Below are 57,277 nucleotides of genomic sequence, written 5' to 3' on the forward strand. Positions count from 1 at the left end.
CGCACTGTTTTGCCGCAGCGGCGCGACGTGCGTTTCCCGTCTCTCGTCATTTGATGCGAAATTGGTCAATCCCAAATCAGCAAATGCCGATCTCCGGGAAAAATGCCGCGCTCCAGAATCAGGCATTCGCTTGTCTTTGCGCAATGGCAGTGCCGGCGCACGCCGAACACTTGACAAATCCGCCGCAAGGATTTACCCAATCGACCTAACGAACGTTTGTTTAAGTTCGAAGCGGGAGTAGATGGATGCCAAGCAAGGGGACTGTGTCGCCAGAAAATCAACAGCTTGCAGGCCTTGCTCGTGACGTGACGGCAAACAAGACGACACCCCCAACTGCAAGCTGCTTGGTGGTGCAAAGCCAAAATTGAGATTTTCGAATCGCCCGGCATCGGAAGGCTGTTTTTGACGGTTCCGAAACCAACAAACCAAAAAGAAATTTGATGCCGAGCTCAAACAAGCCGGAATCGGAGGGGATTATTACCATGACTGGCAAACAACCGTTGGCACTGCGCTGTTCGCTTCTCGCAGGCATTTCGTTATTTGCTTCCGCTGCGGTCACCACACCGGCCTTTGCCGAAAGTGACAGCACGGCGTCGCCCGCACTCACGACGGAAATCATCGTGACCGCGCAGCGCAAGGAAGAAAAACTGTCGAAAGTTCCCGTTTCGGTGGTCGCGTTTGGCGCAGAAGCACTCAAAACCCGCAACATCACAAGCGAACAGGACATCGGCACGCTCGTTCCGGGCCTGCAGGTCAAGAACGGCCAGAATTCCAACCAGCTCAGCTTCAGCATGCGCGGTCAGACTCTGGACCCGTTTTCGGGTACCAGCCCTGCGGTGCTGACCTATCTCAACGAAGCGCCGTACAACCCCGGCAACACCGCGACGCAGTTCTTTGATCTGGGATCGGTGCAGGTACTCAAGGGGCCCCAGGGCACGCTGTTTGGCCGCAACGCGACGGGCGGTGCGGTGCTCTATTCAACGCCGATGCCCGGCGACCAATTCGATGGATTTCTGATTGCGCGCGTTGCGCAGCGCGATTTCGATCAGGTTCAGGGCGCCATCGATCTGCCGATCGCGCCGGGCCTGTTCGTCGCACGGATCGCCTTTGATGCGACCCGGGGCAATGGCTACATCACCAACGTCAATACCGGCAACACTCTTGGCGACAAGGATAGCCAGTCCGTGCGCGGCACGTTCGTGTTCACGCCGGGCAGTTCGGTCAAGAACGTGACCGTTGTCCAGTACAGCCACGTCAAGGGTTCCGAAGGCGAAGGCAACCTGTGGGATTACAACAGTGCACCGACCGCAGAGGGCGGGGCGGCGAGCCAGTACACCAGCAACGGCATTACCCATTCCCCCAACACCTCGGGCGGGTACCTGACCGATACGCTGGCGGCGATCTATGGCAACAACAACGGCCCCGCCGCGCCCGGCTTCTTCCCCGGCGCAGTCGAAGGGTATGCCGCGTGGTCACGGGCCAATCCCTACAAGATCTGGTTGCAATACGATCTGCCACACTACGCCACCAACACGTTCGTATCCAACACGACCACAGTCGATCTGGGTAGCGATACCAAGCTGAAAAACCTGTTCAGCTATATGCAGGGCTATGCGGTAACACCGGGCAACCTGGCCGGCGGACCATTCGGCGCTCTGTGGCTGTTTAACGAGCCCAACAATGCCACCGGCCTTTCGGGCACCCCTCCGGGCGGCGAAGTATTCCATTCGACGACATTCAGCGACGAAGTGCAGATCCAGGGCAAGCTTTCGGGCGGCCAACTGGAATACACTGCCGGGGCATTCTATTCGAGCCAGATCCGGCACGAAATCATTCCGATCACGATCGGCAACGATCTCGGCCTGCCGGCGCCGATTGCGGACATCGATTACGCTTATCGCAACACGGAAATCTCGAAGGCGATCTACGCCCAGGGCACCTACAAATTCACTGACCAGCTGTCTGCCACCCTCGGCGGCCGGTACACGTGGGAATCGCTGGGCATTTCCCAAGAAAATGGCAGCCTGTTCAATCTTCTGGCGGGCGGCTCGGTCCCTGCGGAACACAAAAACCTTTCGGCACCGGCCTGGACATTCAACGTGCAGTACCAGGTCGATCCGCACAATATGGTCTATTTTTCACAGCGCGGTAGTTTCCGCTCGGGCAATTTCAATGGCACGGTGGCGCCAAGCGCAAACTCGTTCGGCAACGAATATGTCCACGATTTCGAACTGGGCTACAAATTCAACGGCCGGATTGCCGACGCGCCGGTCCAATTCAACATTGCAGCTTATGACGTGATCGTGAAACATGCCCAGCATGCGCTTTACGCAATTGTCGGGGGGCAGCCGGCCGGATTTACCGTCAATGTCCCCGAATCGGTGACCAAGGGTATCGAAGTCGACGGCGCTGTCGGTCTCACCAGCTGGTTGGACCTCAACTTCAACTTTGCCTACACCGATGCCAAATACACCGATGGCCTCGTGCCGATCCCCGGCGGTAGCCCGGTAACGGTCGACACGTATCCCGACAGTCCAAAGGTGTCAGCTTCGGTCGGGGCGGACTTCAAGTTCCCAGTCCCCGAAAGCCTGGGCAAGGTCGATTTGCGCGCAGACTATTATGGTCAGACCCACACCTTCTTTTCCAGCACCAACGGCACGGTTACGCCGGGCACGGAACTTTCCGGCTATTCGACCGTCGGACTTCGCCTGAACTGGAAGGAAATCAAGGGCAGCCGCGTTTCTGCTGCGGTCTATGTACGCAACGTTGCCAACAAATTGTACTATATCTCGGGCTACGCACTGGGCAATTCCAGTGGCCTGAACACTGCATATCCGGGCGAACCCCGCACCATCGGCGGCGAGCTCTCGGTCAAATTCTGATGGAATGACGTGACCTCCCCCCTTAGCCAGTCGCGATTACAACTCCGGCATCGTTGTTGCGCGAGAGCGTGGGTGAAGCAAGGGGCTGCGTAGCGTAGCCACCGGCTATGCGAAGTGAAGCAGCCCCTTGCTTTTTCGGGTGAGCAGCGAATGCCGCCGGGGCGGCGTATCCCGGCGAAGAGTGCGGCCGCCCGGTGTTGTAATCGTCGCTCCAGGCCGCGATCTTCTCGCGGACATGGGCAAAGCCGGTGAATAGCGTGTCGTTGAGCAACCCGTCGCGCATCCGTCCGTTGAAGCTCTCGACGAACGCGTTCCGGGTCGCCCTGTCTGGGGTGGTGCAATGCCACACGATCTTTGCCGCGCCGGACGATCAGGTCGTTCAATTCGCGCACGATCCGCCTGCCCGAAATCGACGTGCCAGAAACAGGTGCCGTTGCGCTGCTCCCAATCGCATGTTTGCGTTCTTTACGCCGTCGCATGGCCGAGCCGTTTTCGCGATAGAGCCGCTGGGTCTTCTGGCGGTTGATCGTGATGCCGTCGCGCCGCTGCAGGATATGCAGGCGGCGATAGCCGAACCGGCGGCGCTGATGCGCCGGATCGAGCAGCTTCTCGTGCAACCCCGCCTGGCCTCCGACACCTCCAACCCGCGATATTTGGCCTTCCTGTTGTATAGGGTCGCCTCGAAAATGCCGTGCCTGCGCGCAAGCGCGGCGGTCTTCGTGCCCGCCACAGCGTCCTTCACTACGCCGACAATCTGCTCTCCGGTACACCGCGTCCGCTTCACCTGTCCGTCCTGCCTTGGGCCGGACTCAAATAATTCCTGGATGGAAATCATACGGTCACGTCAATCCCACCCACAGCCCAGACCTCAACCCCATCGAAATGGCCTTCGCCAAGCTCAAGGCGCACCCAAGAAAGGCCAAAGCGCGCACCGTCGAAGACTTTTGGCAGGCTGTCGGTTCAAGCTGCGAATTCTACTCGCCAAACGAGTTCTCAAAATATCTCGGGGCAGCGAGCTATACTGCAGATTAAACGCGAAATCATCCAGGAGATATTCAGGCAATAATATCTCGTCGATGACAGGGATGGAAGCCCATGACTGCGATTCAATTCATCTTGCGCTCGTCCAGGCCCAAGCCCCGACCTATGATTTCGAGCATGATTTCGCTGGTTCCGGCGAATATCCGGCTGATCCGTGCGTCGGTATACATGCGACTGATACGGTACTCTTCCATATAGCCCGCACCGCCGTGGAACTGGACGCAAGTGTCCATTACCCGCGCTTCGAGTTCGCTGGTCAGCAACTTGGCCGCCGAAGCATCTTCTGCGGTCAGTTCGCCGCTGTTGAGCAGCAGCACGCATTGATCGACCCAGGTCTGCGCCATGTCGAGTTCGGCGCGCATCTGCGCCATCTTGAAGCGGGTGTTCTGAAACGCGCCGATCGGCTTGCCGAACGCGCGGCGTTCCTTGACGTATGTCAGTGTAAGGTCGAACGCGGTCTGCGCCGTCGCAATAAAGCCGATCGCGGCGACCAGCCGTTCCTGCGCCAGCATCTGTGCAAGGTACTTGAATCCCTGCCCCGCCTCGCCCAGCAGATTGGCCTGTGGCACCTGCACATCGTTGAAAAACAGTTCGGCGGTGTCCTGGCTCTTGAGCCCCATCTTGTCGAGTTTGCGCCCGCGTTCGAACCCCGCCATGCCGCGTTCGACCAGGAACAGGCTGATGCCGTGCGGCCGGTCGGGATCGGTGCGCGCCGCCACCACGACCACATCGCCCAGTATGCCGTTCGAGATATAGGTCTTGGCGCCGTTCAGCATCCAGTGATCGCCGCGCTTGACGGCGCGCGTCTTCATGCCTGCCAGATCGCTGCCGGTCGAGGGCTCGGTCATCGCGACGGCAAGGATCGTCTCGCCCGAAATAACCCCGGGCATGAAGCGCGCCTTTTGCTCTTCATTGCCCAACTTGTGGATATAGGGCGCGACCAGATCGCTGTGCAGATTGATATAGAAACCGATGTCGCCGTGGCGCATGTTTTCTTCGATCACGATCTGGTCAAAGCGGAAATCCTCGATCCCCGCGCCGCCGAACCGCTCTTCGCCAAACAGGCACAGCAGGCCTTGCGCCCCGGCCTTGAGGTACGTTTCGCGATCGACCATGCCCGCCGCACGCCAGCGATCGGCATTGGGGCCGACTTCGGTCTGCATGAAACGGCGGACGGAGTCGCGGAACTGTTCGTGTTCGGATTCAAAGATCACCCGGCGCATTGCTGCTTAACCCTTCTTCGCGGGATAGAATGTTTCGCCCTTCGCCGCCTTGTCGCGCAACCACGCCGACGGCGCAAAGCGCGCGCCATACAATTGCGCCAGGCGATCCGCCTCGGCCACGAACCCGGCTATACCGACGGTATCGATATAGCTGAGCGTGCCGCCGGTCCACGCCGGGAAGCCCCAGCCATAGACCGCGCCCAGATCGCCATCTTCGGCGGTTTCGATCACGCCTTCTTCCATGCAGCGGGCGGTCTCGATCGCCTGGGCATAGAGAAAACGCGCCTTGAGATCGGCTTGCGGGGGCTGTTCGCCGGCAACCGGAAATTCCTCGGCCAAGCCCTGCCACAAATGCTTGGGCGCGCCTGCGGGATAGTCGTAAAACCCGCCACCGGCCTTGCGGCTGCCGCGTCCCAGCGCGATCATCCGCTTGAGCACGGCATAGCCCTTTTCGATGGTATAAGTGTTGCCCGGTGCGTCGGCGGCATCGTCGAGGATCTTGACCGGCAGTTCCATGGTCACCTCGTCGAGCAGCGCCAATGGGCCGACCGGAAAGCCGACCGATCGTGCGGCGTTTTCGATGCGTGCGGGTTCCACCCCTTCTTCGAGCATGGCGACGCCTTCGAAGATCATCATGCGGAACACGCGGCTGGTGTAAAAGCCGCGGGAATCGCGCACCACGATCGGCGTCTTGCGCAGTTGTGCAACGAAATCCACCGCCTTGGCCAGCGTGGCCGGTGACGTCTTTTGCCCCTTGATGATTTCGACCAGCCCCATGCGATCGACCGGCGAAAAGAAGTGCGTGCCGATGAACTGGTCGGGGCGCGCCGAGGCTTCGGCCAGTTGGCTGATCGGCAGGGTCGACGTGTTGGTGGCGAAAATGGCGTCGGAGCCCAGCACCGCCTCGGCCAGTCTCGTCGTTTCGGCCTTGATTGCGACGTCCTCGAACACCGCTTCGATCACCATCTGGCAACCGACAAGCCGCGCGAAATCATCGGTCGGTGCAATCCGGGCGAGGATCGCATCGGCGGCATCCTGCGTCATGCCCCCACGCGCAACCTGCCTGGCAAACGCGTTCGCGCTATAGGCCTTGCCCTTTTCGGCGGTGGCGGTGTCACGGTCGATCAGCACGACATCGATCCCGGCCCGCGCCGAAACCAGCGCGATCCCCGCGCCCATCATGCCCGCGCCCAGCACGCCGACTTTGGTGAAATGGGTCTTTGGCACTCCGGCGGGTCGGCGCGCGCCCTTTTCGGCGGCCTGCTTGGAAATGAACGTGGTGCGGATGATGTTGCGCGCCACGGGATCGGTCAGCAATTTGGCGAAATACTTGCTTTCGACCGACAGCGCTTTGTCGAACGGCAACTGGATGCCTTCGAACACCGTCGACAGGATCGCCGGGGGCGCCGGCAGATTATAGCCGGCCTTGTCCACCACTTTGGCGGTGGCGACCGAAAAGCCCATCGCCACTTCGGGAATGATCATCATCCGCTGTTCGGGCGCGGCATAGCCTTTTACATCCCAGATCCGCACTGGCGAAGGGTTGGTTGCCAGCCATGCCCTGGCCACGGCCACGACATCGCCGGCGGGCGCAAGCGCATCGACCACTTTCGCCTGCAACGCCTCTGCGGGGGCGAGCGAACGCCCGGTCAGCAGCAGATCGAGCGCGGGTTGGGCGCCGATCAACCGCGCCAGCCGTTGCGTGCCGCCCGAGCCGGGCAACAGGCCGACGTTGACTTCCGGCAGGCCGACCACCGCCTTCGGGTCATCGGCCAGCACGCGGTAGTGGCACGCCAGCGCCAGTTCGAAACCGCCGCCCAGCGCCAGCCCGTTGATCGCGCAAGCCACCGGCTTGCCCATCGTTTCGAGCGCGCGGTGCATCGCGGTGGCCTTCTGGCTGAAGGCATAGGCCTGATGCGGGGTCATCGTACCATAGGCATCGACCAGCGCCTTCAGGTCCGCCCCGGCCATGAACACCTTTTTGCCCGACGTAATCACCACGCCGGTTACTGCCGCATCGTCGCGCAATTGCGCGATGGCGGCGTTCATCTCGTCAAGCCAGTCGTCGGAAACGACGTTCATGCTTTCGACGGCATTGTCGAGCGTAAGCACGGCGACGCCATCGGCGCCGGTTTCGATTGCAAGGTGTCGCATCAGTTCAGACCCGTTCGATGATGGCAGCAGTGCCCATGCCATTGCCGACGCACAGCAACGTCATGGCGGTGTTCAGATCGCGCCGTTCCAGTTCGTCGAGCACAGTGCCCAAAATCATCGCCCCGGTCGCACCGAGCGGATGGCCCATAGCTATCGCGCCGCCATTGACGTTGATTTTGGCGTGATCGATGTCCATGTGATCCATGAAACGCAGCACGACGCTGGCGAAGGCCTCGTTCAGTTCCCACAAATCGATTTCGCCTGCGGTCATACCCGCGTTCTTCAGCGCCTTTTGGGCAACAGCGACCGGTCCGGTCAGCATGATCGTCTGTTCGGAACCGATCGAGGCCCACGACCGCATCCGCGCCCTCGGCTTCAGCCCGCTGGCCTGCCCGAATTCGGCATTGCCGAGCAGCACCACGCCCGCACCATCGACGATCCCGCTGGAATTGCCGCCGGTGTGGACATGGTTTATCTCTTCGACTTGCGGATACCGTTCGCGCACCACCCGGCCAAAGCCCAGCGCCGCCATCCCGGCAAATGCAGGCTTGAGCGCGCCGAGCGATTCGACGGTCGTGTTCGGCCGGCGAAATTCGTCGTTGTCGAGAATGACCTCGCCCAGCACGTCGCGCACCGGCACGATCGAGCGGGCAAAGCGCCCCTCTTGCCAGGCAACTGCGGCGCGGCGCTGGCTTTCGGCGGCATAGGCATCGACATCGGTGCGGCTATAGCCTTCGAGCGTGGCGATCAGGTCCGCCCCGATACCCTGCGGCGTGTAATAATTGTGCAGCGCCACGCGCGGGTCGGCGCACCATGCCCCGCTGTCAAAGCCCATCACCGTGCGGCTCATCGATTCGACGCCGCCGCCGATCCCGGCCATCGCCATGCCCGATGCGATCTGCCCCGACACATTGTTGACCGCCTCCAGCCCCGATCCGCAAAAGCGGTGGACCTGCTGGCCGCCGACAGTGTCGGCATAGCCCGCGTTCAGCACCGCCCCGCGCGCCAGCACGCCGCCCTGTTCACCCACCGGTTGCGCGCAGCCGATCACCACATCGTCGAGCAGCGCGGTATCGAGGTCGCTGCGCGCCTGCACCGATTGCAACAGCTGCGTGACCAGTTCGATCGCGGGGATTTCGTGCAGCGAACCATCGGGCCGGCCGCGTCCGCGCGGGGTGCGGACATGGTCATAGATGAAGACATCGCGCATCGGTGGATAACTCCTGACATCGTAGTGTGACTGCCGCGCACGCCTGGCGAAGCGCGACAGCGCATGCTTCCCTGTCGGACGCCAAGCCAAGTCCACACCTACCCTGCGATAGGGCGCGACCAGTCGGCAATGGCCTCGTCGATCATCATCGTGCTGCTGTCGCTCACTTGCCCCGGGGTCGCCGAAAACCGTGGCGCCGGGGCGGCCTGCGGGACACCAGCATGGTCTGCAAACACGTGCCGCGCGGTGTTGGCGGGATGCACTTGCGCCTCGCGCAACGACAGTACCGGCGACACGCAGGCATCGGTCCCGGCAAAGCGGCGTTCCCATTCATCGCGCGTTTCACGCAGGAAAGCCGCCGAGAAATCGGCAGTCATCGCGGGCCATTGCGCCTGATCGTTTTGGTCATAACGATCCGCCGGAATGTCCAGCCCGGACAACAACAGCGCAAAAAACTGCGGCTCCAGCGCGCCCACCGCAACATGGCCACCATCCTTGCAGGCATAGCAGCGATAAAACGGCGCCGATCCGTCGAGCAGATTGGAGGCCGGTCGATCCTGCCACCGGCCTGTGCCCAGATACGCGTGAAACAGGCTGAGCAGAGTGGCGACACCATCGATCATCGCCGCATCGACGACCTGCCCCTGCCCGGTGGTTTTTGCGCACAGCAGGCCTGAAACCATGCCGAGCGCGAGGAACATGGTCCCCCCGCCATAATCGCCCACCAGATTGAGCGGCACGGTCGGCACTTGCCCCGCCTGCCCGATCGCGTGAAGCGCACCAGTCATCGCGATATAATTGATGTCGTGCCCCGCCGTCAGACTTAGCGGCCCTTCCTGTCCCCAACCGGTCATCCGGCCGTAGACGAGACGCGGATTGCGCTGCAGGCAGTCCTGCGGCCCGAGCCCCAGCCGCTCCATCACGCCCGGGCGCGCGCCTTCGATCAGCCCGTCCGCCCGCTCGATCAGAGCCAGCAGGCGGTCGCGATCATCGGGCGATTTCAGATTGAGCGTGATATTGCGACGGCCGCGCAGCAATACCGCTTCGCCGACATCGCTCCATGCCGACTGCCCGCCGTGGCGCCCGATGCGGATCACGTCCGCGCCAAGTCCCGACAGGATCATGCTGCACAGCGGCACCGGGCCGATTGCGTCCATTTCGATCAGCCGAATGCCGGCCAGTGGGCCCTGTGCCAAAATCTGCTCCCGTCAAAAAGACTATGGCCGCCCCCCGCATGAGGGGCGGCCAAGTCGATACGAATTGCCCGAACGGCGTCTCGTCAGAATTTGAAACCGATCGTCCCGCCGAAGGTACGCGGCGTTCCCTGGAAGCCAACAGCGGTACCCAACGTCAGATAACCGTTGAACACGCTCGAAAAGTAATGCGTCTGCGCGATGTTCTTGCCCCAGACCGATATTTCGAGGCCATTGTCGAACACCACACCCAGCTTGCCGTTGAGCAGGCCATAGCCGCCGACGGTGGCCAACTGGTTGGAAATGGCGTATGCGGCGTAGGTCGCGACATTGGTTGCCGGATTGGTCGGGTCCGGCGTATCCGCGCCGAGGTTGCGCGACGACGTATAGGCATAGTTGACGTTGGCCCTGATTTCGCCGCCCCTGATCGGGAAAGTCTGGGTCCCGCCGATGTTGGCCACGTACTTCGGCGCCTGTTCAACCGGCTGCCCGCTCGCATCGTAGGCCCCGTTGAGCCCCTGTTCGATGAACGAGCCCGCCTGGTAATGCGCCCAAAGGCGCGAAGCGGACACATTGAGTTCGAACCCGGTCCACGGAATCGCAGTGCCCTCGAACTCGATGCCATAGGCGCGGATGTTGCCGGCATTCTGGGTGTATTGGGTCAAAGCCCCGCCGAAATAGGCATTGATGATATTCTGGGCGTTGTTGCGCCAGTCATAGAACACGGCAATGTTGGTGCGCAGGCGACGGTTGAGGAAATCGCCCTTGAACCCCGCTTCGACATCCTTGACCCTTTCCGGCTGGAACGAGTCTGCACCCGGCGGCACAGTGCGCGTGTTGAAGCCACCGGCCATCGCCGCGCCGCCGGTCTTGACATAGATGAATTCACCGGGGGCAAGCTGATAGTCGAGGCCGAAAGTCCAGGCTGGATACTTGAACGTGGCGCTGTGCGGATCGTTGCACAGCCCGGGCTGGTTCACCACCCCGGCATTGGGTCCAACGGCGCAGGTATTGGGCTGAAGGACGGTATAGCCGAATGCCGGCGGTACAGGAGTGATGATATATTCCGGCACGTTCTCGACGTTGTTGACACCGTGCCGGTTGATCGCCCGATCGTCCCACGTATAGCGCAGGCCGGCCGTCACGCGCAGCTTGTCGGTCAGATGATAGTTGACCTGTGCAAACAGCGCTTTGGACGTGGCGTGGAAATCGGCATAGCTCATGGCCGAGGGCGCGATCTGGCCCGCAGCATAGTTCGGTCCGAAATACGCCGACAGCGCTGACAGATCGGTGCCGTAGAACGGGAACGATGTGGTCAGTTCGGTACCATGCTCGTGGAAATACATGCCCCCGACGATCCAGTCGAGGTGGTCGGTCTTTCCCGAAACCTGCAGTTCCTCGCTGAACTGTTTCTGGACATAGTTTGAGCGGTAGCCGATGATTCCGGTCGGCGTAGCGGAAATATCCGACCGGTCGTGCGTGTCCGAATCGCGGTATGCGGTGATCGACTTGATCTTCGCCCCGCCCAGATCATAGACGACCGTTCCGTAGACACCGTTGGCCTTGTTGCCGTTGAACGGATCGTTGATGCTCGGATAGGGCGTGTCGTTCGGCGACACGATCTGGCTGTAGGTGGTATAGAAGCTGTTGGGATTGTTGAGATACTGCGTGAGGTTCTTGCTGGCGTAAAGAGCGGCGGCGCCGCTGGCCGGATTGACCCCGATCAGCGCAATATCGTTATAGCTGTCCTTGGTGCGCAGAAGATCGCCGCTGATCGTCACGGTAAGCGGGATGGCATGCGGCGCATACTTCAACGTCGCACGGGCTGAAACGTCGTATTTCAATTCGGCCGGTCCGACCGATTCGAACGGCGCATTGCCATAGGCGTCATGCGAGGTATAGCGGGCAGCCACGCGCAGCGACAGTTCATCACCCTGCACAGGCAGGGTCGCCGCGCCTTCGACCGAGACCAGATTGTAATTGCCGTATGTGGCGCGGACATATCCGCCGAAGGTGCCGTCCGGCTGGACCGTAGTCATGTTGAGCGCGCCGCCGGTGGTGTTCCGCCCGAACAGCGTCCCTTGCGTGCCGCGCAGCACTTCGGCGGTGGCAAGGTCAAGCAGACCCATATTGCCCACCATCGGTCGCCCGTAATAGACGCCATCGACATAGATCCCGACCGCTGCGTCCGAGGCCGAGTTCGGCGCATTCTGGGCGTTGCCGCGAATGGCGAGATAGATCAGCGCGGCATTGCCGGTCCCGCCCGACTGCACCGAGAGGCTGGGCGTGGCTTGGGCAATCTGGAAAACGCTGGCGATCTGCTTCTTTTCGAGTGACTTTGCATCGAGCGCCGTAATGGCAACCGGCGTCGTCTGGAGATGCTCGCTGGTCCTGCGTGCCGTGACGACGATGTCTGCGATGGAGACTCCATTCTGATCGGTCGCGGAAGTAGCGGCACCGGAGGCCGGCGTATCGGCAAAGGCAGGTGCACCGGCCATCAGTCCTAGCGACAGAACCGCCGTAGTGCATAGCAGCTTGCGCCCGCGGAAATTTCCCATTCCATTCCCTCCCAATAATTGCGGCCCAGGGTGCAAAGCGCCTTGCCGTCAAATATTTGCCGCGAACATTGTGCGTTCCGTCGGCCCGAGCACTTTGCTCACCATCTTGCTGTCCTGCCAGACCCCCTATCGACACCTATCTATTGACAGGCCGACCCGCCCGGAAAAAATTATGTTGCGGATCGGATACCGTGCCGGCCACGACCTTGTCGCCGATTGGCGCCTACAACGCCAGACCGGCCCGCCGGCCATCCTTGATCGCCTCGTCGGTGGCAAACACGCTCCACCGCGCTTCGCGGGCATCGCCGATCAGATGCAATTCCGGACCAGCGCCCTGCAACTGGTGGAAAAGCGCCTCTTCCGGCGGTTTGGATGTGATCAGGATGGTGTTGTCGACATTGGCGATCACGTGCCGTTCCCCGGTATAAACATTTTCGACAGTCACGTCGGCGGGATCGATTTTGACGATCGCGGTTTGCGGCATGAATGTCACCTTGGGCAGCAATCGTTTCGACAGCACTTTGTTGATGCCGATTTCGGTGACCGACATCGCCATGCCGCTGTCGATGGTGACGAAGATGACGTCCCTGCCCTGATCGGCCAGCAGTTCGGCGATGCCGGGGCCGACTTCATAGGACGTGTTGTCATAGACCACGATGCGCCTGCCGATTCGCGCATGGTCCAGCAGCAGGTCCTCCGGTGTCAGCACATGCGCGTAATCCGCACCGGGAATCGCGGACAGCTGGTTCTTGCTGACGCCGTTGCGGGCATAGCGCGCGCCGGTCGCCACCACCACCGCGTCTGCCCCCAGTTCGGAGATCAACGCCGGGGTCGCTTCGGTATCGAGGCGAATATCGACTTTGTGCTGGCCGAGCTGCAGCGTAAGCCAGCGAACAATTTCGCTGCGATCCTCCAGTCCGGGCAATTTGGCCTGCAAGGTGACGTGGCCGCCAAGCTGTCCCGATTTTTCCAGCAAAGTGACGCTATGGCCGCGCTGCGCCGCGACCAGCGCCGCCTGCATCCCCGCCGGCCCGCCTCCGGCAACGACCACGCGCCTGGGCCGCGCCACCGGGACGAGCGGCGGCAGATGCTCGCTGCCGATTTCGGGATTGACGGTACAGCCGACCGGCTGGCCAATGCACGAACGCATGAAGCAGCCCTCGAGATCGCCGATACACGAGCGGATTTCGGCATTGCGGCCATCGCGCGACTTGTTGGACCATTCCGGGTCGGCAATCACCGATCGCGCGACAAAGATCATGTCCAGCTTGCCGTCTTCGATCAGTTGATCACCATAAGCGGCCGAGAGGATGCGCCCGCCGCTGACCACCGGAATATCAACGACTTTGCGCACCTCGGCCGCCGCATAGACGTGGGTGCCTTCGCTCATATACGATGACGGGTAATGGAAATGCGTCATTTGCGGCTTTTGTCCGCGCGCGGTGATGCGCAGCCAATTGACCTTGCCGCTGTCCGACAGCAGCTTGCAGATCGCCAGCCCTTCGCTCAGCCCGTCGCCGCCCAGCGTGGTATCATCGGCGTTGACCGCCAGACCGATGACAAAATCCGGACGGCAGCGCGCGCGAATGCCGTCGATGATTTCCATCACCATGCGCATGCGGTTTTCGAGGCTTCCGCCATAGGCATCGGTGCGATGATTGTAGAGCGGCGAGGTAAAGCTTTGCAGCCCCGCGCCGCCGCCGATGGGAAATTCAAAGCCGTCCGCCCCGGCTTCTTCGGCATGCCGGGCAGCAACGATGTGCGCCTCGATCAGATCCTTGATCTCGGGCACGGTCATCGAACGCGGCTGACTGTCGCTCAGCACCGTGTGGGGCGCAAAGCCCGAGGCCTGTCCATGCGCGGGATTGGCCTGCATCCACACGCCCTGAACGACAATGCGGGTGTCGTGTTTGTGCACGGCATCGACGATCCGCCTGATCGCGGGAATATGATCGCGGTTATAGGCCTCGATAAACCAGCCCGGCGGCACCAGCGGCGCCGCCACCACCTGACAACTGGCAATTACCATGAACCCGCAACCGCCTTTGGCGCGGGCTTCGAAATAGCCGACTTGCGCATCGCTGCCGATGCCGAGCCCGACCATGCCGTGTGGCGACATGAACACGCGGTTGCGCAGCTCAAGCGAGCCGATCCTGAACGGGCTGAACAGATGTTTGAATTTGGACATGGGCGCCCCTCCCCCTAGGCCTGAAACGTGATCACGAAATGCGTGTCGGCGGCCTCATGGCGGATCGGGATGACTTCCTGATACCCTTCGGAGCGGTACCACCTGGCCGCCGCATCATCGTCGGCGAACTTCATGATGATGATCGATGTTCCGGGAAAATCGCCTTCGTGCACCTCTGGCTGTTCGGCCAGCGCAACCTCGACTTCGACCCCGTCGATCAGGCGATACCCCGCCATCGCATAGTCCTGGTAGCGCGCCAGATCATGCTTGGTCACCACCCCGACAAGATAGGATGCCATCTTCGTCCTCTCCATCAATACCGTTTACGGCTTGACGGACAGGCTACGGATGCCGGCCCGAACGGGAAGCGCGGATTTTTTAACCCGGTAAAGCGGGTGGAGAAATGGCCTGCAGGGCGAATGTGCGGACATGCTCGCGCCACAGCGCAATGCCCTGTTCGCCCGCGAAATCGATGCCGCTGCTTTGCGACATGGCCCAGCGCTGGGTAAACGCAGCCGACGCCAGCGCAAAGATCGACCAATAGAACAGCCGCGGATCAATTCCGGGGCGAAACACCCCCTCGGCGCTGCCGCGTTCCAGCATCGGCGCCACCCGTTCGGCAATAAACTGGCGCAAGGTCGGCATATATTTGGACCGGCGCGAAATATGTTCGCCGCCATGCAGATCCTGATCGATCGTCATGCCGATGATATAGGGCCGCTCGACATAAGCCTGGATGATCCGCTCGATCAGCACACCGACCGCGTCGACCGGTGGCATGCGGTCAAAGTCGGGATCATCGAGCATCGCGCGAACTTCGTCGGACACGCGATCCAGCACGACGCCGTAAAGTTCCTCCTTGGTCTTGAAATAGTGATAGACCAATTGCTTGGTCACCCCGGCGGCCTTGGCAATGCTGTCCAGCCGGGCTCGGTCGAAGCCGTGTTCGGCAAAGGCGTCGCGCGCTGCCGCAAGTATCCGCTCCAGCGTGGCGGCAGAAGAATGACGCACTTTTTCAGACATTTCGGCCGTTTTCCGCCAGGGTCATGAACACCCCCCACATCCGGTCGAAATCCGCCATCAACGCGCGATCATCCCACGCCATGCCGCTGGTCAGCGCCTGCCAGCGCGGCCCTTCGGCGACCAGCCGCAGCAAGGTATCGCGCCACAAGTCCACCGGGCCGGTCGGTAATTTTCCGCAGGCCTGCGCTTGCGCGATCAGACGGTCGATCGGATCGGACAGGTCAATCGGCAGCGCAGGCACGCGCGGTATCGCCGACAGGTCGGATGCGGCGGCCTCCCAGATGACGATCCGTTGCAGATCGAGCGCGACCGGCGACACCACAAACCGGCAATAGGCCTGCGCGGTCCGCCGCAGCGCTTCGACCGGATCGGTCGCGGTGCGGTTCAGTCCTTCCGCCTGGCGCTGCAACAGGGCAATCTGCGAATCGAGCACCAGTTGAAACAGCGCCAGTCGGCCGCCGTAACGGCGATAGACCGCGCTGCGAGTGACCCCTGCCATCGCGGCAATCCGCTCGATCGAGGCCCCGGAATAGCCATGGACGCGAAATTCCGCGAGCGCCGCGTCGAGCACCGCGCGCTCAAGTATCTGCGCCTCGTGGATCGAGGGGCGGCCTGCGCGACGGCGCGGTGCCGCATGTGTTTTGCGATCCTTGGTATCGACCAGAGCCATACCACGGTCTTGCAATGGCGAACGGGCTGCGGCAAGTCGATTAGGGCGTAAACTCATAAACCACACCATCGAGGCGGCAAAATGGCGAACATATCGAGCGGAAATGCGCGCCGCGAAGGCTGGTTGCCTTTGCAAGCGCATTTCCGTTCGAGATGGAAGCCATTTTGCCGTCCCGCAGGGATTTGACCCAAAAGGCCCAGCGCGAGGCGGATAGGTGCAGGAATAGTGGTTCTATTTCAAACCTATCCAACGCTGCGATGGGCCTTTTGGCCTCAAACCTCGATGGCGTGGTCTATGAGTTTACGCCCTAATTATACAATATGGAGCGTTTTGTTGCGCACGAGGCGTTTGCGTTTACATTCGCGCCATCGTTCGGGCGAGGAACCGCTGGCTTAACCCTATGACGTCGTAATCGCCGGTTGACGGCCTGTCGCACGACAGGCCTATCGTACGACAGGGATACCCGGCGCGCCGAAAGGATAGCTCCGCGCCATGACCACACGCCACCTTGTTGATCCCGAACGGCTTGGCCCGCTCGATCGCGAAACCCTGCTGGCTTATGCCATCCCTGTCGCGCGTGACGATTATGACCCGCGTGATGTCATACTCTACGCACTGGGTGTCGGCGCAGGGCTGAGCGCAGAGATCGACGAGACCAACTTTCTGTTCGAGCGCCGGTTGCAGGCCTTGCCGACGATGGCACTGGTGCTCGGCACGCCGGGATTCTGGCCGATGGACCCGAAATCGGGGCTGGACTGGCCGAACATCCTGCATGGCGAGCAACGGTTGAAGCTGTTTGCACCGCTGGACCCTGACGGCACCCTGATTGGCGAGACACGCGTCACCGATCTGGCAGACAAGGGACCGGGCATGGCCGCGCTGGTGCGTGCGGCCAAACAGGTCCGCACGCCCGGCGGGACGCTGGTTGCCGAAGCGAGCGAAACGTGGGTCGTGCGCGGAGCCGGTGGATTTGGAGGCGCGCGGGACTTGCCCGGCGAAAGCCTGCCGCCGGTGCCGCAACGCGATCCCGATTACGAAATCGTGCTCCCCACCTCACGCGCGCAAGCCGCGACTTACCGTTTGTCGGGTGATCGCAATCCGCTGCATATCGATCCCGCAACCGCGCGCGCGGCAGGGCTCGACCGGCCGATCCTGCACGGGCTTTCCACCATGGGCGTGGTCGCGCGCGCGCTGATCCATGCGTGCTGCGCGGGCAATGCTGCGGCCTTGCGCGAAATCGCCCTGCGGTTTACCGCGCCGGTCTATCCCGGCGAAACCATCCGCACGCAGATCTGGCAGGACGGCCCCGCCTTGCATTTCCGCGCCGACGTGGTGGAACGCGCTGTGCGGGTGATCGACAACGGGCTCGCGGATCAATCCTTGTTCTGATCGACCGGGGTCATGTTGCGCATGAAAGCATAGAAATCGGGACCAAGCTCCGGTGGCGCCATGCCCAGCCGTTCGGCCAGCGTCAGCGTCATGAAATTGGCGTTGAGCGATTTGTTCTCGGGCGGAATATTGCCAATGCCCACTTGCCGGTCGAACGCGCCGACTGCCACCAGCGCCATGCGCAGCGCGACCACCACCCCGTAATAATCGAGATGTTGCGCCGCGCGCCCCGCAGTTGCTTCCCAGATCGCGATGGTCTGCTCGCGGGTGGGCAAGCCTTCGAGCTTGGCCACGCCAAAGCGGCGGGTGAACAAGTCGTCGAAATAGAGCCACCACGCCAGATCGAGCTCCGACGGCCCCAGGGCCGCCAGTTCCCAATCGATCAGCCCGCTGACCGTGCCATCGGCATGAAACATGACATTGGACGGTGTGGCATCGCCCCACAGCACATTGATCGCGGTGTCGCCGGGCTGGTGATCGCGAATATAGGCGATCGCCGCATCGACATGGGGCATGACCCGGTCCTTGCGACAGCTGCGATACCACGATTCGATGTGCCCGAGGTATTGGTCGAGCCCCGGCTGGCCCCATTCGGCTTGCGCGAGAAAGGCGAAACCATCGGCCTGCCAATCGATCTTGCCCAGTTTGGCAAACGCTTCGATCGCGTTTTTCCAGGTCGCCGCGCGCTGGGCGGGAGTCATCTCGACGACCCAGCCGGTTGTGTTGTAATTGGGGTTCTGCGTGGCCGACTGGCCCTCGACCCGCCCCATGATCAGGAACGGATTGCCCAGAACGGCAGGATCGAGTTCCATGCCGATCCAGTCGGGCACGGGCGCCAGCTTCAGCCGGTCGAGCGCGGCCATCATCCGGCCCTGCAATGCCAGGCTGGAGGCATGTACGACCACCAGATCGGCGGGCTGGCGACGCACCACAAGCGTGCGCGATTGCGCACCTGCGCCATCGTCATAATCGACATCGACAAAGAAGATGTCCGCCGAAAAGCCCGATCCCGGCGACACCTCCAACGGTCGCAAGCGGACATTGCGCCAACCTTCGACATGGGCCTCGATCCAGTCGCGCAACCGCGCGCGCACGTCTTCTGCCGTCAGTGCCATGGTTACAGTCCCCGTGCCGCCAGCGCGCGCTTCAGCTCTGCGGTCAGCGGCCCCATGTCCCTGGGCGCGGCGCCGTGGAGCAGGATTTCATCGGCACCGGCATCGAGATAGGCCATCAACTGATCGGCGCAATGTGCCGCCGTGCCGACCGCCGCGCCTTCATCGATCCAGTGCTGCGGCAACAATTGCCCGACATCGACGAGTTGCGCGCGGGTATAGGCCTGATCGGCGGGTTTGCCATTGAGCGAGGCGATCTTGGGGTGTGCGCGGATCTGGTCGAGTACCGACTTGTCCCATTCGTTGATCTCGACAATCAGATCGCCAAATCCGGGCAGTTCGAAATAGGTGATGGCGCGGCCGCGCACCACTGCGTCTTCTTCGTCCTTCGGCAGATCGGGGGCGACGATGATATTGTGATAGATCCGCACCGAAGCCGGATCGCGCCCCGCCTTTTGCGCCGCGTCGCGCACGATCTTTGCACTGTTGCGCACGCCGGTAGGCGACACGAACGGGTGCAGCAGCACGCCGTCGCAATGTTGCCCGGCAAATTCCAGGCTTTTGGGGCCGATCGCGGTGAAGATGATCGGCGGCTTAGGTCCATCGTAAAAATCGGTCAACTTGAGCATCGGGAATGTGCCCAGCAGACCTTCGTAGCTGACCGCTTCACCCACCCACAACCGGCGATAGATGCTGAAATAATCGGCCAGCCGTTCCATGGTGATGGCGGGCGCACCCATCATTTTCATATAGGCGGGCACCGCGCGGGCAAACATCACGCCGAACCGATCGCCGCTCATCGCCTGCATCATGTTTGCAATGCTGGCGGTCACCAGCGGATGGCGCATGGTGGCATAAAACGTGGCATTGATGCGAATGCGCGAGGTCGCCTCGCTTACCGCGCCGGCCAGCACCGCCGGTTCCTTGAGCGCAAAGCGTTCGGAAATCCACACCGCGCCAAGCCCGATCCGTTCGGCTTCGAGCGCTTCCTCGATGCCCCGACGCGGATCATCGACCCGGCCTGGCAGGATATAGGTGCCGAACTTGTCAAACAGGGCCTGTGCACCCGGCTCTTGTGTCATCAGTCAATTCCTTGCGCGCTGATCGCGATTGCCGACACCATCACGAAACGACCCATGCAATCAACCTGCCCGATGGCAGGGTGCCGCAACACCCGTTCGCGGGCACACGTTGCGCAAAGGGAGAACATCATGGATGCGCTGCAAACCTTGCTGGCAATCGAGGACATCCGCGCGGTAAAGGCGCGCTATTGCCGCTGTCTCGACACCAAAGACTGGGACGGGTTTGCGCGGCTGTTCACCGACGATGCGGTGATGGACGTGCGCGAAGATACCGGAAACCCGCCGATCAGCGGCATTCCCGCGATCATCGCGCAAGTGCGCTTCGCTGTCGATCACGCCGCGACCAGCCATCAGGTCCATACGCCCGAAATAGCACTGGATAGCCCGGACACGGCGCACGCAGTGTGGGCGATGCAGGACCGGGTGGTGTGGCAGCAGGGCCAATCGCCCGTCTCCGGCATCGCCTCGATCACGGGCTATGGCCAGTATCACGAAAGCTATCGCCGCGAAGGCGGCGTGTGGAAGATCGCCGCCCTGCGCCTGTCACGCTTTCATGTCGATATGCATCCTCAGCCCCACTGAAGCTCCAGCTTGGGCACGAACGTGATATTGCCGACGAAGTAGCCCAGTTCGAATCCGTCTTTCAGGCGGAACGGCGGGATCGCCTTGAGGAATTCCTCCAACGCGGTTTGCAGCTCGAACCGGGCAAGGTGCATGCCGAGGCATTTGTGGATGCCGCCGCCCAGCGCGACATGCGCCGCCTTGCGATCGAAGCGCACTTGCGACGGGTTGTCGTGCATTTTTGGGTCCTGGTTGACCACCGGCGTGCTGACCGAGACATATTCGCCCGGCATGATCTTCTGCCCGTGGATTTCCAGTTCGCGCGCGGCAATGCGAAACGCCGTCACCGGGCCATAGACACGCAGAAATTCCTCGACCGCCAGCACGATCCGATCGGGATTTTCGCGCAGTTCCTGCTGCTGTTCGGGATAGCGCGCGAGGTGGGTAAAAATGTTGCCGAGCATCGTGGTAACCGTGTCCAGCCCGCCGAGAAACAGGTTGAAGCAGTGGCCCAGCACTTCCTCGTCGTTCCACTTGCGGCCTTCCTCGGCCTCCAGATCAAACAGCTTGGTGATGTAGTCATCGCGCGGATTGATGCGGCGATCGGCGATCTCTGCCTTCAGATAATCAACCGCCTTGCGCACGCCGTCGCTGCGCACTTCCCAGTCGTTGGAATGCAGCATCTGCTTTTCCCAGACGAGGAACTCGGCCATCCTGTCCTGCGGCAGCCCCAGCAGATCGAGCACGATGAAAATCGGATAGCGCTCGGAAAATTCGTTGATGAAATCGCAACTGGTGCGATCCTTGAACTTGTCGATCAGATCGGTGGCGCGGCGGCGCAGATCGTCCTTCAGCGCGGCCATTTTCTGCGGCGAAAAACTGGGATTGAGCGCCTTGCGATAGAAAGTGTGCATCGGCGGATCGACTTCGGTCGGCACCACCAGCCAGCTTTCGCCGATGCTCTGCGACCATTGGCCCATGCCGTTCTTGGTATAGTTGTCCGCATCGCGCAGCATTGCCATGGTGTCGTCAAAGCCGGTCAGCAGCCAGCCCGGCTTGTCGCCCGGAAAGATGTTGGTGACATACGTGATCGGCCCGAGCGTGCGATGCATTTCGGGGATCAGCGTTTCCTGCGGGCAATCCTTGACCACCTCGCGCGCAAAATACGCGAGGCGCACGGCCTTGTCGGCGGGAACATGCGGCGGAAGTGTCTGGGTGGTCATGCGAAAGGCTCCGGTTACCAGATGATGCGCATCTGAGCGGCAAGACGGCGATTGCGCAAGGCGATGGCGCGCTGCTGCGGGGTTACACGCTGGGTATCGACGGGCAAATGCTGCGACACATCCGCCAGTTTGACTCGTTTGATCGAGGGCATGGGCTTTTCACTGGCCTCGAACCAGCGCCCCTGGATTGCGCCGGAGGGATAGCCCGCTGTGTCGAGCCAGTTGTGCACCCCGGGATCGCGCGCGCTGATCACCGTGCGGAACACGCCGTCACTATCGACCACCGCCTGCCTGTCGTTGAGGCTGGCCTGATTGTTGTACCAATCGGTCGTTTCATACAGTTCGTTGGTCAGGATGATCGACCAGTAGCGATAGCGCGCGGGGACTTTCACTTCGCTGATCAGCGCCTCGTCATCGGCGAGATCATACGCGCCCTCGTAATAGAATTGCCCGCTCAGGCCCGACATCTGCGACACGTCAAAGATCTTGAGCGCATTGATATGGCCCTGCGCGCGCAGTTCCTCGACATGGGTGGGGAACGCCAGCGCACAAACCGCGACAATGCCGGGAATTTCGCCAAAGCCATGATGCAGCGCATCGGCCGAAGGACGGCCTTTGGCGTTATCGACGTCAAGCCGGGCGATGCCGAAGCGCGGTTCACGCTCCACTCCCCAGTCGCACCCGACCACGCGGACCATGAACTTTTCGCACAAGGGATCGAGCGCACGCCAGTCACCGGCATAGCCCGCCGGCCGCTCGGGCGAAATCACCAGTTCGAAATGGCCCTGGGCATCGAGCGTCAAGCTGTCGAAATCGATCTGTCCGAGCAGCGGATGATGCTTGCCGGTGCGCAACGTATCGGGGCCCATCTGCGCGAGGATGACCATGCGCACGGTGCCGCGATCGCCCTTGATCACATAGCTGCCGCCACGTTCGATCAGGCACCCCTTGTAGATCGTGTCGGCATTGGGCTGAAAGATGTTCTGCGCAATATTGAGCTCGGGCACAAACAGCGGGTGACGCCGATCGCCGACCAGCGCATCGGGAATCGCGCGAGTCAGCCCCGACAGCAACAGGCGCATCGATTCGGCCATGACCTGCGGATCGCCGCGCAGTCGTTCGGGCACGCGGGCGCGCATCGCATCGCCCAGCGGACGCAAGCCATCGATCAGTCGTTCCCATTCGAGTCCATCACTCGGACCATCGCTCGGCATTTCAGGCATCCCTGTTCCAATCGCGCCGTTCTTGCCGATCTGCGCCGCCAGCAACCTGTCGGGCGACAGGTGGACGGCACAGACCCCGGCCCATGCTGCCGCCTGCAACAGGGATCGACGCGCGATGAAATCAAACGACATGATGCTGGACGTAACCTCGGCCACCGACCTTGGCGAACAGACTTTCATCGCCGCGACGCTGCACCTGCCCGACGACATGGAAACGCCGCCGCACCTGATCTTTGCCATCCATGGCGGCGGCTACCACCGCGCCTATTGGCATCCGACGTTTGCCGATAACAGCTACAGCTTTGCGCGCTGGTTCACGGATCATGGCAAGGCGGTGCTGACGATCGACATGCTCGGCATGGGCCAGAGCAGCAGACCCGAGCCGGAAAGTCGGCTGAGCCAGGCAATCATCGCCGCCGCCCATGCCGAAGCCTTGCGCCAGATCACCGCGCGATGGCGCGGCCCCGTCAGCGTCACCGGAGTTGGGCATTCGATGGGCGCAATGATGGTGATCGCGCAGGCCGCCGCCCACCCCGAGATGGACCGCGTCGCGGTCATCGGCTGGGCCAACGAACCGATGGTGCTGGGCGATACCGATGTCGCCACGTTGCAGGCGGGCCTGATCCCGAGCGGCTATCTTGCCACCCCGCGCGTGCCCATGCGCAAGCTGTTCTATTGGGACGACGTACCGCTGTCATTCATCACGGCGGACGAGGCGCAAGGCTCGACCACGCCCGCCACGATGGGCCGGGATGCGCTGACGCCGGGGATCGTGCACGAGGCCGCCGCACGGATCGCGGTGCCGGTGCTGGTGGTGCAAAGCATGATCGACACCAGCCCGGCGCCCGACAAGGAGCCGGGATATTTCCGCGCGTCGCCAGACGTGGAATTGCACATTCTGGAAAAGGCCGCGCATTGCCAGAATTTTGCCGGGACGCGTGCGCAGCACTGGTCACGCCTCAACGACTGGATCGACCGCACGTCATGATCGTTCGACGGCGGTAATTTCGCCCGCGATCGACCGCGCCGCGATCGCGTAACAGCCGATTGCGAGCAGCAGGAACAGCCCCAGCAGCATGAGCGCCTGTTGCAACCCGGTGCCCGATGCCGTGCTGCACGCGAGACCTGGATGCAGGTGGGCTGACTGGCACGCGGCGGCATAGCCCGTGCCATAGGCGCGCGCGGCCAGACGGTCGCTCATCAGCCCCAGAAACGCCGCGCCCAGCGCCATGCCGAACACGGTCTGCCCAAAGGCGTGGATCGCCGCCGCCGTCGCGCGCATGCGCGGTTCGACCAGCCGTTGCGTTACGGTCATGATCGTCGGCAAAAAAGCATAGAGGCTGAATGTTGCGGCAAATAACAGGCCCGCCAGAATACGCCAGTCATCCTGGAAAATGGCCAGCAGATAGAGCGGCAGCGCCAGCGCCACGCCCCCGATCGGCAGCCAGCCATACCGCGCAGGGTGATGGGTGGCGAACCGGTCGGACAGCATCCCGCCGACCACCCCGCCGCTTGCCGTCGCCATGCTGAACGTCAGCGCAAACACCAGCGCGGCATGCCTTACATCGAAACCGAAACGCCGGATCAGCAAGGGGATCAGGAACAAGTTAAGCCCAAACCCGACCAGCGCGACCATACCGCTGCCCACGGTAAAGCTGACAAATGACGGTGATCGCCCGACCTGCCGCAACACGTCGCCAAGGCTGGGCGCGACAGCACCTGCGTGGCTGCGTTCGGGCTCGGCAATGGTCAGCCACAACAGCGCCGCCAGCACGACCCCCGGCCCGCCCATCACCAGAAACGCCGCGCGCCAGCCGTGGGTCTGGGCAATCCAGCCCCCGCCCATCGCCCCGATCGCTCCGCCGACCGACACCCCGACCGCGATCAGTGAAAACACCGTGGCGCGCTTGTCGGCGTCGAACCGGTCAGCAATCATCGACACGACCGGTGGTGTAAAACCGGCCTCGCCGATACCCACCCCCAACCGCGCCAGCAACAATTGCGCATAGCTGCCCGCCATGCCCGACATCATCGTCATCACCGACCACAGCCCGGTCGCCACAACGACAATGCCGACACGGCTGACCCGTTCAGCCAGCCGGGCGATGGGGATGCCGATGCCGCCATAAAACAGCGCAAAGGCCACCCCGCCCATCAGCCCGAGTTGAAAGTCACTGAGCCCGAATTCGCGACGGATCGGCTCACCCACCACCGAAATGATCATGCGGTCGATGAAATTGGCCATATAGATCGCGCCGAGCAAGCCGACGAACCACCAGTCTCGTGCCGAAAACCGCTTCATGCCAATCCTCTCGCTCCCGCTGGCCGAACAGCCTACGGCGGGATTGTGCGCGTAGACCTGCCCATCGACAGGTCACGACGCGCTGGCGCTGTGGCGCCAAGGCGCCAACATGGGAGATATGGGTATGGCAGGCAAGCTGGATGGACGGGTCGCATTGGTCACCGGTGCCGGTGGTGGCATTGGCGCGGCTTCGGCCCGGCGCCTTGCTGCCGATGGCGCGCAAGTGGTTCTGGCCGATATCGACATCCGCGCGGCGCAGACGGCCGCAGCCGGCATTCCCGGCGCGGTCGCGCTTCCGGTGGACCTGACGCAGGAGGCTTCGGTCAAGGCGCTGACGGAGGCGGTGATCGCGCAATTCGGCCGCATCGACGTGCTGCACAACAACGCCGCGATCCAGAACGACGCGCAGCGCCAGAAAGACCTCGACGTCGTCAATCTCGACCTCGCGGCGTGGGACATGGCGATGGCGGTCAATGTGCGCGGCGCGCTTTTGATGAGCCGCCATGTGATCCCGCAGATGATCGCGCAAGGCGGCGGCTCGATCATCCACAGCGCCTCGGGCTTTGGCGTACAGGGCGAATCGACGCTGACCGCCTATGGCTCGTCCAAAGCCGCGCTGATCCAGCTCAACCGCATGATTGCCACGCAATACGGCAAGCAGAACGTGCGGTCGAACTGCATGGTGATCGGTTTTGTGCTGACCCCGCTCGCAGTCGAAACGACCCCCGACGTGATCAAGGACATCCTGCTTTCGCACCACCTGACCCCGCAACTGGGGCAGCCCGAGGATATTGCCAACCTCGTCGCGTTCCTTGCCGGCGACGACAGCAAATTCATCACCGGCGCGGCGATCCCGATCGATGGCGGGGTAACCGCGCACCAGCCGAGCTATGCCGATTTCCAGAAGCTGTTTGCCGCGATGGGCAGCACCAAGCTCTAGTGACCCTATCCGGCATACTCCGCCAAGCGCGCCACCGGACGGATCGGGTCGGGCCCGAAATCGTCAAGGCCGGTGGTGTCTCGCGCCGCTTGTTCCATGCCGGAGACAGTCAGCGGCGCAGGTCATGACAGATGCGCCTCCATCAATTGCAGCAGGTCGGCATAGTGCGGCTGGTGCGACAGCGCGCCGCCCGAAATCGAGATGTTTTCGCCGGTGATATAGCGGCTCTCGTCCGAAGCGAGGAACGCGACCAGCGCAGCAATGTCGTCAGGCGTTCCGAATTCGGGGGTGAGCACATGGCGCTTGATGATTTCCTTGAGCCCCGGCACGGTCTTGTCGAGCGCCTCGGTCAGCACCACGCCGGGCGCCACCGAATTGCAGCGGATGTTCTGCCGCCCGTGCTGGGTGGCGATATATTTGGTCATGGTGATGATCGCGCCTTTCGACGCGCCATAGGCGATCCGCGCCAGATCGCCCGCCGTCCCGCTGTTCGAGGCGGTGTTGACGATCGACCCGCCGCCGCCGCTCACCATATGCGGGATCGCGTATTTGCATCCCAGCAGATAGCCGCGCAGATTGATGTCGATGATTTCGTCCCAGATTTCGATGGGAATGGTCACCGCATCGGTATCCAGCGGATGCTTGGCCGGATCGGTCATCGCGGCGTTATTGTGCAGGATGTCGAGCCGCCCGAAATGAGCAACGGTGGTTTCCACCAGCGCCTCGACCGAAGCAGGGCTCGCTGCGTCGAATTGCACGGCCAGCGCGGCATCGCCCAGCGGCTCGGCCACAGCCTGCGCCGATGGCAGAAACACGTCGGCCACTGCCACGCGCGCACCTTCGGCAACGAACCTGCGCACCACCGCCGAGCCGATTCCGCCGCCGCCGCCGGTCACGATCGCCACTTTGCCTGTCAATCGCCCCATGCCGGTCATCCTGCGGTAAACTGCTTGTTGAATTCGACAAACCCGATCAGGCGCGCGATGCGGTCAGCCTGCACTTGCGGCTGCTTTTCCTGCCCCGGCCCGTCGGGGACGATCTGCAGCGGCGCGCCCGCCAGCAGTCCGGCCAGCGCGTTGTGCGTGACATCGGCGGGATCATAGACGTCGGTGGTGTCGAACCCTTCGGGCACCATGCGCAGCAAAGTCGGCGTGCGCATGATCGGCGCGGCAATGCCGATAATGTCGATGCCGCGTTCGTGGTATTCGGCCCACAGCGATTCGGCGAAATTGATCTCGAACGCCTTGGTCGCCGAATAGAGCGCAAGATTGGGTTGCCCGCCCAGCCCCGCGCCCGAGGCCATGACAATGATACCGCCCCTTCCCTTGCCATCGACGCCGCGCGCGAGCATGCGCTTGCCGAAACCGTTGGCAGCGTCGATCAGAGTCGAGATATTCATCCGCACCAGCCGATGCGCAGCCTCGGGGCTGTCTTCGAAAAAGCTGGCAAAGCCGTCGGCTCCGGCATTCGAAATATACAGCCCGACGTCGCAATCGCGCGCCGCCTCGACAATGCGCAAGCCCGCGCCAGGTTCGGTCAGATCCTGCGCCACCGCGCGCGTGTCGATGCCGAATTCGGCCTTGAGCGCCGCCCCCAAGGCATCGAGTGCGGCCTGCCGACGCGAAACGAGCACCAGATTGATGCCCATCGCCGCCAATTGCCGTGCATAGCATTCACCCGTGCCCTCCGAAGCCCCGGCAATCACTGCCCATGGGCCGAATTTTTCGCGAAATGCCGCCGGATCAAGCGGCAGCCGGGCGAGCGGGCGCATTGGTCAGGCGTCCTTCTTCATCGCGGCGACGCGCGCCTTCGCCGCCTCGATCCCGCGAAACAGCGCGGTGCAATTGCCCGCACCGGCATAGAACAGCAGAAACAGCGGGATCTGTTCGAGTTGTTCGTCAGTGAATTCGCCATTGATCAGCGCGCCGGTCATCTGGATTTCGACCAGATCCTGCCGCCCCAGCATCGCCGTTGCGCCCAGCACCATCAGCCGCTTTTCGCGGATGGTGAACGCCGGATTGCCCCACAGATTGGCGAACTGGTTGCCGACGATCTCCTGATTGAACGGCGTATCCTTGAACGGCACGACCATCGCCGACATGCCCGGGCCATAGACCGCATCGAACACTTCGAGACCCTTGGCCCAATTTTCCTCATTCATCCCGTTTCTCCCGAATGTGCGGTTTCAGCCTTCGATCGGCTGACCAAGCGGATATTCCAGCCCGACCGACGACCGGCCATATTCCTTCAACAGTTCGACCATCGGCAGACGCACGCCAAACTTGGCCGCCTCGGCAATGGCGACGTCCAGATCCTTCAGCATCAGGCTGTAATGGTATTCGCGCGCGGCGGTTTCCTGCGCATTGCCCTCGGGATCGGGGCGAAGTTGCAGCATCATCGCGCCTTCCAGCCCGCCGCCAGCCGCAGGATCACCGGCCAGCGACTTGGCCATCTGCGCCAGGTCCACGCCATAATTGCGGGCGATCACTGCGCCTTCATAGCCCGCGCGGATGCACCCGAAATACGTGGTGTTGCGCGCGATCTTGGCCGCCATGCCGGCCCCGGGGCCACCCATGTGAATGATCGATCCGGCAAAGCCGTCGAAAATCGGCTTGGCCGCCGCGATATCGGCGTCGCTGCCGCCGACCAGGCAGATCAGGCCGTTCTGGCCGGACTTTGGCCCGTTGGTGACGCCGCAATCGATCAATGTGACCCCGGCATCTGCGCACAGTTTCTGCGCCGCAGCCAGATCGGACATGGCAATCGTCGACAACAGGATCACCGTCTGCCCCGGCTTGCCTGCCGCCAGCACCCCGTCGGGCCCCGACAGCACGGCGATCGTCTGCGCTCCATTGAGCACCGCGATCAGCACGCAATCCGACGCTGCCGCCAGATCGCGCGGGCTGGCCGACATCGCCGGGGCACCCGGCACATTGGCCGCCGCCTCGGCGCGGACATCATAGATCGCCGCCAGTTGCCCGGACCGTTGCAAACATTGCGCGACGCCCCCGCCAATGCCGCCAAGCCCGATCACTCCACCTGTCTTCATGTCCATGTTCCTTCAATTCACCAGAATGCGGCCGATCCGGCGCTGGGTTGGATGATCGATCCCCGCCGCAACGAAATAGTCCGCGACATCCGACCAGTTGCGATTGATTTCATCCCACGCGGCTTCGAGATAGTCGGTGCGCACGCCGATCAGGGCCTGCACCTGATCAGGGCTGGGCATGAAGCCATAGCTGGCCATGAAGCCCGGCTCGATTTCACCATCACGCGCCATGTTTTCGCCGAACACCGCAGAGCGCAAGTAATCAGCCATGATCACATCGCGCGGCACGCCCGCCATTTCGAGCAGCAGCGCGATCGCGACCCCGGTGCGATCCTTTCCGGCGGTGCAGTTGAACAAGACCGGCACTGCACCATTCAGCAGAACCTCGGCAATGGCCGGCCAGTGCGGCAACAGCGCGCCGACAATCTCGCGATACGTTTCAACCATCGTCGAGACCGCGATCTCGAGATCGGGCCCTTGCAACAGGCGATGCCGGCCATCCTCGCCGAACACGCGCAAATCGGCGTTGACGTCCAGCCCCAGCCAGCGACACTCCGGACCATGCCATTCATGCGGCATATCCGCACGTTCGCCCGCAGAGCGCAAATCGACGATCGTGCGAAAGCCGATATCCTGCAGCGCCCCCAGTTGCGCGGGCGCGAAATTGCGCGGACCTTCACTGCGATACAGCACGCCCTGGCGAATATGCCCGCCCGTCGCAAGAAGACCGCCAAGATCACGAAAATTCAGACTTGAGACCGGCATTCTCAGCGCTCCGGATAGACGGGGATCGCAGCGACCAGTTGCCCGTAGAAACCGGCATCGAACCATACGTGTTCGATATGGTGCCCAAGCGTGGCGCGTTCATCGGTGTAGGCAAAGCGCATCAGATCGCCCATGCGCCCCGACCAGACAACCGGATGCAGGGCCGGATCAAGCCCGGCCATATGCGCCTCGAAATCGGCCAGACTGCCCTCGACGCGCATCGCGACATGGTGAAACCGCATGGCAAAGCTGCCATCGGTCGGCAGCGGCGCGGCATGCAGCGGCGCGCTGTCGTGCAACGGCTCGATCAATTCGATCTCGACCCCGCCGACATGCGCCAGCGCGATCTTCAGCTGAAACGGGTGCGACGATTCCAGCCCCGGCATGTCATTGGTGAACACATAAAATGACGGCACATCGAATTGGTCGCGCCACACCGCCAGCGCCCGGTCGAGGTCGGTGGTGACATAGGCGATCTGGCTATGCCGCGCGTTGAGGCTTGGAAACATGGCCGAAATCCTCAGTTGTTGGCGATCTTGCCGCCATCGACGATCAGGGTGTCACCGGTGTGATAGCGCGACAGGTCGCTGGCAAGATAGACCACCGCGCCCCACAGGTCGTCGGGTTGCCCCGCGCGGCCGATCGGCGCCTTGGCCGCAACGCTGTCGGCGATCATCTTGCCGACGACAGGGTCGGCCATGGTCATTTCGGTGATGATGAAGCCCGGCGCGATCACATTGCAGCGAATGCCATGCGGCCCGAGTTCGGCGGCGATGCCCTTGGCCAGCGCGTTGAGCGCGCCTTTGGCCGCGCCATAATGCGTCATCGTGGGCACGCCCTGAAAAATCGAGCCGCTGCCGCACACGATCAGCGATCCACCCCCGCCGCGCTCCACCATGTGCCGTGCAACCTCGCGCAGCGTAAACACCACGCCGTGCTGGTTGACGTCAATCAGCGCGTGATAAGTGTCCGCGTCCATCTCGATGAACGGCTTCTGGCTGGCGATCCCGGCGTTGGCAACGACCGTATCGATCCGGCCCATGACTTGCAGCGCTTCGGCCACGCCCGCGACGATCGATCCTTCGTCGGCGACATCGACCGACTGGGCATGCACTTTGGCACCCAGTGCACGCAGCCTTTCCGCCGCGCGTTCGTTGGCATCCTGCCGCCGCCCCCAGATCACCAGATCGCTGCCCGCACGCGCCAACCCCTCGGCAAAACCGTAGCCGAGCCCCGAATTGGCGCCTGTTACAAGCGCCACTTTGCCAGTCAGGTCGAACAGATTCTGTGCCATGTCGAACATGCATCCCCGGGTTGTCTTGTGTTCTGTGGCGATGGCTATCCCCGCTATGGAGTGGGGCCGCATATCTTCCGGTAGGGCAAGGTTCGTTTTTCTGCCTCTCTATCTCGCTCCACACGAAACGGGAGGTATGTCGATGGCCAAAGACGGACAGCGGGGCGAAGTGTTCCATATCGACGATATGCTTCATCCGGTGCTCACCGACCTGCAAAAGGCGGCGCTGGCGAGCGCGGCACAAGCCGTGTTCGATTTCTCGGCAGAAGCCGTCCTCGGCGCGGCCAGGGCACAGACCGGGCTTGATGATTTCGGCGCGATGGACTTTGTCGAACGGCTGGAACTGTGGTGCCAGTGCGTCAAGGATGACACATTCCTGTCGCCAATCTCGCACGCCGCGCTGTGGACGATGTTCGTGCGTTATGCCTCGGACCGCTTGCGAGTCGAAGACATCTGCAAGCGCCATCCCGAGATCCTGAACATCGTCATCGACCGGCCGATCATCGTGGCGGGCCCGCCGCGTTCGGGCACGACGCACCTGCTGGGTCTGTTGTCGGCCGATACGCGGCTGCGTTCGCTGCCGTGGTGGGAAGCGATCGCGCCGGTCCCGACCCTTGCCGACCAGCCCACCGCCGACGATCCCAATCCGCGCCGGACGCGCGCGGCGGCGGGCTGGGAACAGCAGGACGCGATGATGCCGCTGTTCAAATACATGCACGAATTCTCGCCCGATCATGTCAGCGAGGACATCGAATTGCAGGCGCTGGATTTCTCGTCCTACCTGCTCGAATGGCTCGCCCTGGTGCCGAAATGGCGCGACTATTACCTCAGCCACGATCAGAGCGGGACGTATGCCTATCTCAAAAAGGGCCTGCAGGTTCTGACCTTCCTCAAGGGGCCGAACCGCTGGGTGATAAAATGCCCGCAGCATATGGAACAGTTGCCGACTTTGCGCGCGACGTTCCCCGATGCGACATATGTGATCACGCACCGCGATCCGGTCGCCTCGATCCGCTCGACGCTGTCGATGTGGCTTTATGCCTCACGCATATTGCGCACAAAAACCGATCCGGAAGAGCCCAAGGCATACTGGATCGACCGTTATCGCACATTGCTGCAACGCTGTGTCGATGATCACGATTGCCTGCCGCCCGAACAGACCGTCGATGTCTATTTCCACCAGTGGATCGCCGATCCCGATGTGATCCTTGGCGAGATTTACGCCAAGGCAGGGTTGCCGCTCGATGCTGAAACGCTGGCGACGTTGCACCGGTATCATGCCGATCACGACCCCGGCGTAAAAGGGCGGGTGGTGTTCAACCTCGAACGCGATTTCGCCATCACCGCCGACGATATCCGTCATCAATTCCAGTTCTATTTCGATCGCTTCCCGGTCGAACGTGAAGTGAAATGATCCATCTCAGGAGACCTGAAGTGACCACCATTACGATCATCAAGCGCGACGGTTCCAGCACGGCGGTCGAGGCCCAACCCGGCGTTTCGCTGATGGAAACGATCCGCGACAACGGCTTTGACGAATTGCTCGCGCTGTGCGGCGGATGCTGTTCATGTGCCACTTGCCATGTCCACATCGACGCCGCGACATTTGCCCGGCTGCCCGCGCCGAGCGATGACGAGAACGATCTGCTCGACAGTTCCGACCACCGCGACGCGCTGAGCCGTCTGTCGTGCCAGGTCATGATCTCGCCCGATCTCGATGGTGCAATCGTGACCATCGCCACGGAGGACTGACCATGAGTGATCCCCTGACCGAAGTCCTGTCCTTCTTCAACGAGTGGAAGCCGACTCTGGCGGACATGCTCGCATCGATGGAGCGGCGGTTTACCGACACGACGGTCTGGGAAAACCACGGCGTGTCGCGCACGGTCGGGTTTGCCGAGGCCAAGGCCTTCATGGACGGCTTTGCGCAGATCAGGCCGATCGAAAGCGGCGAAGTGATCGTCCACCACGCCGCCGCCGTCGGCAATGTCGTGCTGACCGAACGCACCGACAATTTTCATGACAAGGACGGCAACCTGCTCGTCTCGATCGTGCTGATGGGCCGGTTCGAGATGGATGGGCCCCGCATCGTGTCGTGGCGCGATTACTTCGACACCGCGAAAGGATTCTGAGCGTGTTTGCTGGCAAGCCGGTGTGGGCCGAACTGCCGGTGCTGCCCGCCGCAGACCTGGTGCCGCTGGTGCAAGGCTGGGAATCCGCCGGGGTTGAAGGGGTGTGGGCGCCGCAGATCTTCGGCGCGCCGTTCACCGTGCTGGCGGCGGCGGCGGCAGTGACCAGCCGCATCAAACTGGGCAGCGGCATCGCGCTCGCCTTTACCCGCAGCCCGCTCGAAACCGCGTGCAGCGCGATCGATCTCGATCATATCAGCCAGGGTCGTGCCGTGCTCGGTCTTGGTTCCAGCGCCCAAAGCCAAATCGAGGGCAGCTTCGGCATGACCTATGGCAAACCGCTGGCACATATGCGCGAAGTGGTCGGCCAGGTGCGCGCGGTGATCGCGCAAGGGCATACAGGCGAACTGAAGCGGCTGGAGGGCGCCTATCACACGCTCGATTTGTCGCATTTCCGGCTGGTCCGCCCGGCGCATCGCAGCGCGATCCCGGTCTATCTGCCCGCAGTGTTCGAAAAAGCCTGCGAACAGGCCGGCGCGATTGCCGATGGCCTGCTCGGGCATCCGCTGTGGACCACCGGTTGGCTGCGCGACCGGGCAATCCCGTCGCTCAAGGCGGGGCTCGATCAAGCCGGACGCAACCGCAACCAGGTCGATGTCAACCTGATGATCTTTACCGTGATCAACCCCGACCGTGCCGCAGCGATCGCCGATGCGCGCGCCAATATCGCCTTCTACACCCAATCGCCGCAGTACTTGCGCTATTTCACCGAAATCGGCTTTGGCGCCGAAGCGCAGGCGATCCAGGCGGCATTTGCAGCGCAGGATTACGAGGCGATGGCGCGCGCCTGCCCCGATGCCATGGTCCGCGCGATCACCATTCTGGGCTCGGCGGACGAAGTGCGCGAACTGGTCGCCGAACGCGCGGCCTTTGCGGATTCGATTACCCCGGTCGTGCCACAATTCGGCATCGCGCCCGACAAGGCCGCGATTTACCGCCGGCGCATCGCCGATCTGTTCTACACCTGACCGTTGAACACCCCGGCGATCAGGAACCGGGCCATGATCCTGCCCTGATCCTGTTCGCCCGCCGCACCGGCGAGCATGGCCTGCAGCGGCTTGAGCGTGTAATATGAGCCGACCCCGTGAACCAGCAGTGCCAGCAGCGCGCCGGTGGCAATCGGCGAGACCGGGCGCGTCTGCCGCACATCGTCGATCAGGCTGTCCAGCCGCGCCTGAAACGGGCGAACGAAACGGTTGACGATGAAATCCAGCCGCCAGCCGGGGCGCTGGCCCTCGTGATAGCAGATGCCGACGATATCGGGATGGACGCTGGCCCACTGGCAAAACCGTTCGATCAGATCGATCAGCCGTTCTTCAGCCGTGGCGTCGCTGTCGAATGCCGGTTCGACTTCGCGCGATGCGCCGGCCAGCCGCCATTCGACCGCCGCCTTCCACAAGTCGGATTTCCTGCCAAAGCGGACATTGAGCAGATTGTGGCTGATCCCCAATTGCCGGGCCAGATCGCGCACCATTGTCGCGTCGTAGCCGCGCTCGGCAAACTGGGCAAAGGCCAGCGCCAACAGCCTGTCTTCGCCCACCGGTTCCGCCGAATTGGCGGGCGGTCGGCCACGCCGACGCGGGCTGATCGCATCATCGACAACCATTTCGACCGGCCTGTTCATCGTCGCAGGTTTGACAATTAAATTGTCATCTGTCAATTTTATCCGAAGAACACAATTCCTGGGGATGATTCGCAATGGCGCAAGACGCGTGGTGGGCCGTGGCCCGCTCCGAAGAAGTCACCTCGGCCAAGCCGATCAACGTCGATATCGGTGATCAACCGGTGGTGCTGTGGCGCGACCAGCACGGCGCAGCGCACGCGCTCGAAGACCGCTGCCCGCATCGCCGGGCGCCGCTGTCGCTGGGCTGCGTGCTGGGCAACGGCATGATCCAGTGCGGCTATCACGGCTGGACATTCGATGGCGAAACCGGCCATCTCAAGAACATTCCCAATCTGAAAAGCGATGCCAAATTCCCGCCGATCTATCGCGCGACGCCATTTGGCGTCGCGGAAAGCGCCGGGTTCGTAAGGGTCTGCCTGAATGCCAAGGCCACCGCGCCGGTTGCCACCAACGAGAATTTGCCGTTGTCGGGCACGGTCAATGTTGCGCTCGATCATGACCAGTACATTGCCGCACTGTTCGACGATCCCGCACTGGTTCTGGCGATGCGTGGCGTACGCTTCACCCCCTATCTGACGACTGAACTGATCGTCGAGCAGGGCCTGCTGGTGATGGAACGGTCGTGCCAGTGGGCCGGACCGCATTGGCCTGCGCCGTTCAGTTCGGATTTCCCGATCAGCCTGCGCATCGCCACCGATCCGCTGACCGGTGAGAGCGAACTGTCCTTGCGCGACGATATGCTGCGCCCGGTGCTGACCGCACGCATCGCGCCGGTCCCTGCCGCAAGAGGGGTTACGCAAGTGCGCTGGCGGGCCAGACTGGCGCCGCAAAGATCGGGTCTGATGGCAAGAGCGATGGGAACGGGAACGCCCTTCACGCTGCGTTCGGCGATCGACGGCGCCGCGTTGCGGGTGCTCAAACCCTCGGCTTCGATCCACGCCGCCGCGCTGCGTGCGGAACTGACCGCGCGTGCCCAGCAATCCAGCGCAGCCTGAGGAGGCAACGATGCTTGATGTCACACATCCTTCGAGCAGCGATGATCACGGCGATGCTATCCCGTCCGATCCGCGCGAATTCGCCGCCAAGGTCAATGCGTGGGTGCCGCACGATATCGTGCTGAAGGATGCATGGTTCCCCCTCGCCCACAGCTTTGCCGTCACCGCCAAACCGGTGCGCCGCGCGGTCTATTCGCAGCCTTATTTCCTGTGGCGCGAACACGGCGTGGCGCTCGCCTCGGAATTTCACCCCGCTGCGGGCCTGATCGGCGCCAAGAGCACGTTTTCCGATGCCGCCGGTCGCTATCCGGTGATCGAAAAATACGGCTATGTCTGGGGCTGGTTCGGCAATCCGGCCAATGCCGCGCCCGAACATGTGCCCAGCCTGCCCTATCTGCCCGAAGAGGGCGGATTGCCGTTGCATATGCTGGGCACGGTGCGGTTCGACTGCACCGCCCCGCTCAGTCTGGAAAACCTGATCGACCTTACCCATGCCGATTTTCTCCACGCCGATGTCGTGGGCGACGAGATAATGGACAAGGAAACCGTCGAAGTGTTCCACGACAGCGAAACAATCACGATGGTCCGCACGTGCGTCAACAAGTCGGTTGCGCCGATCATGAAGTGGTTTGGCGGGGTCAAATCCGACGTTCAGCAAGTGCGCCAGGTGATCCGCATCTATCTGCGCAGCCATGCCGCGATCGCCTATGGTCGTTTCAGCCCCGGCGACAATGTCCAGTTGTTTCACCCGTGCGTGCCCGAAACGCGGGACCGCACCCGGCTGGACTATGCGATGAACACCACCAACGTCAAAAAAACCAATCTGTTCCGGTATTTGATGCCCAAGGCCAGCTACAAGGTGTCGCGGCAGGACAGCACCATGACCAGCCCGCAAAGCCCACGCTACATGCATCCCGAAAAGCGCAAGGATCTCCATTCACCGCTCGACGAGGCCGGACAGAAATATCGCGTTCTGATGCTGGCACTGGCCGAAAGACAGGCGCGCGGCGACTATGCCTATCGCGATAATGTCAGCGCCGATTGCAGCGATATTATTGGATACCAAAAACCATGACCACACTGACCAATGCCACAGGCGGGGAACGCCGCTGGTGGGGCGTCATGCCTGTCCTGCCCGCCCCGATGATGGGCGGCATCGCCAAGCAGATGGAGGCAGTCGGATTTGAAGGCTGCTTTTCGTTGCAGATCTATGGCCCGCCGTTCGTGCCGATGGCAGCGGTCGCCGCGCTGACCGACACGCTCAAGGTATCGACCGGGATTGCCGTGGCTGGAACACGCAGCCCGGTGGAAACCGCATTTGCCGCGATCGAACTCGACCGCATCAGCCAGGGCCGCTTCGTGCTCGGGCTGGGTACTTCGCTGCACAGCGCGATCTGCGGGATTTACGGAGAGCCCAAACGCAAATTGCTGTCGCACTTGCGCGAAGTGATCGCGGCGGTGCGCTATATCAACGCCAATGCGCACAAGGGGATGGAGCCGATCCACGGCGAATATTTCAACGCCGAATGGACCGAAATGATGCTGACCCCGCCACCGGTGCGCGAAGCCATTCCGATCTGGGTGGCCGCGCTCAAGGACAAGCTGACCAGTCTGGCGCTTGAGGTCGGCGACGGGTTGATGGTGCACGCGCTATGGACGGTTGATTACACCGTGCAGAAAAAGGCCTTCATCGAAGGCGAGCTTGCCCGCTTCGGACGCCGGCGCAGCGATGTGGAAGTCAACGCCTGGCCCTGGGTCGCGATCAACGACGACAAGCAGCAGGCCATCAACGACAGTCGCGCCACAGTGGCGGGCTATGCCGGATACAAGGAATACGAACCGTTCTTCGACGCGATCGGCTTTGGCGACATGGCCCGCGCCTGCCAGCTGGCCGCCGGTGAACACGGCAATGTCGACAGCGTGATCGACAATGTCAGCGACGACATGGTCGAAGCCTTCGTCAAATGCGGTTCGGTCGATGAAGTGCTCGACAAGCTGGAACCGTTCTGGGGCGTGGTGGATTCGCTTTGCCCGATGACGCCCTATCGCAATTTGTCGATGGAACAACTGACCCAATACAACACCGCCATCTACGCCATGGTGGCCGAGGCCAAACGCCGCGCGGGCCAGGTTTCATAGGCCGGGACGCGTCGCGAGGGCCGTGCTGATCGCCCACAGCCGTTCCGCCCCCTCGCGGCTTTGCGCGGCGAGTGTCGTCCTGGCCACTTTGCGAGACGCGAAATACGCGCCTGTCACATCGGGCGCGCCACCTTGCGCCAACCACAGAATCGTGTCCGCCCCTTGTTCCGGGGAGAGCTGAAATGGCCGGGAAAAACGATACATCGCCTTGACCAGCCAGTTGCCGTGCGCCGGAAAATTGGTCGCGACCAGCCCCGGATGCACCGCATTCACCCGGATGCCGTCGGCGGCGACCCGTTCGGCCAGCGCCCGCGCGTGCAGGATATTGGCCAGTTTGGACTGGGCATAGGCATTGCCCGGGCTGTATTTCCCGGTCTGCTGCAGATCGTCCCACAGCATGTCCTTTACAAAGCGATGCGCCACCGATGCAGTGTTGATCACGTGCGCCCCCGGCGCTGCCGCGCGCAACAGGGGCAACAGCCGATTGGTCAGCACAAACGGGGCAAGATGATTGGTGGCAAAGCCGTGTTCCAGCCCGTCTGCGGTAATCACCCGCGCGGCGGGAATGAACCCGGCATTGTTGGCCAGCACATCGATGCGGTCGGTCAGCGCCGCGACGGAATCGGCCAGACGCTCCATTCCGGCAAAGGTCGACAAGTCTGCCAACAGCATGTCGACCTTTGCCGATGGCGCTGCCGACCTGATCGCGGCGAGCGCAGTCGCCGCGCGCGCCGCATCGCGCCCCTGCGCAATCACCCGCCAGCCGGCCCTGGCCAATTCGCGCGCAACGACCAGACCTATGCCGGAACTGGCGCCCGTGATGACGATGGTTTTCATGCCGTGATAGACCTGCCTGCGATGAACCCCGTCGCCATGGCCGGGCCAACGTTGCAGCCATGCGCCGGGGATTTGCCCTGCCAGATCGAATTGGCATCGAGCCCGGCGGCCCACAAGCCCGCAATCGGCGCGCCGTCCGCGCCAATTACCCGGCACTGGCTGTCGATCCGCACGCCAACCGTGGTTGACCCATCGCCGGGAAAAATTTCGATCGCATAATACGGCCCGTCACCCACAGGCCCGAAGCAGGGATTGGGCAGATGTTTGGGATCGCCGATCTCGGCATCGATGCGGGTATCGCCTTTGCCGAATGCGGTGTCCTTGCCAGTGGCGGCATCGGCGGCGACTTTGGCGACGGTCGCTTCAAGCCCTTTGGCATCGACCCCGATCTGCACCGCGAGGTCCGCCAGCGTCGGCGCGGTCTTCAGATAGCCGTCCGCCACCAGTTCCTTGATCTTGCCACCGCCGGGCAGCACCAGCCCCATGCCGTATTTCTTCACGAAGGCGCCATTGGCGATGATATGTGCAGGCACCGTGCCGGTTGCATGCATCGCCTCGACAAAATGCACGCTGGCCTCGTTGGCAAAGCGCCGGCCTTGCCGGTTCACCGCGATGCAGCCGGGTTTGGACATGTCGATCAGATGCGCATAGCGTTCGAGATAGCCATCGGCGCGGCGGCGCTTTGACACCACCGCCCACACCGCGTTGACGTGGTTTTCCGCGCCCATCGCCGCGCCAGCCGCAGTCGCCGCATTGATGCCGTCACCGGTGTTTTCATAGGGCAGGATCGAAACGTGCTGTTCGGCAAAGGGAATATAGGCCTTGCGCATCTCGGCATTGGCGGAAAACCCGCCCGACGCGAGCACCACGCCTTTGTTCGCGCCGATTTCCACCAGAGCGCCGTTGATCAACGCGCGCACGCCGGTCACCCGGCCCTGGTTGACCACCAGCGACTCGACCGCAGCATTTTCGTGGCACGCAACCCCCGCCTTCAGTGCCGAATGAAACAGGCGCCCGACCAGCGCGGTGCCCATCGTCAGCCGCGAACCCCGGCCCAACTTGCGCTTGTCGAGCGCAAAGCGGATCGCGATCTTGGCCATGTGCCACAAGGCACCGGGCGCGGGCAGCCGTGCAATATAAGGCAGATCGAACAAGTCGATCATCATCCCGCCCGGCGCGTTGAATTCCTCGCGCGGTTTCGACAGGCGGGCAAAGTCGGCGCCCAGTTGCCTGCCGTCGAATTCGGTCGGCGCCAGCAACCTGCCGTGATCCATCGCGCCCGCAACATCGGGATACCAATCGCTCGACGGCGGAGACAAAAGGAACTGCACATCGGTTTTGGCGGCCAGCCATTCGACCATGGCCGGGCCATTGTCGATATAGCCGTCGATCAGCGCCTTTTCCGCCCGGTTTCCGACCACGCCCAGCGCATAACCGCGCGCCTTGTCCAGCGTGTCGTCCACGCGTTCGGCGCGTGCCTGCGGGCTGCATGGAATCCAGATTCCGCCACCCGAAATCGCGGTCGTCCCGCCGAAATGCGCCGCCTTTTCCAGCACTGCGACTTTCAGCCCGGCCTTCGCCGCGACCAGCGCCGCCGTCAGCCCGGCCGCGCCCGAGCCCATGATCACCACGTCATAGTTCATCGCATCATTCTCCCACGCCCATCAGGGCACGCATGGTCTTGTCATCGATGCCGAGTTGCCCGGCACAATCGAGCGCATCCCAATATTCGCGCCACGAGGTCACCCGCCCCGCTTCGTCGAGATCGAACACGCCCACAACATGCGTCGTCGTGCGCTGGCCAGTGGCCAGTTGGCGCACCGTATCCACCCGCTCGGTAAACACGGTGCGGCCCGCGACCGCGACATGGAGGATATCGCAAGCGCATTCGTCGTAGAGCAGATATTGGCGCTCCAGCTCCGCCACGATGGCATCGGCGCCGTGGCGCACCGGAGCCAGCGGCACGATCGGCTGATAGCGCGCATCATCGGCCAGAAAACCACGCAGCGCCAGGCCATCGAGCCTATCTGTGTGAAACAGCGCCAGAAAATCACGCACGATCTGTTCGGCATCGCTCACCGGGGCAAAGAACGCTGCGACTTTACCCGTGTCAAAATATTCGCGCCCGTGAACGATCAGCCCGCCCCGTACCACAAACAGGTCGTGATATTCGTTGCGATAGATCCGCTCGCCGAAATGGATTTCCGAACGGACCTCGCACGTGACGGTATCGCCCTCGGCAATCATGCCGATAATCTCGACTTTGCGCCGATCGGCGGCGAGCAGCATCGCTTTCACCTGATCGGTATAGGATTGCCGCGAGATTGCGCCCCCGCCGATCACCCACCAGTCACAATCAGGCGCCTGCAACGCCTCGATCACGTCGATATCTCCCGATGCGATCGCGCCGAGGAAGCGGCGGACGATGGCCTTGTTTGCTTGCGAGTCCTGCATCCCTGATCCCCTTTGCTGGCGACGTTGTCCGGCAGAGCGCGCGCCTTCACGCCTTCCCTCGGACAGGTTGCGCGCAGACGACGCGTGCGATGTTGACCGCTGCATAAGGGAGAGATCGGGGCTTGACCCACACCACTGTCATATCAGGATACCGATGGTACGTGCTGGCCGCGCTGACTTTGGCGCAGACTTGCCATGGGCTCGATCGCGCGGTGATCGGTCTGGTCTTGAAGCCGATCGGCAGCGAATTCCATTTGACCGGTGCGCAATTGGGCCTGCTGGCGGGGCTGGCCTATGGGTTGCCGTTTGCACTGGCGGCGATCCCGTTCGGCTATGCGGCCGATCGCTTTACCCGCAAATCGCTGCTGACCGGCGCCTTGCTGGCGTGGAGCGGGGCGACTGCGCTGTGCGCGATGACCGGCGGCTATGCCGGCCTGCTCGGCGGGCGCGCGGCCGTCGGCCTGGCTGAAGCCGGGGGCTCGCCCACCGGGCTGTCGATCCTGTCCGATTATTTCGGCGCGGATCGGCGATCGACCGCGATCGGCATCTGGTATCTGAGTTCCGGCATCGGCTTTGCGGTGGCCTTTTTTGTGGGCGGCATGATTGTCGCCAATCATGGCTGGCGCATCACCTTTCTGGTGGCGGGGCTGCCCGGTCTGCTGGTTGCCCCGCTGGTGTTCCTGACAGTGAAAGAGCCCCGGCGCGGCGCACTCGATCGCATTGCGGGCACGCTCTCGAAAGAAACGCTCGCCCACCGGCTGCGGCTGCTGTTTGCCCGCCCCGGCATCGCCTGGGGCGTTCTGGCGATCACCTGCATCGCCACCGGCATTTACGGAATGAGTACCTGGCTGGTCACGTACCTCGTCGACAGCCATGCGATGTCGTTGCCCCGTGCCGGAATGATCGTGGCGATCGCCTATGGCCTGCTCGGATCGGTGGGCGGGCTGGGGGCCGGTTGGGGCGTGGACCGGGTGCACGCGCGCGCCGGTGGATTCGATTCCGCGCGCACGGCGTGGATCGGTGCCGGCATTCCCGTAGTGACCGCAATCACCGGACTGGCCGCCGTTTCGGCACCATCGAGCAGCGCTGCGGTGGCCTGGATCATGGCCGCCGGCATGTTCAGCGCGGCCTACAACGGCCCGGTCAACGCGATGATCGTCACACAAGCCGGGCCGCAATTGCGCGGGCTCGCCGTGGCCTGCGTACAGACGAGCGCAAACCTGATCGGGGTGGGCCTTGGCGCCTGGCTGATCGGCAAAGTGAGCGATGTGGTCGGCGGCAGGAACGGTGTAGCCTGGGGCATTGGCGCGGCGATGATCTTCTGCCTGTTCGGCGGCGTGTTCCTGATGCTCGCCGCATGCCAGATCCGGGCGCACGCACCCGCGCCCGACGCTTATTAAAAGGAGACGACGATGGATCCCCACGCCAAGCCCGAATATGTCAATCCGGTCATCGACCCCAATTGCGTGCCCCGCCCCTATCCGGCGCGCACCGGCCATTTGCCGACTTCGCTGGACGATGTGACTGCGCAATGGCTCGGCCAGATCATGAGCAACAAATACCCCGGCGTAGTCGCCAGATCGATGGAATCGGTCGAACTGCTCAACAGCCACACCACCAAATGGCGCGTAAAAGTCGATTGGAACGAAGCCGGGGTGGCCGCCGGGCTGCCTGCCAATCTGTGTCTCAAGGCCAACTGGTCGGGATCGTTCGACAACGTTGATATCCATGCGGTCGAAGCCCGGTTCTATCATTTCATGGTCCACGAAATGAAAGTGCCGACCGCCACCTGCTATTATGCCGATTGGGACGACGATGGCAGCGCGCATGGCTTTGTCGTGCTCGAAGATCTGGTTCAGCGCGGCGGAAAATTCGGCCACAGCACCAATGCCAACGGCGTCGACATGATCATGAGCAACCTCGAAGGGTTGGCCGGGCTGCACGGCAGCCTGTGGGGCAGCGACAAGATCAGCGTGGCCAATGCCCCTTGGTTGCAAACGCAGATGGATACCCCGGTCGACAGCGATCAGGTGCGCATCATGTGGCAATGGATCGCGCTCAATCTCGAAGATCCGGCGTTCTGCGCCATCGCGCCAAAACATTACCTTGCCGATCCGAGCAAAGTCGAACGCGCGTTCGACCGACTGGGCGAGATCGAGCGGGCGCAGACCACGCCCTATTGCATCGTGCTGGGCGATTGCCATCAGGGCAACACCTATATCCTGCCCGACGGCAACCGGCTGTGGCTCGACTGGCAACTGGTGCGGCGCGGCCGCCCCTGGCGCGATCTGACCTATTTCGTGATCGGCGCGCTGAGCATCGACGAACGCCGCCACCATCACAAGGACATGGTGAAGCAATACCGCGACTACCTGATCGCCACCGGCGCACAGGGCGTGCCCAGCTTTGATGAAGCGTGGGAACAGACGCGGCTGTGGGTCATGTACGGCATTCAGGCCTGGGTCGCCAATCTCGACGCCTGGGGCCAGAACGGCGTGCCGATGAACGAACGCTTTTTCACCGCTGCCGAAGATTACGGCACCTGGGGCTTGTTGGGAGAATAGAGATGGGATTGGTTGCAGGCAAAATCGCGATCGTTACCGGCGCCGGAGCCAATATCGGCGAGGCTTGCGCAAAGATGCTCGCCGCACAGGGCGCAAGTGTGGTGATTGCCGATATCAACGTGGCTGGCGCCCATCGCGTTGCAGACGAGATAACCGCAGCAGGTGGCCGGGCATTGGCGCATGGCGTCGATCTTGGCGACGAGGGCAGCATCGCCGCGCTGATCGCGGCAACCATCGCCCATTTCGGCAAGCTCGACGTACTGCACAACAACGCCGCCAACACCGGCGCGGGGCAGATGAACCGCGACGGCGCTCTTACCGCGATGGAGCAGGACGTGTGGGATGCCGCTTTTGCCATCAACACGCGCGGCACGATGCTGATGACCAAGCATGCCGTGCCGCACCTGATCGTAGCGGGCGGCGGATCGATCATCAACACCAGTTCGGGCGTATCGCTGCTCGGCGATGTGCTCAACCCCGCCTACAGCGCGTCAAAAGCGGCGGTCAACGCATTGACGCGCAACACCGCAACGCAATTCGGGCGGCAGAACGTGCGTTGCAACGCCGTCCTGCCGGGGCTCGTGCTGAGCCCGGTGGCGCGGGCACAGATGACCGAGGCGCAACTCGCGATGATCCAGCGGCACGTGCTGCTGCCGCGCGAAAGCGTCGCCAACGACATCGCCGGGGCGGTTACCTGGCTGGCGTCCGATCTGGCCGGCTTTGTCACCGGCCAGATCATCTCGGTCGATGGCGGGATCTGCCATCATCAGCCGCATTATGCCGACATGATGGACATGTTCGCCGCCGCGCAAGCCTAAGTGTGGTGGATTTGAAATTCGCCTCATTAAGCGGCTAGGTACGGAGCGAATTTCAAATCCTTGAACCACACTGGAATCAAATGTTTCCAGTGACCCGAATCTGAAGTTCGCACCCGCCTGGCCTCTTGGTCAGGCGAACTTAAGATTCGGGTCACCAGGCCCTAAACGAGGGGCATGATTTCCTCGGCCACCCACTGCTGACGATCGAGCCAGTCCTGCTCGCCGGTGATGCCCTTGGGCAGCGGCACGATCGTCTGGGTGATGCCCAGGTCTTTCAACCAGCCGATCTGGTCGAGGATCTTCTGCTTGTCCTGTGTGCCCGGCGCGCGCGGATCGCCGATCACTTCGTGATGCGCGCCGACATTGAGCATTTCCAGCGCGAAAAAGAATTCCAGCGGGCGCCCGTCATACTCGGGCTGCGACGTGATGAAATCGATGCATTCGGGGAATTTCTCCGGCGGCGTGCGAAACGGTGACCAGCCGTTGCCGAACCGCGCCACACGCTTCATCACGGCTTGCGCATCGCCTCCGAACCAGATCGGCACGCCCGGTTTCTGCACCGGCTTGGGCGCAAAGCCGCAATCCCTGAAGCTGACGAATTCGCCTTCGAATTCGGGATTTTCCTTGGTCCACAGTTCGATGATTGCCGCGACATATTCGTCCGCCATGCGCCCGCGTTTGGCGAACGGCACACCCAGCATGTCGAACTCGGCCTCCAGCCAACCGACGCCGAACAGCGCCTCGGCGCGTCCGCCAGTCAGCCAGTCGAGCGTCGACCAGGCTTTGGCCTGCACGATCGGGTTTTGCAGCGGCAGGATCGACACCGACGACGACAGGCGCAGATTCTTCGTCTGCCCGCCGATGAAACCCAGCGCCACGACGGTGTGGAAATACCAGTCGCCCGACAGCGCGATATGGTCGCGCGGGATGATGAAATGTTCGCCCAGCATGCATTTGTTGAATCCGAGCGTATCGGCGGCAGTCATCAGCCGACCGACATCCGCGCCGCTCAAGGCACCTTCCCATGGCTGGGTCAGCGCCGCGACTTTCATGCTGTTGGGCACACCCACGTTGAGTTTCATGCCGATTCCCTCTTGCTCAGCCCGTTACAGCCGCACGTTCGAAGGTTTTCGGGCTTGACGGGCCTGCCCGACGGAAGGTCGGATCAGAGCGTGAGTCCCAGGGCGCACAGCGCCAGCGCATCGTCGGGCGTGTCGAGATCGATCATCAGGCCCTCGCGCGCAACCAGCGCCATGTCGGCACCTTGCGCAAGGTGCCGCCGACAGCTGTCCTGCCCGAAGCAATAGTGGAAATCACGGCCATCGGCGATGGCCAGCGCATTGGTGCCAAGGCCTGCGCGATCGTGCGCCAGCGCCACGCCATGCTGTTGCGCGGCCATCAACAGCGCATCGATATCTGCCGCGCCCAGCAGCGGCAGATCGGCATGAACGACCAGCACCGGCGATGGCCAGACCGAGGCGCGCCATGCCTGCAATTCGGCGTTGAGGCCGCGCCCGAGATCGCGCTGCCATGCGCCGGTCCAACCCGCGATGCGCCGCGGCGACAGCACATCGATCTGCGCCAGTGCCGAAACCTTTGACAGCGTGTGCAGCACATGATCGGCCATGCGCCCAACCAGATCGTCGCGCTGTGCCGGATCAAACAGCGGCGAAAGGCGCGACTTGCCGAGGGCGCCCTGCTTGATCGGCACCACCGCGCGCCAGCCGGTCATCGCAAGTCCAGCGCCAGCGCCAGCGCGACGCGGGCAACGCGCTCGCGATCGCCCCGGTCATGCATCAGCGTATCGGTGCGTGCGACCGGCACATCGCCCGGCGCGGCATCCTCGCCGTGGACGACCATGCCTGCCATCCAGCCCTGATAATGGGCGGCAATCGTGTGATTGTTCACCGCCAGCCCCAGTTCCGCCATCAGCTTGGCGGTCGGTCCCTTGACCGCCTTGCCTGCAACCAGCGGCGAGACGACCACTACCGGAGCGCGCGTGTCGATCAGGGCCTGACGGATCGCCGCGACCGCGAGGATCGGATCGATGCTCAGCCACGGGTTCGACGGCGCGATCAGCACCACATCGGCACAGGCGATCGCCTCGATCACACCCGGCGCGGGACGAGCGGTTTCGGCGCCGACGAAGTCGACCGCGCGCACCGCCGGTCGGCATTGGTGTTCGACAAAATAGCGCTGAAAGGCGAGCAACCCCTGATCGGTATCGACCCGGGTTTCCACCGGATCTTCGCTCATCGGCAAGATCGTCAGCCCCAGCCCCCACTGGCGCGCGAAATCGCCGACGATCCGTGACAAGGGCTCGCCCCCCGCCAGCCGCGCGCTGCGCAGCACATGCAGCGCGAGATCGCCGTCGCCCAGATTGAACCAGTCTTCACCGCCCAGCGAACGCAGCGCCGCCATGAACGACCATGTCTCGCCCTCGCGCCCCCAGCCCAACGTGCGATTGGCCTTGCCCGACAGGGTATAGAGCAAAGTGTCGATATCCGGCGAGATCGCCAGCCCGAAATGGCGGAAATCGTCGCCGGTGTTGACCACCGCAGTCAGGTCGGCAGGTGCGAGGATCGCGCCCAGCCCTTCGACCAGCTTTGCGCCACCCACTCCGCCGGTCAGGACCGTGACTTTCGGGCTCATCGGAACAAGTCCTCGTGCACCGGCCGCAGCAAGGCATTCGCAGTCTGCGGCGGCGAGCCCTTGCGCAACCCGCGCACGATACACACCGGCAAGCCCTCGGCACCTTCGCCCATCACCAGCCCCGCCGCCGCCGCAACCGCGTCGGCCAGTGCAATCTGCGTGGCCTGCAACACACGTCCATCGCGATCGGTCTCGCCGCGCTGGTCGATCACGGCAGCAAGGCCCGCAAGTCCGATCGCCACATTGACCGTGCCGATCCGCCAGGGGCGGCCGAAACTGTCGGAAATGACCACGGCCACGCCTGGCTCCTGACGCGCAGCGATCGCCGCCGCGCTGCGATCGGGATCTTCGGGCAGCAACAGCAATTGGCCCGGGCGCCCCTCGCCAATGTTCGACGCATCGATCCCGGCATTGGCCATGACATGGCCGAGCCGGTGCCGCGTAATCAGCACATGAGGCGCCTTGCGCACCACTTCGGTCGATTCGCGCAAGATCAGTTCGACATGCGCGGCATCCTTGCGCACTTCGGCGGCGAGCGCGATGGCCTTTGCCGACGGGGTAATCGTCGCGGGATCGACAAACCGGTTCTCGGCCTTCGAGACGATCTTCTGGGTGACCACCAGCACATCGCCCGACCTCGCGCCGCAATCCGCCAGCAGCGCGGGCAGATCGGTGCCCGGACCGATTTCGGGCAACCCGCTTACAGGAATGATTTCAAGCATCGTCAGGCCAGCAAGTTCCCGGTTACGCGGATACCCGCGCCATCGACAGCATAGAACTTGTTGATGAAAATCAACAGCGACGTCATCGCCTCCGCAGCAGCCGAATTGGCAAGTGCGCCGCCGTGCACCCCGCGCAGGCCAATCCGACCGGCCAGTTCGACGATCGCCGCGCGGTCATCCTTGCTGTCGCCAAACACCAGAATGTCGCAGTCGAGCGCCACATCCTGAGCCAGCTTGTGCGCCGCGACATTGTGAAAGCCGCTGACCAGCCGGATGCCCTCGCCCAGCACGCCGCGCGCGCGCTCTGCCGCAGAACCTTCGGGCGGCAATTGCACGCGCATGACTTTGGGCGGGACCAGCGGCACGGTGGTGTCGACCACCAGCTTTCCGGCCAGCACTGGCGCAATCTCGCGCAGTGTATCTGCCTGTGCCGCAAACGGCACGGTTACGAATACCACATCTGCGGCAGCAGCGGCATCGCGGTTGGCCATGCCGGTCAGCCCGTGGCCCAGTTCGGCGGCCCTGGCCTGTGCCGAGGCGGCATTGCGCGACCCGATCACCACGTTGTGCCCGGCGCGGGCGAGCCGCCACGCCAGCGCGGCACCAAGTTGGCCGGTCCCGCCGACCACCGCCAAAGTCTGATCGATCAAGATACATTCTCCAAATCATGCACCGGCTCGACCTTCAGCCGATAAGTCGTGGTACGCTCAACCAGCGGTCGGCCGATCCGCCCGGCCAGCGCGCGCATCTCGGCAACGCCGAAGAGTTGACCATTGACCCCGCCCGCCGCGCGGGTGATCGATTCGTCCATCAATATGCCGCCCAGATCGTTGGCGCCCGATTGCAGCATCGTGGCGGCGCCATCGGGACCAAGCTTCACCCAGCTGGCCTGGATATTGGCAATCGCGCCATCAAGCGCGATGCGCGCGACCGCGTGCATCAGCACCGTTTCGCGCCATGTCGGGCCCGACCGGGTCTGCCCCTTGCGCCAGTTGGGCGCTTCCATATGCACAAATGGCAACGGCACGAATTCGGTAAAGCCGCCGGTTTCCTGCTGAAGCCGGCGAATGTGCAACAAGTGCACCGCCCAGTGGTCATAGGTCTCGACATGGCCGAACATGATCGTTGCGGTCGATTTCAGACCGACTTTGTGCGCTGCGCGCATCACCGCCAGCCAGTCGTCGGTCATGATCTTGTCGGGGCAGATCTGGCGACGAATGTCATCGGACAGGATTTCCGCCGCCGTCCCCGGCAAAGTCGCCAGCCCCGCCTGCTTCAATCCGGCAAGATAGTCTTCGTAAGACAGGCCCAGCGTCGTTGCGCCGTGGTGCACTTCCAGCGGTGAAAAGGCATGGACGTGCATATCGGGCACCGCCGCCTTCACCGCCGCAACGATACCGCGATAGGTGTGGCCGTCAAAGCCGGGATGGATGCCGCCTTGCAGGCACACCTCGCTGGCCCCACGCTCCCTCGCTTCGACGACGCGGCGGGTGATTTCGGCATGGTCGATGTTGTAGGCAGGGCCGCGCTCGCTGCGCGTGCTGCCTTTTGAAAAGGCGCAAAAGCCACAGCGGTAGAGGCAGATATTGGTATAGTTGATGTTGCGGTTGACGACGTGGGTGACTGCATCGCCGACCCGATCCTGACGCAGTTCATCGGCCAGACGGCACACCGCGTCGAAATCGCGTCCTTCGGCGGTGAACAGCCGTGCAACTTGCCGCCCGGTCAGTTCCTCGCCCTGTTCGGCCAGACCCAGCGCCACGGAAATCTGCGGATCGCGACCGGTGACCAGCGATGGCAACAGGTCGGGCGCCACGGCTCCGGTGCCGGGATGCCAATCGATTTCGCGCAGCAGGCCCCGCGCATCGACAGCGCGGCGGATGCATGTTTGCAGCGCCGGGTCGGCCCAGGTTTCGACAGCGCGGGCGAACGCGGGGCCGATCGCCAGACGCTGGCGCAAATGGCGGCCCGCGCCTTCGGTCTCGGTTTCCAGCTTGACCAGATGCGGCCAGGGCGCTTCGGGATTGACATGATCGGGCGTGACCGGTGACACCCCGCCCCAATCGTTGACCCCTGCACGCACCAGCCCCGCCAGTTCGCCGGCTCGCAAATTGGGCGGCGCCTGAATCGTCATCTGCGGCCCCAGGATCAGCCGCGCGGCGGCGATCGTCCACAAGTGCTCGTCGAGCGGCAAGTCACCATATTGGCCCATCAGCGTATCGGGCTTGGCGCGGAAGTTCTGAATGATCACTTCCTGCACGTGGCCATACCGCGCGTGGAGATCGCGGATCGCCAGGAGCGCCTCGATCCGCTCGGCGCGCGTTTCGCCGATCCCGATCAACAGCCCGGTGGTGAACGGCACTCGTGCCTCGCCGGCCAGCCGGATCGATTCAAGCCGCGCGCGAGGCGCTTTGTCGGGCGATCCGTGATGTGCAAAGCCCTTGGCACAAAGGCGTTCGGCCGTGCTTTCCAGCATCAGGCCCATCGACGCCGACAAGGGACGCAACGCCGCATAATCGGCTGCGTCCATCAGCCCGGGATTGAGATGCGGCAGCAGGCCGGTTTCGCGCAGGACCATCGCCGCGGCCGCCGCAACATAGTCCAGCGTGCTGGCAAAGCCGCGCGCATCGAGCCATTCGCGCGCCACGCGATAGCGATCTTCGGGCCGATCCCCCAGCGTGAACAGCGCCTCGCGACACCCGGCCTGTTCGCCCGCGCGGGCAATTGCCAGCACTTCGTCAAGGTCGAGATAGGGCGCAGGAAGCTGGCTCGGCCGCTGCGCAAACGTGCAGTAATGACATACATCACGGCACAGCCTGGTCAGCGGGATGAACACTTTGCGCGAATACGTGACGACCGTGCCGTGCCCGGACAGAGTCAGCGCCTCGGCCTCGGCCATCAGTCTTGCAAGCGGACGCGATTCCAGCCGATCGAGCCAATCGCGTGCGTCTTCGGGATCCCACCACTGGTCCATCGGCTATAGCCCCCCTCTTGCGGCGGCAAGGCCGCGAATGGTCACGAGCGGGTCCAGGCGGGCGAATCGCCAACCACGATCAGGTCATGGCCAAGCTTCACCGCGCATCCTCCCCAAGCTTCAGATTTCGACCCGATCACCACCCTTTAGGTCGAGGATTGCGCGCGCTTCGTCGGGTGTGGCGACCGACAGCCCCAGCCCCTCGATGATCTGCCGTGCCGTGGCGACCTGTTCGGCATTGGTCTGCGCCAGACGCCCCGGCCCGCCCCACAGCGAATCTTCAAGCCCGACGCGAACATTGCCACCCATCGAGGCCGCCATCGCGACAACGCTCATCTGCTTGGCCCCGGCGCCCAGCACCGACCATTCGTACTGGTCGCCAAACAGCCGGTCGGCTGTGCGCTTCATATGCATCACATCGTCGGGATGACTGCCGATCCCGCCCAAAATGCCGAAACAGGTCTGTACGAACAGCGGTGCCTTCACCAGCCCGCGATCGAGAAAATGCGCCAGGTTATAAAGATGCGCGGTGTCGTAGCATTCGAATTCGAACCGCGTGCCGAGCGGTGTCAACAGCGCGAGCAAACCCTCGATATCCTTGTAGGTGTTTTTGAACACCAGATCGCGCGAGGCTTCGAGCACGTGTGGTTCCCAGTCGTGTTGCCAGTCCTTGTACCGGTTCAGCATCGGAAACAGGCCGAAGCCCATCGTCCCCATGTTGAGACTGGCGACTTCGGGCTGAAACCGGGTCGCCGGACGCAGCCGCTCCTCCAGCGTCATCGACGGATGGCCGCCGGTGGTCAGGTTGATCACAGCATCGGTGCGCTGCTTGATGACTTTCAGAAACGGTTCGAACAGATCGGGGTTCTGATCGGGGCACCCATCGACCGGATTGCGCGCGTGCAAATGGATGATCGCCGCGCCCGCCTGTGCCGCACCGATCGCCGCATCGGCAATTTCCTGCGCGGTGACCGGCAGATAGGGCGACATCGACGGGGTATGGATGGCCCCCGTCACCGCGCAACTGATGATTACCTTGCCTTTGGCCATGGCCTGCGCTCCTGCCGAATTATCAATTTCCGGTTCGGTGTTAGAAAGTCCGCTGCGCGCGGCACCCTGTCCTTCGATAGGGATCGACAATCAGGCGAGAATGCCGAACTGGCGTGCGCGGATCACCGCTTGCGGTCGGCGGCGCACGCCCAGCTTGTCATAAATCTGCTGCATGTACCATTTGACCGTGCCTTCGGTCAGACCGAGCCGATCGCCGATCTCGCGATTGCGCAAGCCGCCGTTGACCAGCGTGAGGATTTCCACTTCGCGCTGCGAAAGGCCGCTGCCGAGGCCGAAATCTTCGTCTTCATCTTCTTCCTCGATCTGCGGTCGGCCCTTGAGCATCGACACCAGCCGCGCTGCAAAGCGGTCTACGGGCGTATCGAGTACCGGCCCGCTGCCATAGGATTCGATCAGCAGCGACGCGATCGCTTCTCCCTCGTCGATAAACGGGCGCATCCAGCCGCCCGGCTCGGCCAGTTCGACCGCCGAGCGCAGCGCGCGGCGCGCTTCCGAACGGTTGCCCGACAGCACCGCGATTTCCGCCAGCAACAACTCGAACGTCACCGCCGAGCGCACCGCCCCGCGCTTGCGCACGAATTCCAGCCAGCGCTGCGCGATCTTGCGCGACCGGACCAGCCGAAAACGGTGCATTTCCAGGCGCAGCCAGGCAATCGACATCCATTCATTGAGCCGCGTCGGATTGAGCGTGGGCACCGGCTCGCCATCAAATTTCAGATCGCTGGACCAGAACAGTTTTTCTGCCTGATCGAGCTGCCCCATTTTGACCAGCATGCGGATCTGTTCGGAAATGACCAGCGCGCGCAACCGGTCCAGCCCGCATTCGATCGCGACCAGATGCGCCTCTTCCAGCCCGGACAACGCGCTCGCCAGATCGCCCTGCGCGGCGGCCAGCCGCGCGCGCACCAGAAAGCCCGAGGCAAGTTGATCGACAAAGCCCCATTGGCGGATCGACGGCAGATAGCCTTCGACCAATCGCGCTGCCTCCTCCAGTTCGCCGCATTCGTAATGCAGTTCGGCCAGCGGCAGCGCGGGCAAGGCGGCGAGACCCGAAATCCGCCCTTCGATGGCGACGGCAAGCTTGTGCGCTTCGGTCAGGAACTGGCGCGCCATTTGCGTCTTGCCTTGGGCCACGAGCGTCGGCGCGACCGAAGATTTGAGCGCGATCGAGGCAAAATCCGAACCTGGCCGCCCCAGCGCCTTGCGCAGTTCCGCCTCCAGCCGCAGCATGTCGTGAAAGTGATAGAGTTCACGCCGCGCCGACAGCAACTGCGCCAGCAGCGTGCAACTGAGATAGGGGTGATCATCGCCCAGATCTTCAAGCAGGCGTTCGGATTCGCGCTCGACACAGGGCATGTTGTCGCGCGCCGCTTCGAGCATGATGCGGCGGTGGCGCCCCCGGAAACCCATCTGCGTCGCCGCAAATTCATCGAGTTCGCCGCCTTCGACTTTGGCAGCGATCGCCACCGCCGCCGCCTCGATCAGGCGTTCGGCCGATTTGAACGCCAGCCGCCGACTGCATCGCCACGACATCGCCAGCAACAGCTGCGGGCGCGTGTGCTGCAATTCCCATGGCAGTTGGCTCGCCAGTTCATCCAGACGGTACAGCAATCCGCCATAGATCATCGGCTCGGCCAACAATTCCAGTTGGTCGGCCAGGAACGCCCGGTCACCGCTCTGCTCGGCATGATCCAGCGCAAGCTGGAGATCGCCGTTGTCCGCATAATAGAGGCTTGCGCGCCGATGCAGCCGCGCCGCCCGGTCGGGCGCCCGTTTCATCAGCCGGCCAAACACCATTTCGCGAAACAGGGTATAATAGCGATAGCGACTCAATTCGCGATCGAGTTCGGTCAGGAACAGACCGCGCTGAAAGACTTCCTCCAGCATCATCCGGGCATCGTCGGTATCGACCACCGCCGCGCAGGCCGATGGCGTCAGTTCGCCGAGAATCGAGGTATCGATGATAAAGTCACGCAGGATCTGCGGCAGACCTTCAACCACTTCCTCATGGAAATAGCTGGCGAATTCATGGCGAAGACCGGTTGTGCCACCCGCCGGGGGATGGCCTTCTTCGGTGTCGCGCTGCCAGGCATCGGCGGCGAGAATCAGCCCCGCCGCCCACCCCTGGGTATCGGCAACGATCCGCTGGATCTCTACCGGAGGCACCGCGTGCCCCAGCAATTGACGGATCAGCGCGTCGGCTTCCTGCGCGCTGAAGCTGAGGTGCCGCACGCGCACTTCGACAAGGTACCCGAGTGAGCGCAAACGGGCGAGATTGACGCCCGGCTCCCCGCGCGAGGCAATCACCGTGGTCAACCCGTCGCGCGCGCTGGCAATGATCTGGTCGATGAATTCGCGGATATCGCGCGGCAGCGTCTGCGCATCGTCGATAAACAGCACCGGACGCGGCCCGGACAGCGCCGCCAGACCGCTCAACCAGCCGCGCAAGTCGGTCGGCGCATGCTGTCGGGGCAGCCAATGCCCCGCATCGAGCAAGGCCTGTTCGAGCGCGGCAAGAAACGATTCGAGCGTATCGAGGCCCGCGCGCGCCGCCATCCACAGGATCGGACGCCCCTGTGCCCGAAGCAGCTCTGCCCAACGCAGCATCGCCGTCGTCTTGCCAAAACCCGCCGGGCTGCTGACCGTGACAACGCGCGCCGCGCCGACGGTTTCGGCAAGATCTTCGATGGCCTGCCGCCGAACATAGCGATGCGCGGCGCGCGGCGCCACGATCGTAGTGGGAACTACGCCCATGTTCACAAACCTCTACCCTTGATCGAACGGGCTCGGGCCCGTCCTGTTGTCAGCGCTTATCCTGCATCAAGCCGCCCCGTGCAACAACGATCTCCTATCCACAGATAGGTTTTCACGACCCCTCTTGGAGCCAGAGCAGGCTGACTGATCGCGCCACACAACGGCTCGGCATAAGAGAGGCTGCGCTGCAATGGATTTTGACCTGCCGGAAGAGCACCGCGCCTTTCGCGACATGATCCACCGCTGGGTGGACAACGAATGCCCCAAGGACTGGGCGCGCAAGCTCGAAGCGGACGAAGACAACTATCCGCACGCGCTGTGGGACAAATTCACCGAGGCAGGCTTTCACGGCATCGGCATCGATGAGGCCTTTGGCGGCCAGGGTGGCGATGTGCTGATGCAGATGCTGCTGGCCCGAGAACTGGCGCGCAGCCTCGGCGGGCTGGCGTGGATCTGGGGCATCACCTCGTTTGCCGGATCGAAATCGATCGGCCTTTACGGCTCACCCACGCAAAAGGACAAATACCTGCCGCTGATCGCGTCGGGGCAGTTGAAGGCGGCGATTTCGTTCACCGAGCCTGCCGGCGGCACTGATCTGCTGGGGACCATGACCACGACCGCCACCAAAGTCGAAGGCGGCTGGGTGATCAACGGCGAAAAGATCTGGAGTTCGTCCGCGCATGTCGCCGACCGCCTGCTGTGCATCGCGCGGACCGACAGGAACGTCGAAAAAAAGCATCAGGGCCTGACGCTGTTCTGGGTCGATGCCAAGGCGCCGGGCATCACGATCACCCCGCTGCCAAAGCTGGGCATGCGATCGATGGGCAGTTGTTCGGTGGTCTATGACAATGCCTTCGTCGCCGATGAGGACGTGCTGGCAGAGCCCAACCGCGCCTGGTACACGCTGCTGCCCACGCTCAACAACGAACGGATCATGGTCGGCGCGTTCTGCCTCGGCGTGATCGACGGCGTGCTCGAAGACGCGCTGGATTACGTCAGGCAGCGCAAGGCATTCGGCAAGATCATCGGCCAGTTCCAGATCCTGCAACATTACATCGCCGACATTGCCACGATGCGGACGTCAACCGAACTGATGCTGCATTTCTGCGCGGCAAAGCAGGCGCGCGGCGAAAATGTCGGCACAGAGGCCAACATGCTGAAGCTGATGGCGTCGGAAAACGCCAACCGCGCCGCCGATCTGGGCATCCAGATCCTGGGCGGCATGGGCTATTCGGCCGAGACCGACATGCAGCGCTATTGGCGCGACAGTCGGCTGTGGCGGATCGGCCCGATCACCAACGAAATGGTCAAGAACGGCATCGCGGAATCGCTCGGCCTGCCGCGTTCGTTCTGATCCCCTGCAGATTGAGGAACAGCCCCAGATGAAAGCACTCCTGCTCGAAACGGCCGACGGCCCTTCATCGGTCCGCGTTGCCGAAGTCGAAACCCCCACGCCAAAGCCCGGCGAAGTGCGCGTTGCGATCAAGGCGGCGTCGATGAACCATCGCGAGATGTGGATCGCGCGCGGGCTCTATCCGGGCATGGTGCTGCCCACCACGCTCGGCTGCGACGGCGCAGGCGTGGTCGATGCGATCGGCGAAGGCGTGACCGGCGCTGCAATCGGCGACGAAGTGGTGATCTATCCCGGTCGCAACTGGGGGCCCAACCGCCATGCCCCGCAGGCGGCATTCGGCCTGCTCGGCATGCCGTTTGACGGCACCATGGCGCAATACATCTGTGTCCCCGCCGAAAACCTTGCCCCCAAGCCCGCCAAAATGACCTGGGAGGAGGCCGCAGCGACCGTGCTCACAGGGCTGACCGCGTGGCGCGCATTGATGTTCAAGGGGCAGCTTCAGCCCGGCGAAACCGTGCTGATCAGCGGCATCGGCGGCGGCGTTGCCACGTTCGGCCTGGCCTTTGCCGTCGCCCACGGCGCCAAGGTTTATGTCACCGGTGAAAACGAGGATGTGCTGGCCCGCGCCAAGGCGATGGGCGCATTGGGCGGCCTGCTCTACACCGATCCCGATTGGCGCAAGCAAGTCGGCAAGCTGACCGGCGGGATCGACGTCGTGCTCGATGGCGCCCCCGCGCCGAGCTATGCCAATTACGTCCGCGCGATCAATCCGGGCGCCCGGATCGTGATCTATGGCTCCACCGCCGGCGACAAGTTCGAAGTCACCGCCACCGGCATCTTCCTCAAAAGCGCCAGCATTGTCGGCAGTCAGGTCGGCGACCAACAGGATTTCCGCGACATGCTGGCGTTTGTCGACAAGCATGGCATCAAGCCGGTGATCGAAAAGACTTTCACGCTCGATCAATCGCCCGAGGCGCTGCTCTACCTCGAAAGCGGGCACAGCTTTGGCAAAGTGGTGGTCACCGTATGAGCGCGCTGTTCGACCTGT

General features: G+C 62.9%; 52 protein-coding genes and 1 pseudogene (1 of these 53 cut by a window edge). 19 read left to right on the plus strand and 34 right to left on the minus strand.

The features are described 5' to 3' along the window. The coding region (locus AQZ50_RS20965; RefSeq protein ID WP_231730259.1) for a hypothetical protein at window positions 1-209 on the plus strand (209 nt) is incomplete at its 5' end. Between the two features lie 273 nt (window positions 210-482). Continuing rightward, the gene (locus tag AQZ50_RS12230; protein WP_067746758.1) at window positions 483-2,882 is read left to right on the plus strand and encodes a TonB-dependent receptor; all 2,400 of its coding nucleotides are present in this window, start codon (window positions 483-485) and stop codon (window positions 2,880-2,882) included. A 22-nt stretch (window positions 2,883-2,904) separates the two neighbouring features. Here AQZ50_RS12230 and AQZ50_RS20090 read toward each other — a convergent pair. The 10 genes and pseudogenes from AQZ50_RS20090 to AQZ50_RS12280 all read right to left on the minus strand — a co-directional run bounded on the left by AQZ50_RS20090 (window position 2,905) and on the right by AQZ50_RS12280 (window position 16,142). Then, a pseudogene (locus AQZ50_RS20090) lies at window positions 2,905-3,666 on the minus strand (integrase core domain-containing protein). Between the two features lie 322 nt (window positions 3,667-3,988). Continuing rightward, the gene (locus AQZ50_RS12240) at window positions 3,989-5,146 is read right to left on the minus strand and encodes an acyl-CoA dehydrogenase family protein (protein ID WP_067746760.1); all 1,158 of its coding nucleotides are present in this window, start codon (window positions 5,144-5,146) and stop codon (window positions 3,989-3,991) included. Window positions 5,147-5,152: 6 nt separating this feature from the next. Continuing rightward, a complete protein-coding gene (locus tag AQZ50_RS12245) occupies window positions 5,153-7,300 on the minus strand; it encodes a 3-hydroxyacyl-CoA dehydrogenase NAD-binding domain-containing protein (protein WP_067746761.1) in 2,148 nt (715 codons plus the stop codon). Between the two features lie 4 nt (window positions 7,301-7,304). Further along, the gene (locus AQZ50_RS12250) at window positions 7,305-8,510 is read right to left on the minus strand and encodes an acetyl-CoA C-acetyltransferase (RefSeq protein ID WP_067746762.1); all 1,206 of its coding nucleotides are present in this window, start codon (window positions 8,508-8,510) and stop codon (window positions 7,305-7,307) included. Between the two features lie 98 nt (window positions 8,511-8,608). Then, window positions 8,609-9,706, minus strand: coding sequence for a CaiB/BaiF CoA transferase family protein (locus AQZ50_RS12255; RefSeq protein ID WP_082703618.1), 1,098 nt, complete (start codon window positions 9,704-9,706; stop codon window positions 8,609-8,611). Window positions 9,707-9,789: 83 nt separating this feature from the next. Next, window positions 9,790-12,201 carry a TonB-dependent receptor gene (locus AQZ50_RS12260; protein ID WP_067746763.1) on the minus strand — a complete coding sequence of 804 codons (2,412 nt, stop codon included), beginning with the start codon at window positions 12,199-12,201 and terminating at the stop codon, window positions 9,790-9,792. A gap of 283 nt (window positions 12,202-12,484) precedes the next feature. Next, window positions 12,485-14,449 carry an oxidoreductase gene (locus AQZ50_RS12265; protein ID WP_067746764.1) on the minus strand — a complete coding sequence of 655 codons (1,965 nt, stop codon included), beginning with the start codon at window positions 14,447-14,449 and terminating at the stop codon, window positions 12,485-12,487. A gap of 14 nt (window positions 14,450-14,463) precedes the next feature. After that, entirely contained in the window at window positions 14,464-14,748 is a 285-nt protein-coding gene (locus AQZ50_RS12270; RefSeq protein WP_067746765.1) for a DUF1330 domain-containing protein, read from the minus strand. A gap of 79 nt (window positions 14,749-14,827) precedes the next feature. Next, entirely contained in the window at window positions 14,828-15,472 is a 645-nt protein-coding gene (locus AQZ50_RS12275) for a TetR/AcrR family transcriptional regulator (protein WP_067746766.1), read from the minus strand. Beyond that, a complete protein-coding gene (locus tag AQZ50_RS12280; protein WP_067746767.1) occupies window positions 15,465-16,142 on the minus strand; it encodes a TetR/AcrR family transcriptional regulator in 678 nt (225 codons plus the stop codon). Before AQZ50_RS12280 ends, AQZ50_RS12275 begins: the two co-directional genes overlap by 8 nt. 492 nt (window positions 16,143-16,634) lie before the next feature. Between AQZ50_RS12280 and AQZ50_RS12285 the strand changes: the two genes are divergently transcribed. Further along, a complete protein-coding gene (locus AQZ50_RS12285) occupies window positions 16,635-17,531 on the plus strand; it encodes a MaoC family dehydratase (RefSeq protein WP_067746768.1) in 897 nt (298 codons plus the stop codon). Here AQZ50_RS12285 and AQZ50_RS12290 read toward each other — a convergent pair. Both AQZ50_RS12290 and AQZ50_RS12295 read right to left on the minus strand, forming a co-directional pair. Continuing rightward, window positions 17,516-18,646, minus strand: a complete 1,131-nt coding sequence (locus tag AQZ50_RS12290; protein ID WP_067746769.1) for a phosphotransferase family protein — start codon at window positions 18,644-18,646, stop codon at window positions 17,516-17,518. The two genes, AQZ50_RS12285 and AQZ50_RS12290, sit on opposite strands and share 16 nt — an antisense overlap. A gap of 2 nt (window positions 18,647-18,648) precedes the next feature. Then, a complete protein-coding gene (locus AQZ50_RS12295) occupies window positions 18,649-19,725 on the minus strand; it encodes a TIGR03857 family LLM class F420-dependent oxidoreductase (protein WP_067746770.1) in 1,077 nt (358 codons plus the stop codon). A 129-nt stretch (window positions 19,726-19,854) separates the two neighbouring features. Here AQZ50_RS12295 and AQZ50_RS12300 point away from each other — a divergent pair, with 129 nt between their 5' ends. Next, window positions 19,855-20,307 (plus strand): nuclear transport factor 2 family protein, encoded by a 453-nt coding sequence (locus tag AQZ50_RS12300; protein ID WP_067746771.1) that lies wholly within the window; start codon window positions 19,855-19,857, stop codon window positions 20,305-20,307. On the opposite strand, the gene AQZ50_RS12305 is transcribed toward AQZ50_RS12300, so the two are convergent. Together AQZ50_RS12305 and AQZ50_RS12310 are read right to left on the minus strand one after the other, a co-directional pair. Further along, window positions 20,295-21,509 carry a cytochrome P450 gene (locus AQZ50_RS12305; RefSeq protein WP_231730260.1) on the minus strand — a complete coding sequence of 405 codons (1,215 nt, stop codon included), beginning with the start codon at window positions 21,507-21,509 and terminating at the stop codon, window positions 20,295-20,297. The genes AQZ50_RS12300 and AQZ50_RS12305 overlap by 13 nt on opposite strands. A 14-nt stretch (window positions 21,510-21,523) precedes the next feature. Beyond that, window positions 21,524-22,864 carry a DUF1214 domain-containing protein gene (locus AQZ50_RS12310; protein WP_231730261.1) on the minus strand — a complete coding sequence of 447 codons (1,341 nt, stop codon included), beginning with the start codon at window positions 22,862-22,864 and terminating at the stop codon, window positions 21,524-21,526. Here AQZ50_RS12310 and AQZ50_RS12315 point away from each other — a divergent pair. After that, a complete protein-coding gene (locus AQZ50_RS12315) occupies window positions 22,863-23,720 on the plus strand; it encodes an alpha/beta hydrolase (protein ID WP_231730262.1) in 858 nt (285 codons plus the stop codon). The genes AQZ50_RS12310 and AQZ50_RS12315 overlap by 2 nt on opposite strands. Here AQZ50_RS12315 and AQZ50_RS12320 read toward each other — a convergent pair. After that, window positions 23,715-25,034: a spinster family MFS transporter gene (locus tag AQZ50_RS12320; RefSeq protein ID WP_067746774.1), complete on the minus strand. Its 1,320-nt coding sequence runs from the start codon at window positions 25,032-25,034 to the stop codon at window positions 23,715-23,717. The genes AQZ50_RS12315 and AQZ50_RS12320 overlap by 6 nt on opposite strands. Before the next feature lie 124 nt (window positions 25,035-25,158). Between AQZ50_RS12320 and AQZ50_RS12325 the strand changes: the two genes are divergently transcribed. Then, the gene (locus AQZ50_RS12325; protein WP_067746775.1) at window positions 25,159-25,974 is read left to right on the plus strand and encodes an SDR family NAD(P)-dependent oxidoreductase; all 816 of its coding nucleotides are present in this window, start codon (window positions 25,159-25,161) and stop codon (window positions 25,972-25,974) included. 122 nt (window positions 25,975-26,096) lie between these two features. On the opposite strand, the gene AQZ50_RS12330 is transcribed toward AQZ50_RS12325, so the two are convergent. Genes AQZ50_RS12330 through AQZ50_RS12360 form a run of 7 tightly spaced genes read right to left on the minus strand, consistent with a single transcriptional unit; the run spans window position 26,097 to window position 31,082 of the window. After that, window positions 26,097-26,900, minus strand: a complete 804-nt coding sequence (locus AQZ50_RS12330; protein ID WP_197412474.1) for an SDR family NAD(P)-dependent oxidoreductase — start codon at window positions 26,898-26,900, stop codon at window positions 26,097-26,099. 5 nt (window positions 26,901-26,905) lie between these two features. Continuing rightward, entirely contained in the window at window positions 26,906-27,745 is an 840-nt protein-coding gene (locus AQZ50_RS12335; RefSeq protein ID WP_067746776.1) for an SDR family NAD(P)-dependent oxidoreductase, read from the minus strand. Window positions 27,746-27,748: 3 nt separating this feature from the next. After that, entirely contained in the window at window positions 27,749-28,135 is a 387-nt protein-coding gene (locus AQZ50_RS12340) for a carboxymuconolactone decarboxylase family protein (protein ID WP_067746777.1), read from the minus strand. A 24-nt stretch (window positions 28,136-28,159) separates the two neighbouring features. After that, entirely contained in the window at window positions 28,160-29,023 is an 864-nt protein-coding gene (locus tag AQZ50_RS12345) for an NAD(P)-dependent oxidoreductase (protein ID WP_231730263.1), read from the minus strand. Between the two features lie 12 nt (window positions 29,024-29,035). Further along, window positions 29,036-29,788, minus strand: a complete 753-nt coding sequence (locus AQZ50_RS12350; RefSeq protein ID WP_067746779.1) for a tyrosine-protein phosphatase — start codon at window positions 29,786-29,788, stop codon at window positions 29,036-29,038. Between the two features lie 2 nt (window positions 29,789-29,790). After that, complete coding sequence (locus AQZ50_RS12355) at window positions 29,791-30,297, minus strand: VOC family protein (protein WP_067746780.1); 507 nt, start codon at window positions 30,295-30,297, stop codon at window positions 29,791-29,793. Between the two features lie 11 nt (window positions 30,298-30,308). After that, entirely contained in the window at window positions 30,309-31,082 is a 774-nt protein-coding gene (locus AQZ50_RS12360) for an SDR family NAD(P)-dependent oxidoreductase (RefSeq protein WP_067746906.1), read from the minus strand. A 142-nt stretch (window positions 31,083-31,224) separates the two neighbouring features. Here AQZ50_RS12360 and AQZ50_RS12365 point away from each other — a divergent pair, with 142 nt between their 5' ends. Genes AQZ50_RS12365 through AQZ50_RS12380 form a run of 4 tightly spaced genes read left to right on the plus strand, consistent with a single transcriptional unit; the run spans window position 31,225 to window position 34,239 of the window. Continuing rightward, entirely contained in the window at window positions 31,225-32,496 is a 1,272-nt protein-coding gene (locus AQZ50_RS12365) for a sulfotransferase family protein (protein WP_231730264.1), read from the plus strand. Between the two features lie 20 nt (window positions 32,497-32,516). Then, entirely contained in the window at window positions 32,517-32,834 is a 318-nt protein-coding gene (locus tag AQZ50_RS12370) for a 2Fe-2S iron-sulfur cluster-binding protein (protein WP_156427354.1), read from the plus strand. A gap of 2 nt (window positions 32,835-32,836) precedes the next feature. Further along, window positions 32,837-33,214 carry a limonene-1,2-epoxide hydrolase family protein gene (locus AQZ50_RS12375; RefSeq protein WP_067746783.1) on the plus strand — a complete coding sequence of 126 codons (378 nt, stop codon included), beginning with the start codon at window positions 32,837-32,839 and terminating at the stop codon, window positions 33,212-33,214. 2 nt (window positions 33,215-33,216) lie between these two features. Next, window positions 33,217-34,239, plus strand: coding sequence for an LLM class flavin-dependent oxidoreductase (locus AQZ50_RS12380; RefSeq protein ID WP_067746784.1), 1,023 nt, complete (start codon window positions 33,217-33,219; stop codon window positions 34,237-34,239). Here AQZ50_RS12380 and AQZ50_RS12385 read toward each other — a convergent pair. Beyond that, entirely contained in the window at window positions 34,230-34,895 is a 666-nt protein-coding gene (locus tag AQZ50_RS12385; protein WP_231730265.1) for a TetR/AcrR family transcriptional regulator, read from the minus strand. The genes AQZ50_RS12380 and AQZ50_RS12385 overlap by 10 nt on opposite strands. Before the next feature lie 74 nt (window positions 34,896-34,969). On the opposite strand from AQZ50_RS12385, the gene AQZ50_RS12390 reads away from it, so the two are divergent. Genes AQZ50_RS12390 through AQZ50_RS12400 form a run of 3 tightly spaced genes read left to right on the plus strand, consistent with a single transcriptional unit; the run spans window position 34,970 to window position 38,029 of the window. Next, window positions 34,970-35,890 carry an aromatic ring-hydroxylating oxygenase subunit alpha gene (locus AQZ50_RS12390; RefSeq protein ID WP_067746785.1) on the plus strand — a complete coding sequence of 307 codons (921 nt, stop codon included), beginning with the start codon at window positions 34,970-34,972 and terminating at the stop codon, window positions 35,888-35,890. 10 nt (window positions 35,891-35,900) lie between these two features. Beyond that, window positions 35,901-36,965: an aromatic ring-hydroxylating dioxygenase subunit alpha gene (locus tag AQZ50_RS12395; RefSeq protein WP_231730266.1), complete on the plus strand. Its 1,065-nt coding sequence runs from the start codon at window positions 35,901-35,903 to the stop codon at window positions 36,963-36,965. Then, window positions 36,962-38,029, plus strand: a complete 1,068-nt coding sequence (locus AQZ50_RS12400) for an LLM class flavin-dependent oxidoreductase (protein ID WP_067746786.1) — start codon at window positions 36,962-36,964, stop codon at window positions 38,027-38,029. Before AQZ50_RS12395 ends, AQZ50_RS12400 begins: the two co-directional genes overlap by 4 nt. Here the strand turns inward: AQZ50_RS12400 and AQZ50_RS12405 are convergent. The 3 genes from AQZ50_RS12405 to AQZ50_RS20095 are packed head-to-tail and all read right to left on the minus strand — an operon-like array spanning window position 38,024 to window position 41,320. Then, the gene (locus tag AQZ50_RS12405) at window positions 38,024-38,866 is read right to left on the minus strand and encodes an SDR family NAD(P)-dependent oxidoreductase (protein WP_067746787.1); all 843 of its coding nucleotides are present in this window, start codon (window positions 38,864-38,866) and stop codon (window positions 38,024-38,026) included. The genes AQZ50_RS12400 and AQZ50_RS12405 overlap by 6 nt on opposite strands. Further along, window positions 38,863-40,509 carry an FAD-dependent oxidoreductase gene (locus AQZ50_RS12410; RefSeq protein WP_067746788.1) on the minus strand — a complete coding sequence of 549 codons (1,647 nt, stop codon included), beginning with the start codon at window positions 40,507-40,509 and terminating at the stop codon, window positions 38,863-38,865. Before AQZ50_RS12410 ends, AQZ50_RS12405 begins: the two co-directional genes overlap by 4 nt. Window positions 40,510-40,513: 4 nt before the next feature. Beyond that, entirely contained in the window at window positions 40,514-41,320 is an 807-nt protein-coding gene (locus AQZ50_RS20095) for a nuclear transport factor 2 family protein (protein ID WP_082703625.1), read from the minus strand. 122 nt (window positions 41,321-41,442) lie between these two features. On the opposite strand from AQZ50_RS20095, the gene AQZ50_RS12420 reads away from it, so the two are divergent. From AQZ50_RS12420 to AQZ50_RS12430, 3 genes are read left to right on the plus strand one after another with little or no spacing between them, the layout of a single operon-like run. After that, the gene (locus AQZ50_RS12420) at window positions 41,443-42,720 is read left to right on the plus strand and encodes an MFS transporter (RefSeq protein ID WP_067746789.1); all 1,278 of its coding nucleotides are present in this window, start codon (window positions 41,443-41,445) and stop codon (window positions 42,718-42,720) included. Window positions 42,721-42,732: 12 nt separating this feature from the next. Further along, window positions 42,733-43,884: an oxidoreductase family protein gene (locus tag AQZ50_RS12425; RefSeq protein ID WP_067746790.1), complete on the plus strand. Its 1,152-nt coding sequence runs from the start codon at window positions 42,733-42,735 to the stop codon at window positions 43,882-43,884. Window positions 43,885-43,886: 2 nt separating this feature from the next. Further along, window positions 43,887-44,702, plus strand: a complete 816-nt coding sequence (locus AQZ50_RS12430) for an SDR family NAD(P)-dependent oxidoreductase (RefSeq protein WP_231730267.1) — start codon at window positions 43,887-43,889, stop codon at window positions 44,700-44,702. 161 nt (window positions 44,703-44,863) lie between these two features. Here AQZ50_RS12430 and AQZ50_RS12435 read toward each other — a convergent pair whose 3' ends face one another. The 8 genes from AQZ50_RS12435 to AQZ50_RS12470 all read right to left on the minus strand — a co-directional run bounded on the left by AQZ50_RS12435 (window position 44,864) and on the right by AQZ50_RS12470 (window position 54,875). Next, entirely contained in the window at window positions 44,864-45,784 is a 921-nt protein-coding gene (locus AQZ50_RS12435) for a TIGR03619 family F420-dependent LLM class oxidoreductase (RefSeq protein WP_067746791.1), read from the minus strand. An 83-nt stretch (window positions 45,785-45,867) separates the two neighbouring features. Then, complete coding sequence (cofC, locus tag AQZ50_RS12440; protein ID WP_067746792.1) at window positions 45,868-46,434, minus strand: 2-phospho-L-lactate guanylyltransferase; 567 nt, start codon at window positions 46,432-46,434, stop codon at window positions 45,868-45,870. Next, a complete protein-coding gene (cofD, locus tag AQZ50_RS12445) occupies window positions 46,431-47,354 on the minus strand; it encodes a 2-phospho-L-lactate transferase (protein WP_067746793.1) in 924 nt (307 codons plus the stop codon). Before cofD ends, cofC begins: the two co-directional genes overlap by 4 nt. Continuing rightward, on the minus strand, window positions 47,351-48,076 hold the full coding sequence (cofE, locus tag AQZ50_RS12450) for a coenzyme F420-0:L-glutamate ligase (RefSeq protein WP_067746794.1): 726 nt from the start codon (window positions 48,074-48,076) through the stop codon (window positions 47,351-47,353). Before cofE ends, cofD begins: the two co-directional genes overlap by 4 nt. Before the next feature lie 2 nt (window positions 48,077-48,078). Next, the gene (gene npdG / locus AQZ50_RS12455; RefSeq protein ID WP_067746795.1) at window positions 48,079-48,729 is read right to left on the minus strand and encodes an NADPH-dependent F420 reductase; all 651 of its coding nucleotides are present in this window, start codon (window positions 48,727-48,729) and stop codon (window positions 48,079-48,081) included. Further along, complete coding sequence (gene cofH / locus AQZ50_RS12460) at window positions 48,723-51,050, minus strand: 5-amino-6-(D-ribitylamino)uracil--L-tyrosine 4-hydroxyphenyl transferase CofH (protein WP_067746796.1); 2,328 nt, start codon at window positions 51,048-51,050, stop codon at window positions 48,723-48,725. Before cofH ends, npdG begins: the two co-directional genes overlap by 7 nt. Before the next feature lie 120 nt (window positions 51,051-51,170). Then, on the minus strand, window positions 51,171-52,100 hold the full coding sequence (locus AQZ50_RS12465) for a 3,5-dioxohexanoate:acetyl-CoA acetone transferase (protein WP_067746797.1): 930 nt from the start codon (window positions 52,098-52,100) through the stop codon (window positions 51,171-51,173). Between the two features lie 90 nt (window positions 52,101-52,190). Continuing rightward, a complete protein-coding gene (locus tag AQZ50_RS12470) occupies window positions 52,191-54,875 on the minus strand; it encodes a winged helix-turn-helix domain-containing protein (RefSeq protein WP_197412475.1) in 2,685 nt (894 codons plus the stop codon). 190 nt (window positions 54,876-55,065) lie between these two features. Here AQZ50_RS12470 and AQZ50_RS12475 point away from each other — a divergent pair, with 190 nt between their 5' ends. The 3 genes in view from AQZ50_RS12475 to AQZ50_RS12485 are tightly spaced (at most 28 nt apart) and all read left to right on the plus strand, a layout consistent with a single transcriptional unit that may run on beyond the window. After that, complete coding sequence (locus tag AQZ50_RS12475) at window positions 55,066-56,229, plus strand: acyl-CoA dehydrogenase family protein (protein WP_067746798.1); 1,164 nt, start codon at window positions 55,066-55,068, stop codon at window positions 56,227-56,229. Window positions 56,230-56,257: 28 nt separating this feature from the next. Next, window positions 56,258-57,259: a quinone oxidoreductase family protein gene (locus AQZ50_RS12480; protein WP_067746799.1), complete on the plus strand. Its 1,002-nt coding sequence runs from the start codon at window positions 56,258-56,260 to the stop codon at window positions 57,257-57,259. Next, on the plus strand, window positions 57,256-57,277 hold the start of the coding sequence (locus AQZ50_RS12485) for an SDR family oxidoreductase (protein ID WP_067746800.1). It continues 758 nt past the right edge of the window; only the first 22 of its 780 coding nucleotides appear in the window; its start codon is at window positions 57,256-57,258; the stop codon falls past the right edge of the window. The genes AQZ50_RS12480 and AQZ50_RS12485 overlap by 4 nt, the downstream gene beginning before the upstream one ends.

It is taken from the genome of Novosphingobium sp. Fuku2-ISO-50 (genome assembly GCF_001519055.1).
In the GTDB taxonomy this organism is placed as follows: Bacteria; Pseudomonadota; Alphaproteobacteria; order Sphingomonadales; family Sphingomonadaceae; genus Novosphingobium.

Coding starts and splice junctions, on each gene's coding strand:
- AQZ50_RS12405 (WP_067746787.1), bottom strand. CDS start 38,866: ATGAAAACCATCGTCATCACGGGCGCCAGTTCCGGCATAGGTCTGGTC.
- AQZ50_RS12270 (WP_067746765.1), bottom strand. CDS start 14,748: ATGGCATCCTATCTTGTCGGGGTGGTGACCAAGCATGATCTGGCGCGC.
- AQZ50_RS12310 (WP_231730261.1), bottom strand. CDS start 22,864: ATGTCGTTTGATTTCATCGCGCGTCGATCCCTGTTGCAGGCGGCAGCA.
- AQZ50_RS12300 (WP_067746771.1), top strand. CDS start 19,855: ATGGATGCGCTGCAAACCTTGCTGGCAATCGAGGACATCCGCGCGGTA.
- AQZ50_RS12295 (WP_067746770.1), bottom strand. CDS start 19,725: ATGACACAAGAGCCGGGTGCACAGGCCCTGTTTGACAAGTTCGGCACC.
- AQZ50_RS12315 (WP_231730262.1), top strand. CDS start 22,863: ATGATGCTGGACGTAACCTCGGCCACCGACCTTGGCGAACAGACTTTC.
- AQZ50_RS12230 (WP_067746758.1), top strand. CDS start 483: ATGACTGGCAAACAACCGTTGGCACTGCGCTGTTCGCTTCTCGCAGGC.
- AQZ50_RS12240 (WP_067746760.1), bottom strand. CDS start 5,146: ATGCGCCGGGTGATCTTTGAATCCGAACACGAACAGTTCCGCGACTCC.
- AQZ50_RS12410 (WP_067746788.1), bottom strand. CDS start 40,509: ATGAACTATGACGTGGTGATCATGGGCTCGGGCGCGGCCGGGCTGACG.
- cofE (WP_067746794.1), bottom strand. CDS start 48,076: ATGCTTGAAATCATTCCTGTAAGCGGGTTGCCCGAAATCGGTCCGGGC.
- AQZ50_RS12275 (WP_067746766.1), bottom strand. CDS start 15,472: ATGTCTGAAAAAGTGCGTCATTCTTCTGCCGCCACGCTGGAGCGGATA.
- AQZ50_RS20095 (WP_082703625.1), bottom strand. CDS start 41,320: ATGCAGGACTCGCAAGCAAACAAGGCCATCGTCCGCCGCTTCCTCGGC.
- AQZ50_RS12435 (WP_067746791.1), bottom strand. CDS start 45,784: ATGAAACTCAACGTGGGTGTGCCCAACAGCATGAAAGTCGCGGCGCTG.
- AQZ50_RS12470 (WP_197412475.1), bottom strand. CDS start 54,875: ATGGGCGTAGTTCCCACTACGATCGTGGCGCCGCGCGCCGCGCATCGC.
- AQZ50_RS12305 (WP_231730260.1), bottom strand. CDS start 21,509: ATGACCACCCAGACACTTCCGCCGCATGTTCCCGCCGACAAGGCCGTG.
- AQZ50_RS12390 (WP_067746785.1), top strand. CDS start 34,970: ATGGCGCAAGACGCGTGGTGGGCCGTGGCCCGCTCCGAAGAAGTCACC.
- AQZ50_RS12365 (WP_231730264.1), top strand. CDS start 31,225: ATGGCCAAAGACGGACAGCGGGGCGAAGTGTTCCATATCGACGATATG.
- AQZ50_RS12400 (WP_067746786.1), top strand. CDS start 36,962: ATGACCACACTGACCAATGCCACAGGCGGGGAACGCCGCTGGTGGGGC.
- AQZ50_RS12350 (WP_067746779.1), bottom strand. CDS start 29,788: ATGCCGGTCTCAAGTCTGAATTTTCGTGATCTTGGCGGTCTTCTTGCG.
- AQZ50_RS12330 (WP_197412474.1), bottom strand. CDS start 26,900: ATGGGGCGATTGACAGGCAAAGTGGCGATCGTGACCGGCGGCGGCGGC.
- AQZ50_RS12475 (WP_067746798.1), top strand. CDS start 55,066: ATGGATTTTGACCTGCCGGAAGAGCACCGCGCCTTTCGCGACATGATC.
- AQZ50_RS12250 (WP_067746762.1), bottom strand. CDS start 8,510: ATGCGCGATGTCTTCATCTATGACCATGTCCGCACCCCGCGCGGACGC.
- AQZ50_RS12465 (WP_067746797.1), bottom strand. CDS start 52,100: ATGGCCAAAGGCAAGGTAATCATCAGTTGCGCGGTGACGGGGGCCATC.
- AQZ50_RS12245 (WP_067746761.1), bottom strand. CDS start 7,300: ATGCGACACCTTGCAATCGAAACCGGCGCCGATGGCGTCGCCGTGCTT.
- AQZ50_RS12340 (WP_067746777.1), bottom strand. CDS start 28,135: ATGAATGAGGAAAATTGGGCCAAGGGTCTCGAAGTGTTCGATGCGGTC.
- AQZ50_RS12265 (WP_067746764.1), bottom strand. CDS start 14,449: ATGTCCAAATTCAAACATCTGTTCAGCCCGTTCAGGATCGGCTCGCTT.
- AQZ50_RS12280 (WP_067746767.1), bottom strand. CDS start 16,142: ATGGCTCTGGTCGATACCAAGGATCGCAAAACACATGCGGCACCGCGC.
- AQZ50_RS12335 (WP_067746776.1), bottom strand. CDS start 27,745: ATGCGCCCGCTCGCCCGGCTGCCGCTTGATCCGGCGGCATTTCGCGAA.
- AQZ50_RS12480 (WP_067746799.1), top strand. CDS start 56,258: ATGAAAGCACTCCTGCTCGAAACGGCCGACGGCCCTTCATCGGTCCGC.
- AQZ50_RS12355 (WP_067746780.1), bottom strand. CDS start 30,297: ATGTTTCCAAGCCTCAACGCGCGGCATAGCCAGATCGCCTATGTCACC.
- AQZ50_RS12425 (WP_067746790.1), top strand. CDS start 42,733: ATGGATCCCCACGCCAAGCCCGAATATGTCAATCCGGTCATCGACCCC.
- cofC (WP_067746792.1), bottom strand. CDS start 46,434: ATGACCGGCTGGCGCGCGGTGGTGCCGATCAAGCAGGGCGCCCTCGGC.
- AQZ50_RS12260 (WP_067746763.1), bottom strand. CDS start 12,201: ATGGCCGGTGCACCTGCCTTTGCCGATACGCCGGCCTCCGGTGCCGCT.
- AQZ50_RS12395 (WP_231730266.1), top strand. CDS start 35,901: ATGCTTGATGTCACACATCCTTCGAGCAGCGATGATCACGGCGATGCT.
- cofD (WP_067746793.1), bottom strand. CDS start 47,354: ATGAGCCCGAAAGTCACGGTCCTGACCGGCGGAGTGGGTGGCGCAAAG.
- AQZ50_RS12325 (WP_067746775.1), top strand. CDS start 25,159: ATGGCAGGCAAGCTGGATGGACGGGTCGCATTGGTCACCGGTGCCGGT.
- AQZ50_RS12345 (WP_231730263.1), bottom strand. CDS start 29,023: ATGAAGACAGGTGGAGTGATCGGGCTTGGCGGCATTGGCGGGGGCGTC.
- cofH (WP_067746796.1), bottom strand. CDS start 51,050: ATGGACCAGTGGTGGGATCCCGAAGACGCACGCGATTGGCTCGATCGG.
- AQZ50_RS12385 (WP_231730265.1), bottom strand. CDS start 34,895: ATGAACAGGCCGGTCGAAATGGTTGTCGATGATGCGATCAGCCCGCGT.
- AQZ50_RS12360 (WP_067746906.1), bottom strand. CDS start 31,082: ATGGCACAGAATCTGTTCGACCTGACTGGCAAAGTGGCGCTTGTAACA.
- AQZ50_RS12290 (WP_067746769.1), bottom strand. CDS start 18,646: ATGGCACTGACGGCAGAAGACGTGCGCGCGCGGTTGCGCGACTGGATC.
- AQZ50_RS12285 (WP_067746768.1), top strand. CDS start 16,635: ATGACCACACGCCACCTTGTTGATCCCGAACGGCTTGGCCCGCTCGAT.
- AQZ50_RS12320 (WP_067746774.1), bottom strand. CDS start 25,034: ATGAAGCGGTTTTCGGCACGAGACTGGTGGTTCGTCGGCTTGCTCGGC.
- AQZ50_RS12375 (WP_067746783.1), top strand. CDS start 32,837: ATGAGTGATCCCCTGACCGAAGTCCTGTCCTTCTTCAACGAGTGGAAG.
- AQZ50_RS12430 (WP_231730267.1), top strand. CDS start 43,887: ATGGGATTGGTTGCAGGCAAAATCGCGATCGTTACCGGCGCCGGAGCC.